At 71.1% G+C, this 57,671-nt stretch carries 44 protein-coding genes and 2 tRNA genes (1 of these 46 running past the window's edge); 15 read left to right on the plus strand and 31 right to left on the minus strand.

The window, feature by feature from the left end; translation table 11 throughout:
• Together ACZ7MX_RS37610 and ACZ7MX_RS37615 are read left to right on the plus strand one after the other, a co-directional pair.
• On the plus strand, positions 1 to 204 hold a 204-nt coding region (locus tag ACZ7MX_RS37610; RefSeq protein WP_472138934.1), incomplete at its 5' end, for a hypothetical protein.
• 155 nt (positions 205 to 359) lie between these two features.
• Complete coding sequence (locus ACZ7MX_RS37615) at positions 360 to 2,456, plus strand: hypothetical protein (RefSeq protein WP_472138935.1); 2,097 nt, start codon at positions 360 to 362, stop codon at positions 2,454 to 2,456.
• Between the two features lie 183 nt (positions 2,457 to 2,639).
• Here the strand turns inward: ACZ7MX_RS37615 and obgE are convergent, their stop codons facing one another.
• The 8 genes from obgE to ACZ7MX_RS37655 all read right to left on the minus strand — a co-directional run bounded on the left by obgE (position 2,640) and on the right by ACZ7MX_RS37655 (position 14,460).
• Positions 2,640 to 4,076: a GTPase ObgE gene (gene obgE, locus ACZ7MX_RS37620; RefSeq protein WP_472138937.1), complete on the minus strand. Its 1,437-nt coding sequence runs from the start codon at positions 4,074 to 4,076 to the stop codon at positions 2,640 to 2,642.
• Between the two features lie 220 nt (positions 4,077 to 4,296).
• Positions 4,297 to 4,554 (minus strand): 50S ribosomal protein L27, encoded by a 258-nt coding sequence (rpmA, locus tag ACZ7MX_RS37625; RefSeq protein ID WP_472138939.1) that lies wholly within the window; start codon positions 4,552 to 4,554, stop codon positions 4,297 to 4,299.
• Positions 4,555 to 4,568: 14 nt separating this feature from the next.
• Positions 4,569 to 4,889 (minus strand): 50S ribosomal protein L21, encoded by a 321-nt coding sequence (rplU, locus tag ACZ7MX_RS37630; protein WP_033265665.1) that lies wholly within the window; start codon positions 4,887 to 4,889, stop codon positions 4,569 to 4,571.
• Between the two features lie 233 nt (positions 4,890 to 5,122).
• The gene (locus tag ACZ7MX_RS37635) at positions 5,123 to 8,953 is read right to left on the minus strand and encodes an Rne/Rng family ribonuclease (RefSeq protein WP_472138941.1); all 3,831 of its coding nucleotides are present in this window, start codon (positions 8,951 to 8,953) and stop codon (positions 5,123 to 5,125) included.
• A 222-nt stretch (positions 8,954 to 9,175) separates the two neighbouring features.
• A complete protein-coding gene (locus tag ACZ7MX_RS37640) occupies positions 9,176 to 9,976 on the minus strand; it encodes a TIGR03936 family radical SAM-associated protein (RefSeq protein WP_472138943.1) in 801 nt (266 codons plus the stop codon).
• A gap of 133 nt (positions 9,977 to 10,109) precedes the next feature.
• Entirely contained in the window at positions 10,110 to 10,709 is a 600-nt protein-coding gene (locus ACZ7MX_RS37645; RefSeq protein ID WP_472138945.1) for a GNAT family N-acetyltransferase, read from the minus strand.
• A gap of 78 nt (positions 10,710 to 10,787) precedes the next feature.
• Positions 10,788 to 12,710 carry a TIGR03960 family B12-binding radical SAM protein gene (locus ACZ7MX_RS37650; RefSeq protein ID WP_472138947.1) on the minus strand — a complete coding sequence of 641 codons (1,923 nt, stop codon included), beginning with the start codon at positions 12,708 to 12,710 and terminating at the stop codon, positions 10,788 to 10,790.
• A 91-nt stretch (positions 12,711 to 12,801) separates the two neighbouring features.
• Positions 12,802 to 14,460 carry a CYTH and CHAD domain-containing protein gene (locus ACZ7MX_RS37655; protein ID WP_472138949.1) on the minus strand — a complete coding sequence of 553 codons (1,659 nt, stop codon included), beginning with the start codon at positions 14,458 to 14,460 and terminating at the stop codon, positions 12,802 to 12,804.
• 185 nt (positions 14,461 to 14,645) lie between these two features.
• Between ACZ7MX_RS37655 and ACZ7MX_RS37660 the strand changes: the two genes are divergently transcribed.
• Positions 14,646 to 15,116 (plus strand): ATP-binding protein, encoded by a 471-nt coding sequence (locus ACZ7MX_RS37660; protein WP_472138951.1) that lies wholly within the window; start codon positions 14,646 to 14,648, stop codon positions 15,114 to 15,116.
• Between the two features lie 24 nt (positions 15,117 to 15,140).
• Here the strand turns inward: ACZ7MX_RS37660 and ACZ7MX_RS37665 are convergent, their stop codons facing one another.
• From ACZ7MX_RS37665 to ACZ7MX_RS37705, 9 genes are all read right to left on the minus strand, one after another.
• Positions 15,141 to 16,355 (minus strand): FtsW/RodA/SpoVE family cell cycle protein, encoded by a 1,215-nt coding sequence (locus ACZ7MX_RS37665; protein ID WP_472138953.1) that lies wholly within the window; start codon positions 16,353 to 16,355, stop codon positions 15,141 to 15,143.
• A complete protein-coding gene (gene mrdA / locus ACZ7MX_RS37670; RefSeq protein ID WP_472138955.1) occupies positions 16,352 to 18,502 on the minus strand; it encodes a penicillin-binding protein 2 in 2,151 nt (716 codons plus the stop codon). The genes ACZ7MX_RS37665 and mrdA overlap by 4 nt, the downstream gene beginning before the upstream one ends.
• Positions 18,499 to 19,215, minus strand: a complete 717-nt coding sequence (gene mreD, locus ACZ7MX_RS37675) for a rod shape-determining protein MreD (protein WP_472138956.1) — start codon at positions 19,213 to 19,215, stop codon at positions 18,499 to 18,501. The genes mrdA and mreD overlap by 4 nt, the downstream gene beginning before the upstream one ends.
• Positions 19,216 to 19,218: 3 nt before the next feature.
• Complete coding sequence (mreC, locus tag ACZ7MX_RS37680) at positions 19,219 to 20,151, minus strand: rod shape-determining protein MreC (RefSeq protein WP_030413819.1); 933 nt, start codon at positions 20,149 to 20,151, stop codon at positions 19,219 to 19,221.
• 290 nt (positions 20,152 to 20,441) lie between these two features.
• Positions 20,442 to 21,461, minus strand: a complete 1,020-nt coding sequence (locus ACZ7MX_RS37685) for a rod shape-determining protein (RefSeq protein WP_003985182.1) — start codon at positions 21,459 to 21,461, stop codon at positions 20,442 to 20,444.
• A gap of 294 nt (positions 21,462 to 21,755) precedes the next feature.
• Complete coding sequence (gene ndk, locus ACZ7MX_RS37690; protein ID WP_472138958.1) at positions 21,756 to 22,169, minus strand: nucleoside-diphosphate kinase; 414 nt, start codon at positions 22,167 to 22,169, stop codon at positions 21,756 to 21,758.
• Positions 22,170 to 22,893: 724 nt separating this feature from the next.
• Complete coding sequence (locus ACZ7MX_RS37695) at positions 22,894 to 23,226, minus strand: DUF4233 domain-containing protein (protein ID WP_030812993.1); 333 nt, start codon at positions 23,224 to 23,226, stop codon at positions 22,894 to 22,896.
• A 2-nt stretch (positions 23,227 to 23,228) separates the two neighbouring features.
• The gene (gene folC / locus ACZ7MX_RS37700) at positions 23,229 to 24,743 is read right to left on the minus strand and encodes a bifunctional tetrahydrofolate synthase/dihydrofolate synthase (RefSeq protein ID WP_472138960.1); all 1,515 of its coding nucleotides are present in this window, start codon (positions 24,741 to 24,743) and stop codon (positions 23,229 to 23,231) included.
• A gap of 102 nt (positions 24,744 to 24,845) precedes the next feature.
• On the minus strand, positions 24,846 to 26,300 hold the full coding sequence (locus tag ACZ7MX_RS37705; protein WP_472138961.1) for a peptidoglycan D,D-transpeptidase FtsI family protein: 1,455 nt from the start codon (positions 26,298 to 26,300) through the stop codon (positions 24,846 to 24,848).
• 307 nt (positions 26,301 to 26,607) lie between these two features.
• Between ACZ7MX_RS37705 and ACZ7MX_RS37710 the strand changes: the two genes are divergently transcribed.
• Positions 26,608 to 27,789, plus strand: coding sequence for a hypothetical protein (locus ACZ7MX_RS37710; protein WP_472139031.1), 1,182 nt, complete (start codon positions 26,608 to 26,610; stop codon positions 27,787 to 27,789).
• Here the strand turns inward: ACZ7MX_RS37710 and ACZ7MX_RS37715 are convergent.
• Complete coding sequence (locus tag ACZ7MX_RS37715) at positions 27,755 to 30,376, minus strand: valine--tRNA ligase (protein WP_472138962.1); 2,622 nt, start codon at positions 30,374 to 30,376, stop codon at positions 27,755 to 27,757. The genes ACZ7MX_RS37710 and ACZ7MX_RS37715 overlap by 35 nt on opposite strands.
• A 149-nt stretch (positions 30,377 to 30,525) precedes the next feature.
• Between ACZ7MX_RS37715 and ACZ7MX_RS37720 the strand changes: the two genes are divergently transcribed.
• Positions 30,526 to 31,470, plus strand: a complete 945-nt coding sequence (locus ACZ7MX_RS37720) for a hypothetical protein (RefSeq protein ID WP_472138963.1) — start codon at positions 30,526 to 30,528, stop codon at positions 31,468 to 31,470.
• Positions 31,471 to 32,152: 682 nt separating this feature from the next.
• Here the strand turns inward: ACZ7MX_RS37720 and clpX are convergent.
• The 5 genes from clpX to ACZ7MX_RS37745 form a co-directional block, all read right to left on the minus strand.
• Positions 32,153 to 33,436, minus strand: coding sequence for an ATP-dependent Clp protease ATP-binding subunit ClpX (gene clpX, locus ACZ7MX_RS37725; protein ID WP_360942010.1), 1,284 nt, complete (start codon positions 33,434 to 33,436; stop codon positions 32,153 to 32,155).
• A gap of 171 nt (positions 33,437 to 33,607) precedes the next feature.
• The gene (locus ACZ7MX_RS37730) at positions 33,608 to 34,285 is read right to left on the minus strand and encodes an ATP-dependent Clp protease proteolytic subunit (RefSeq protein WP_472139033.1); all 678 of its coding nucleotides are present in this window, start codon (positions 34,283 to 34,285) and stop codon (positions 33,608 to 33,610) included.
• 67 nt (positions 34,286 to 34,352) lie between these two features.
• Positions 34,353 to 34,955 carry an ATP-dependent Clp protease proteolytic subunit gene (locus ACZ7MX_RS37735; RefSeq protein WP_030415517.1) on the minus strand — a complete coding sequence of 201 codons (603 nt, stop codon included), beginning with the start codon at positions 34,953 to 34,955 and terminating at the stop codon, positions 34,353 to 34,355.
• Between the two features lie 297 nt (positions 34,956 to 35,252).
• Positions 35,253 to 36,644: a trigger factor gene (tig, locus tag ACZ7MX_RS37740; protein ID WP_472138965.1), complete on the minus strand. Its 1,392-nt coding sequence runs from the start codon at positions 36,642 to 36,644 to the stop codon at positions 35,253 to 35,255.
• A 230-nt stretch (positions 36,645 to 36,874) separates the two neighbouring features.
• Positions 36,875 to 36,951: transfer RNA gene (locus tag ACZ7MX_RS37745), tRNA-Pro, on the minus strand.
• Between the two features lie 216 nt (positions 36,952 to 37,167).
• On the opposite strand from ACZ7MX_RS37745, the gene ACZ7MX_RS37750 reads away from it, so the two are divergent.
• Positions 37,168 to 37,238: transfer RNA gene (locus ACZ7MX_RS37750), tRNA-Gly, on the plus strand.
• 107 nt (positions 37,239 to 37,345) lie between these two features.
• Positions 37,346 to 37,726: an arsenate reductase family protein gene (locus tag ACZ7MX_RS37755; protein WP_472138967.1), complete on the plus strand. Its 381-nt coding sequence runs from the start codon at positions 37,346 to 37,348 to the stop codon at positions 37,724 to 37,726.
• 107 nt (positions 37,727 to 37,833) lie between these two features.
• Here ACZ7MX_RS37755 and ACZ7MX_RS37760 read toward each other — a convergent pair whose 3' ends face one another.
• Positions 37,834 to 38,028 (minus strand): hypothetical protein, encoded by a 195-nt coding sequence (locus ACZ7MX_RS37760; RefSeq protein ID WP_030415520.1) that lies wholly within the window; start codon positions 38,026 to 38,028, stop codon positions 37,834 to 37,836.
• Positions 38,029 to 38,611: 583 nt separating this feature from the next.
• Here ACZ7MX_RS37760 and ACZ7MX_RS37765 point away from each other — a divergent pair.
• The gene (locus tag ACZ7MX_RS37765) at positions 38,612 to 39,793 is read left to right on the plus strand and encodes an acyltransferase family protein (RefSeq protein ID WP_472138969.1); all 1,182 of its coding nucleotides are present in this window, start codon (positions 38,612 to 38,614) and stop codon (positions 39,791 to 39,793) included.
• On the opposite strand, the gene ACZ7MX_RS37770 is transcribed toward ACZ7MX_RS37765, so the two are convergent.
• The 4 genes from ACZ7MX_RS37770 to ACZ7MX_RS37785 form a co-directional block, all read right to left on the minus strand.
• Entirely contained in the window at positions 39,778 to 40,506 is a 729-nt protein-coding gene (locus tag ACZ7MX_RS37770; RefSeq protein WP_472139035.1) for an ABC transporter ATP-binding protein, read from the minus strand. The genes ACZ7MX_RS37765 and ACZ7MX_RS37770 overlap by 16 nt on opposite strands.
• 167 nt (positions 40,507 to 40,673) lie before the next feature.
• The gene (locus ACZ7MX_RS37775; RefSeq protein ID WP_472138971.1) at positions 40,674 to 41,819 is read right to left on the minus strand and encodes a SpoIIE family protein phosphatase; all 1,146 of its coding nucleotides are present in this window, start codon (positions 41,817 to 41,819) and stop codon (positions 40,674 to 40,676) included.
• Between the two features lie 158 nt (positions 41,820 to 41,977).
• A complete protein-coding gene (locus tag ACZ7MX_RS37780; protein WP_472138973.1) occupies positions 41,978 to 42,799 on the minus strand; it encodes an Fpg/Nei family DNA glycosylase in 822 nt (273 codons plus the stop codon).
• A 77-nt stretch (positions 42,800 to 42,876) separates the two neighbouring features.
• A complete protein-coding gene (locus ACZ7MX_RS37785) occupies positions 42,877 to 43,362 on the minus strand; it encodes a ribose-5-phosphate isomerase (RefSeq protein ID WP_385865262.1) in 486 nt (161 codons plus the stop codon).
• Between the two features lie 220 nt (positions 43,363 to 43,582).
• Here ACZ7MX_RS37785 and ACZ7MX_RS37790 point away from each other — a divergent pair, with 220 nt between their 5' ends.
• Complete coding sequence (locus ACZ7MX_RS37790) at positions 43,583 to 44,995, plus strand: amino acid permease (protein ID WP_472138975.1); 1,413 nt, start codon at positions 43,583 to 43,585, stop codon at positions 44,993 to 44,995.
• 76 nt (positions 44,996 to 45,071) lie between these two features.
• Here ACZ7MX_RS37790 and ACZ7MX_RS37795 read toward each other — a convergent pair whose 3' ends face one another.
• A complete protein-coding gene (locus tag ACZ7MX_RS37795) occupies positions 45,072 to 45,668 on the minus strand; it encodes a biotin transporter BioY (RefSeq protein WP_472138976.1) in 597 nt (198 codons plus the stop codon).
• 346 nt (positions 45,669 to 46,014) lie between these two features.
• On the opposite strand from ACZ7MX_RS37795, the gene ACZ7MX_RS37800 reads away from it, so the two are divergent.
• The 3 genes from ACZ7MX_RS37800 to ACZ7MX_RS37810 all read left to right on the plus strand — a co-directional run bounded on the left by ACZ7MX_RS37800 (position 46,015) and on the right by ACZ7MX_RS37810 (position 50,016).
• A complete protein-coding gene (locus ACZ7MX_RS37800) occupies positions 46,015 to 47,502 on the plus strand; it encodes an amino acid permease (RefSeq protein ID WP_472138978.1) in 1,488 nt (495 codons plus the stop codon).
• A 223-nt stretch (positions 47,503 to 47,725) separates the two neighbouring features.
• A complete protein-coding gene (locus tag ACZ7MX_RS37805) occupies positions 47,726 to 49,165 on the plus strand; it encodes an amino acid permease (RefSeq protein WP_472138980.1) in 1,440 nt (479 codons plus the stop codon).
• Between the two features lie 209 nt (positions 49,166 to 49,374).
• Positions 49,375 to 50,016, plus strand: coding sequence for a superoxide dismutase (locus ACZ7MX_RS37810; RefSeq protein ID WP_030813043.1), 642 nt, complete (start codon positions 49,375 to 49,377; stop codon positions 50,014 to 50,016).
• A 125-nt stretch (positions 50,017 to 50,141) separates the two neighbouring features.
• Here the strand turns inward: ACZ7MX_RS37810 and ACZ7MX_RS37815 are convergent, their stop codons facing one another.
• The gene (locus ACZ7MX_RS37815) at positions 50,142 to 50,786 is read right to left on the minus strand and encodes a mycothiol-dependent nitroreductase Rv2466c family protein (RefSeq protein WP_472138982.1); all 645 of its coding nucleotides are present in this window, start codon (positions 50,784 to 50,786) and stop codon (positions 50,142 to 50,144) included.
• A gap of 124 nt (positions 50,787 to 50,910) precedes the next feature.
• Between ACZ7MX_RS37815 and pepN the strand changes: the two genes are divergently transcribed.
• Together pepN and ACZ7MX_RS37825 are read left to right on the plus strand one after the other, a co-directional pair.
• On the plus strand, positions 50,911 to 53,514 hold the full coding sequence (gene pepN / locus ACZ7MX_RS37820) for an aminopeptidase N (protein WP_472138983.1): 2,604 nt from the start codon (positions 50,911 to 50,913) through the stop codon (positions 53,512 to 53,514).
• Positions 53,515 to 53,638: 124 nt separating this feature from the next.
• Complete coding sequence (locus ACZ7MX_RS37825; protein ID WP_472138985.1) at positions 53,639 to 54,658, plus strand: hypothetical protein; 1,020 nt, start codon at positions 53,639 to 53,641, stop codon at positions 54,656 to 54,658.
• Between the two features lie 333 nt (positions 54,659 to 54,991).
• On the opposite strand, the gene ACZ7MX_RS37830 is transcribed toward ACZ7MX_RS37825, so the two are convergent.
• The gene (locus ACZ7MX_RS37830; protein ID WP_472138987.1) at positions 54,992 to 56,743 is read right to left on the minus strand and encodes a TIGR03767 family metallophosphoesterase; all 1,752 of its coding nucleotides are present in this window, start codon (positions 56,741 to 56,743) and stop codon (positions 54,992 to 54,994) included.
• Between the two features lie 538 nt (positions 56,744 to 57,281).
• On the opposite strand from ACZ7MX_RS37830, the gene ACZ7MX_RS37835 reads away from it, so the two are divergent.
• A protein-coding gene (locus ACZ7MX_RS37835; protein WP_472138989.1) for an aspartate-semialdehyde dehydrogenase crosses the window boundary here: on the plus strand, positions 57,282 to 57,671 show its 5' end (the start). Its footprint extends 642 nt past the window's final position; 390 of the gene's 1,032 nt are visible here — the first part of the coding sequence; its start codon is at positions 57,282 to 57,284; its stop codon lies off the right edge, out of view.

Genomic DNA, 57,671 nt, shown 5'->3' on the forward strand with positions numbered 1-57,671 from the left:
GTGACGGGGACCCCCGAGGTGGTGAACACCACCGTCACAGGCTGGAACAATACGGAGGGACGTCCTCCGGTCCCCCTTCCGTATACGGCCGAAGGGTTCATTTCCGCGGCCGTATTTACTGCATTTACCGCCACCCACCCGGAATTCCTTAAGACGGGCGCAACGGCCAAGAGGTTGCGTTCGATTGGTCCGCTTTCGCGGTGATGAGAGCCACAGCAGATTGTCACCAAGGCCAACAAGGTCATACGGTCGGGTGTCCATCGGTCCCGTTTCGCCGCTCCGGCGGCGTCGCAGCGCGGGACCCGGCCGCCCCACTTCGGCCTCCCCCCTGACCTTCTTGCTGCCAGGAGCCCTCCCCCGTGCCTTCCGCCGGAATCGTTCCCCGCCGAGCCGTACAGCTCGCGGCCCTCCTCGCGATGATGCTCGCGTTCACCGCCCAGCTCGTCGGTGCGCTGCTGCCCGTCATCCCGCTGTTCATCGCCGCCTCCGTGGTCAACCTGGGTCTCGACCTGGTCCTGCAGCACAAGCAGCCCGGCCTGCTCGCCGTGCTGGGCCGGATCCGGTTCGACGTCACGGTGCGCCAGCTGCTGCGCGACATGCTGATACTGGTCGGCCTGCTGCACATCGACGGCATCAACCCGCTGGAGGAGCAGGCGCCGCTCACCATCACGCTGCTCCTCTTCTACGGCACCCACTTCGTGTGCCAGGCGGTCGCGGTGCTGGTCCGCCGGACCCGCAGCCTGCCGTTCGTGACGCGCAACATCGACGCCGGCGAGCTGCGGCTGTGCGACGCGCCGCCGCGGATCCTGTCCCGCCAGACGGGCCGGCGGCTGCTGCGCTTCTCGGTGCCGACCACGATCGGCATGATGGTGACCGCGATCACGACCGACGCCTACTGGGGCGGCATCGGACTGGCCGTTTCCCTGGCCCTGTCGGCCGGCGGCACCGTCTACCTGAGCACCTGGCTGCTGCCCAAGAAGCGCGTGGTCGCCGAACAGCAGGCGCTGGAGTGGCTGGACAACTGGCTGGCCGGGTACCGGCCGACGGTCGGCATGTACTTCTCCGGCGGCGCCTCCTCGGCCTACCAGGCCAACATGTGGCTGAGCACGCTCGCCTCCCTGGACGGCAACCCGATCATCGTGCTCCGTGAGCGCTTCATGGTGCAGAAGATCGAGGCCACGGACATCCCGATCGTCTGCATCCCCAAGGTCGCCAACCTGATGCGCCTGGAGCACTCCACGCTGAAGGTCCTGCTGCACCCGGCGAACTCCGGCAAGACCTCGCAGATCCTGCGGATCCCGTCGATCAAGCACGCGTTCATCAACCACGGCGAGAGCGACAAGCTGTCCTCCTGCAACCCGTACGCGAAGGCGTACGACGAGGTCTGGGTGGCGGGTCCGGCGGCCCGCGACCGCTACCAGCTCGCCGACATCGGCGTGGAGGACAAGGACGTCGTCGAGGTCGGCCGCCCCCAGCTGTCCCCGATCCGCCCGATCCAGCGGCACGGCAGTGCCCCGGCCGACCGGCCGACCACCGTGCTGTACGCCCCGACCTGGGAGGGCTGGGACGGCAACCCGGGCAACACCTCGGTGATCCTGGCCGGCGAGAACATCGTCCGCGAGCTGCTCGCCGACGAGAAGGTGCGGCTGCTGTACAAGCCGCACCCGATGACCGGTTCCGTCGACCCGCGGGCGGGCGCCGCCAACGCCCGCATCCAGGCGATGATCGCGGAGGCCAACGGCCGGCGCAGCGGTACGCGCCCCGGCCCGGAGGCCGCCGCCGAGCTGGCCCGCCGCGCCGAGGAGCTGGACGCGCTGACCACCTCCGCGTTCCGCAAGAGCGCGGACGAGCTGGAGCGGATGCGGCTGCAGGGAACCCCCGAGGAGGGCCGCGCGGCCGCCGTCGCGGACGCGGTCACCGCCTGGGAGGAGGCGTACTGGAACTTCTTCCCCGAGTGGGAGCACCAGATCATCACCACCGCCCGCCCCGGCATCTTCAGCTGCTTCAACCAGTCCGACGTGCTGATCAGCGACGTCTCCAGCGTGGTGTCCGACTACCTGACCAGCGAGAAGCCGTACGCGGTCGCCAACACCTCCGGCATGACCGAGGACGACTTCCGGGCGAACTTCCCGACCGTCCGGGCGGCGACGATCCTCACGCCGGACGCGGCCGGGGTGGCCGGTCTGCTCGACGCGGTCCGCGACCCGGAGAAGGACACCCTCGTCGCGGAGCGGGCCGAGCTCAAGGAACACCTGCTGGGCCCCTCGGACCCGCCGTCGTCGGTCCGCTTCAACCGGGCGGCGATGGATCTGTGCACCAAGGCCGACGAGCGCCGCATCCGGATGGAGAACCGGCTCTCCGGCATCCCCGGCCAGCGCTCACAGGAAGGCGTGGACGGCCCGGAGACGGCCGAACACGAGGCCACCGGAACCTCGGACGCGACGGCCGGCGTCTAGCCCGCAGAACGCCGTCTGCGGCCTCCGCGGACGGCCCTGAGCAGCAGCGCAGGCCCCGGGAAGAGATCTTCCCGGGGCCTGCGCCGTGCGTGGGGCCGTCGGTCGGCTCGCTGCCCCTTGGTTTTTCCCCGCCGCCCACCCCCCTTCGGGGGGGGTGGGCGGGTACATGTGCCTACACCTGCCCTAGAACGGCCGGAAGCCGTCGTACTCCTGGGCGGCCTCGTCGCGTTCCGCGTCGCGGTCGCGGCGGCGCTGGGCGGCCGGGCGGGGCGCCTCGAAGCGGTGGTCCTCGCCGCGCCGGCCCAGCATCTCCGCACCGGCCGTCACCGTCGGCTCCCAGTCGAAGACCACCGCGTTGTCCTCGGGGCCGATCGCCACGCCGTCCATGGCGCGGGCGCCCGCCTTGAGGAGTGCGGCCTCGACGCCGAGGCGGCTGAGCCGGTCCGCCAGATAGCCGACCGCCTCGTCGTTGTTGAAGTCGGTCTGCCGCACCCAGCGCTCCGGCTTCTCGCCCCGTACGCGGAAGAAGCCCTCGCCCTCCTGCGTGACCGTGAAGCCCGCGTCGTCCACCGCCTTGGGACGGATGACGATCCGCGTGGCCTCCTGGACGGGCTTGGCGGCGCGCGCCTTGGCGACGATGTCGGCCAGCGCGTACGACAGCTCCTTCAGGCCCTGGTGGGCGACGGCGGAGACCTCGAAGACGCGGTAGCCGCGCTCCTCCAGGTCCGGCCGGATCATGTCGGCCAGGTCCTTGCCGTCCGGGATGTCGACCTTGTTGAGCACGACCACCCGCGGCCGGTTCTCCAGGCCGCCGTACTGGGCCAGCTCCTCCTCGATGACGTCGAGGTCGGAGACCGGGTCCCGGTCGGACTCCAGGGTCGCGGTGTCCAGGACGTGCACCAGCACCTCGCAGCGCTCGACGTGCCGCAGGAACTCCAGGCCCAGGCCCTTGCCCTGGCTGGCGCCCGGGATCAGCCCGGGGACGTCCGCGATGGTGTAGACCGTGGCACCGGCGGTGACCACGCCGAGGTTGGGCACCAGCGTCGTGAACGGGTAGTCCGCGATCTTCGGCCGGGCCGCGGAGAGCACCGAGATCAGCGACGACTTGCCCGCGCTCGGGTAACCGACCAGCGCGACGTCCGCGACGGTCTTGAGCTCCAGGACGATGTCCCGGGCCTCCCCCGGCTCGCCGAGCAGCGCGAAACCGGGCGCCTTGCGGCGGGCGGAGGACAGCGCGGCGTTGCCGAGGCCGCCGCGGCCGCCCTGGCCGGCGACGAAGGTGGTGCCCTGGCCCACCAGGTCGGCGAGCACCTCACCGTTCTTGTCGAGCACGACCGTGCCGTCCGGGACCGGCAGGACCAGGTCCTTGCCGTTCTTGCCCTCGCGGTTGTCGCCGGCACCGGGCTGGCCGTTGGTGGCCTTGCGGTGCGGATGGTGGTGGTAGTCGAGGAGGGTGGTGACGTCCTGGTCGACGACCAGGATCACATCGCCGCCGCGGCCGCCGTTGCCGCCGTCGGGGCCGCCGAGCGGCTTGAACTTCTCCCGGTGTACGGAGGCACAGCCGTGGCCTCCGTTACCCGCGGCGACGTGCAGCTCGACGCGGTCCACGAAGGTGGTCATGGTGGGGTGCCTCCAATGAGCGGGGTGGTCTGGTACTGCGTACTACGGGGCACTGCCGGGGCGCCGCGGAACTGCGCGGAGCAGCACGGCGCGTACGGCAGTGAAGGCGCGTACGTCAGAGATGTCTCTGTCGTAACACGCCAAGGGCGGACCGGCCTTCCCGCTCACGCGGGAAAAGGCGGTCCGCCCCTGGTGGTGCTGTGTGACGTCCGGGCCCGTATTACTGGGCGGCCGGGACGATGTTCACGACCTTGCGGCCACGGTGGGTGCCGAACTGCACCGCACCGGCCTGCAGGGCGAACAGGGTGTCGTCGCCGCCGCGGCCGACGCCCGTGCCCGGGTGGAAGTGGGTGCCACGCTGGCGGACCAGGATCTCACCGGCGAGGACGGCCTGACCGCCGAAGCGCTTCACGCCGAGCCGCTGAGCATTGGAGTCGCGACCGTTCCGGGTGGACGATGCGCCCTTCTTGTGTGCCATGTCTCCTCAGTCCCTTACTTCGCCGGGGCGTCGATGCCGGTGATCTTCAGCGCCGTGTGGAGCTGGCGGTGGCCGATCCGCTTCTTGTAACCGGTCTTGTTCTTGTACTTCTGGATCCGGATCTTGTTGCCCTTGTGGTGGTCCACGACCTCACCCTGGACCTTCACGCCGGCCAGGACCCACGGGTCGCTGGTGACCGCGTCACCATCGACGACCAGCAGCGTGGAGAGCTCGACGGTGTCGCCGACCTTGCTGGTGGAAATGCGGTCAATCTCGATGACGTCGCCGACAGCAACCTTCTGCTGGCGTCCGCCGGTGCGCACGATCGCGTACACGCGGAACTCTCTTTCGCTAGAAACGGATCCTCTGATGCCAGCCGCTCTCACGGGCTCGGGACGTCCCGTGGAATCCGATCGGACGAGCGGCCTCCCTCGGCGGACCGAGAGGTATTTGCTCAGAAGTGGTGGTGCCCTGAACTCAGACACCGACGGTCAAGGTTACGGGGCCTTGACCAGGGGGTCAAACCGGCCCCGGGCCGCCGTGACGGCCCGGGGCGCGATCGTGACGCTCAGTCCTCCGCGGAGGCAGACACCGACGCGACCGAGGACTGCTCGGCGGCTGCGGTCTTCTTGGCCGCGGCCTTCTTCGTCGTCGCCTTCTTCGTGGTGGTCTTCTTCGCCGTGGCCTTCTTGGCGGTGGTGGTCTTCTTCGCCGCCGCCTTCTTGGCCGTGGTCTTCTTCGCCGCGGCCTTCTTGGTGGTGGCCTTCTTGGCCGTCGCCTTCTTCGCGGTCTTCTTCGCCGCGGGCGCCGCCTCCGGCTCGGCCGCCTCGGCACCCTCGACGGGCTCCGCGGCCGCGGCCGGTGCCTCGGCCTGCTCCACCGGCTCGGCGGCCGGCGTGGCGATCACCACGGTCGCCGCGGAATCGCCGGACACCTCGGGCGAGCCGGCCGGAGCGGTCACCTTACGGGTCACCCGACGGCGCGGACGGGCCGGCGCGGGCTCCGGGGCAGCGGCCTCGGCGGCCGGCTCCGGCGCCGCGGCCGGCTCCGGCTCGGCGGCCTGCGCGGGCGCCGGCTCGGCCGGCAGCACGATCGCGGCGGCCTCCTCGGCGGCGGCCTTGGGGGCGCCCGCCGGAGCGGACACCTTCCGGCTCACCCGGCGGCGGCCCCGGCCACGTCCGGCCGCGGCCTCGGCCTCGGCCGGGCTGCTGAACCACTCGTCGGCACCGGCCACCGTGGGCTGCAGCTCGGCCTCCGTCACGGCCACCGGCTCCAGCTCGGGCGCGCCACCGTCCGGGGTGGGCTCGGCGGCCTCGACCTCGTGGACGTGCGGCTCGGCGGCCTCGACCGGCGCCGCCTTGCCCTTCTTCTTGCGCTTGCCGCCACCGCCGGCCGTCGTCGGCTGGTCCATGTGGACGATGACGCCCCGGCCGTTGCAGTGCACGCACGACTCGGAGAACGACTCCAGCAGGCCCTGGCCGACCCGCTTGCGGGTCATCTGGACCAGGCCGAGCGAGGTGACCTCGGCCACCTGGTGCTTCGTACGGTCCCGGCCCAGGCACTCCAGCAGACGCCGCAGCACCAGGTCGCGGTTGGACTCCAGCACCATGTCGATGAAGTCGATCACGATGATGCCGCCGAGGTCGCGCAGCCGCAGCTGGCGCACGATCTCCTCGGCCGCCTCCAGGTTGTTCCTGGTGACCGTCTCCTCCAGGTTGCCGCCCTGGCCGGTGAACTTGCCGGTGTTGACGTCGACCACGACCATCGCCTCGGTCCGGTCGATCACCAGCGAGCCACCGCTGGGCAGCCAGACCTTGCGGTCCAGCGCCTTCATCAGCTGCTCGTCGATCCGGTACGTCGCGAAGACGTCGACGTCGGAGGTCCACTTCTGCAGCCGGTCGGTGAGGTCCGGCGCCACGTGGGCGACATAGCCGTGGATCGTCTCCCAGGCGTCGTCACCGCTGACGATGACCTTGGAGAAGTCCTCGTTGAAGATGTCCCGCACGACCCGGACGGTCATGTCCGGCTCGCCGTACAGGAGCGTCGGCGCGCTGGAGCTGTTGCTCTTGGCCTTCTTCTGGATCTCTTCCCACTGGGCCTGCAGGCGCTGGACGTCGCGCGCCAGCTCCTCCTCGCTCGCGCCCTCCGCGGCGGTACGGACGATCACGCCCGCGTCCTCGGGGACGATCTTCTTGAGGATCTGCTTCAGCCGGGCCCGCTCGGTGTCCGGGAGCTTGCGGCTGATACCGGTCATCGAGCCCTCGGGCACGTAGACCAGGTAGCGGCCGGGCAGCGAGACCTGGCTGGTCAGGCGGGCGCCCTTGTGGCCGATCGGGTCCTTGGTGACCTGCACCAGCACCGACTGGCCGGACTTCAGCGCGCTCTCGATCCGGCGCGGGCCGTTCGCCATGCCCAGCGCCTCGAAGTTGACCTCACCGGCGTACAGCACGGCGTTGCGGCCCTTGCCGATGTCGACGAAGGCGGCCTCCATCGAGGGCAGGACGTTCTGCACCTTGCCGAGGTACACATTGCCGACGTACGAGGTCGCCTGCTCCTTGTTGACGAAGTGCTCCACGAGCACGTTGTCCTCAAGGACGGCGATCTGGGTGCGCTCGCCGCTCTGGCGGACGACCATCACCCGCTCGACGGCCTCCCGGCGGGCGAGGAACTCCGCCTCGGTGATGATCGGCACCCGGCGGCGGCCCTGCTCACGCCCCTCGCGGCGGCGCTGCTTCTTGGCCTCCAGGCGCGTCGACCCCTTGATCGACTGCACCTCGTCCGCGCCGGTGCCCTCCTCCTTCTTGCGGGGCTCACGGACCTTGACGACCGTGCGCTCGGGATCGTCGGCATGCGTGGCCTCGACCTCGGCGGCGTCCCCGCTGCGACGGCGGCGGCGACGGCGACGGCGACTGCTGCTGGAGCCGGCGCCCGACTGCTCGTCCTCGTGCTCCTCCGCCTCCTCGGCGGACTCCGCCTCCGCGTGGCCGGCCTCCTCGGCCTCGGCCTCCTGGGCACTCTCCTCGGCAGCGGCCTCGGCCTGCTGCTCCTCGGGACCCTCGGCGGTCTCCCCGCGGCGGCGGCGACGGCCACCACGGCGACGGCGGCGCGACGGACGCTCGGCGAACTCGTCCTCGGCGTGGCCGGCCTCCTCGGCCTCGGCCTCCTCGACGGCCTCCGGCTCCTCCGCGGGAGCGGTGACGACCTGCTCGGCCTCGACCGGGGCGCCCCGGCGACGACGGCGCCGCGCACCGGCCGGCGGCTGCTCCTCGGTGACCTGCTCGGTCTCGGCGGCCTCCTGGCGCGCCGCGGCGTGGGCGGCGGCGGCCGTCTCGGGGGTCTGGAACATCGGCTCAGTGAAGACCGGCGCCTGGAAGACCGCGGTCGGCGGCCGCTGGGCACGACGGCGGCCGCGCACCGGCGCCTCCTGCGCGGGCTCCTCCGCGGCCGCGGGCGCCTCGGCGGCCGGCTCCGCGGCGCGCTCGGTACGGCGGCGGGACCGGCGGCGCGGGCCCTCGGTCTCCTCGGCGGCGGGCGCCTCGGCCTCCGGTGCGGCTTCCGCGGCCGGGAGGGGCGCCTCGACGGGCTCCTCGGCGGCCTGCGGCGCACCCGCGGGAGCGGTGGCCTTACGGGTCGCACGGCGGCGGGTACGGGCCGGCTTGGCCTCCTCGACGGCCTCCGCGGCCGCGGGCGCCTCCTCGGCGGCGGCCGGTGCGGCCGGGGCCTCGACCGGCTCCTCGGTGCTCACCTGCGGGGCGCCGGCCGGAGCGGTCGCCTTACGGGTCGCCCGGCGACGCGTACGCGCCGGCTTCGCGGGCTCCTCGGCTACCGGAGCGGTCTCTTCTGCCTCCTCGGCCTCCTCGGCCGGCTCATCGGCGGGCGCCTCCGCGACGACCGGCTCCGGGGCGGCCTCGGGCTGCGGGGCCCCGGCGGGGGCGGTCGCCTTGCGGGTCGCCCGGCGGCGGGTACGGCGCGGGGCGGCCTCCTCGGCCTGCGGCGCCTCGGCAGGCGTCTCGGCGGCGGCTGCGGCACCGGCCTCTGCCTCGGCAGGAGCCTCCACGGGCGCCTCCGCGGGCGCCTCGGCGGCCTGCTGCGGGGCCCCGGCGGGGGCGGTGGCCTTACGGGTGGCCCGGCGGCGGGTACGGGCCGGCTTGGCCTCGTCGCCGCTGCTCACCGCGGACGCGGTGGCTTCCTCGGCGGCGGCCCCGGCGGCCGTCGGCGCGGCGGGCTCGGTGCTCACCACGGTGGCCACGGAGGCGTCTCCGGCGACCGGCGGACCGGCCGGCCGGGACGCCGCCCGGCGCCGACGGCGCGGCGGCAGCGTGTCACTGGGTGAGTGGTTGTCGTCCGGACCGCGGTCCGGGGACGACGTGGATTCAGTGGGCTCAATGGGCTCGAGCATGCGGGCGGTTCTCCCGTCACGCTCCCGGGCGCCGCGCCTGGTTCCGGTAGCGGTCCGCGTGATGAGCGCGGGCCCGCTGTCCGGGGCGTGGGCGCCGCACGGGAGCTGTCGTCTCGCTCGCCGGCCCCTTTTTTGGGGTGGGACCGGCGAAAGTCTCCTGGTCAGTGCGTCTGCCGGACCGGGGTGGCGCCCTGGCTGATCGGCGACGCGACGACGGCGGTCCTACGCAGTACCGTCCCCGGCTGCCGGGGAAGCCCCGCCCGGCGCCTTCGCGGCACTCTGCCCGGCGGCCGTGGGTGGGGCGGCCGTGGCAGCGTCGCGGTCGGGCGCAAGCGGGTCGGTCACCGCGCCGGTCTCCTCATCGAGCAGCCCCTGCGCCAGCCTGGTCACCGCAGCGGGGACCGGCGGCGCCAGGTCGGCCGTAGCTCGGAGGCCGGACAGGACGTCGTCGGGTCGAACGGCGGGTGTCACATGCCGAACAACCAGCCGCAGTATCGCACAGGCATTGCCGTCGGGCCTATCGCCCTGGCAACGGGCCGCCTCCAGATGCGCCACCGCGGCCCGGGCGTCGAAGGTCCGCATGCCGTTCTTCGTGCGCCGCTCGACCAGCACCTCTTCGGCCGCGAGGAACGCCTCGACGGCGTGGGCGGCGGCCTCGGGGGTGACCCCGTCGAGCCGGAGCTCCCACACCGACGCCTGCAACCGGTCGGCCAGGCCGCTGGTGCGCGCCTCGACCGATTCGATCACATCGAGCCCGGTCGGCAGCGACTCGTCGAGGAGTTCGCGAAGCTTGTCCGGGTCGCGGCGCTCGGCGAGCTGGATCTCCAGATACTCGGCCTCACTGCCCGTGCCGGTAGGGGCGGCGTTCGCATACGACACCTTGGGGTGCGGGGTGAAACCCGCCGAATAGGCCATGGGGACCTCGGCGCGGCGCAGCGCCCGCTCGAAAGCGCGCTGGAAGTCGCGGTGGCTGGTGAACCGGAGGCGGCCGCGCTTGGTGTAGCGCAGTCGGATGCGCTGCACCGCCGGTGCGGGCGGCGGGCCTTCGGGCTGTCGCTTGCCCAGTGTCGTTCAGTCCTTCGTGAGTGCGGTCGTACTGCTACCTAGAGTACGTGTCTCACGGCCGCCAGGTTCCCCAAGGGCGGTCCGGTCACCCTCAGCCCGGCCCGCCGGACCCGCCGCCGACGCCGCCGGCGGGCACTGCCGCGGTCATCCAGTACCGCAGCTTCTCGTCCCGCTGGTCCTCGAAGATTCCGCCGCCGGCCTCGATGACCTTGCGTGAGCCGATGTTGTCCGCGTCGCAGGTGACCAGCACCGGATCGATGCCGAGCTCGTCGCGGGCGACCGGCAGGGCGGCACGCAGCATCGCCGTGGCGTGCCCCTGCCGGCGGGCCCCGGGGCGTACCGCGTACCCGATGTGACCGCCCCAGGTAAGGAGGGAGGGGGTGAGCCGGTGGCGGAAGGTGACGCGGCCCAGATAGCTGCCGTCCACCACCCACCACCGGGTGGACATCGGCACCCGGCCGTCGGCGCGCTCGTCGTACGCGGTGCCGCCCACCGCGGCGACGTACGCGGCGAACCCCTCGGGGGTCGGCCAGCGGGTGCGCCAGCTGCGCAGTTCGCGCGCCAGCTGGGAGTGCGGAGTGTGCTCGGCGCCGTCGGCGCGGAACTCGTCCATCGCGGCGAGGAACGAGTCGTGGAAAGCGACGGAGGGGACGACCAGCCGCCCTGACGTCGGCGTGTGCGGTGCGGACATCGGATCATTGTGCCGAGCACACCACGGCCCGGCCACCACGGGGTGCGGAGGCCGGGCCGAACTGCCTTACGGGAAGCGCTACTTGACGACCGTCAGCGGCAGCAGCTTCTTGCCGGTGGGGCCGATCTGGATCTGGGTGTCCATCTGAGGACACACCCCACAGTCGAAGCACGGGGTCCAGCGGCAGTCCTCGACCTCGGTCTCGTCGAGGGCGTCCTGCCAGTCCTCCCAGAGCCAGTCCTTGTCGAGGCCGGAGTCCAGGTGGTCCCAGGGCAGGACCTCCTCGTACTCCCGCTCGCGGGTGGTGTACCAGGCGACGTCCACGCCGAACTCCGGCAGCGTCTTCTCCGCGGCCCGCATCCAGCGGTCGTAGGAGAAGTGCTCGCGCCAGCCGTCGAAGCGGCCGCCGTCCTCGTAGACGGCGCGGATGACGGCGCCCACGCGGCGGTCGCCGCGGGAGAGCAGGCCCTCGACGATGCCGGGCTTGCCGTCGTGGTAGCGGAAGCCGATGGAACGGCCGTACTTCTTGTCGCCGCGGATCTTGTCGCGGAGCTTTTCGAGGCGGGCGTCCGTCTCCTCGGCGGAGAGCTGCGGGGCCCACTGGAAGGGGGTGTGCGGCTTGGGGACGAAGCCGCCGATGGAGACCGTGCAGCGGATGTCGTTCTGGCCGGAGACCTTGCGGCCCTCGGCGATGACCTTGACCGCCATGTCGCCGATCTGGAGGACGTCCTCGTCGGTCTCGGTGGGCAGACCGCACATGAAGTACAGCTTCACCTGGCGCCAGCCGTTGCCGTAGGCCGTGGAGACGGTCCTGATCAGGTCCTCTTCCGAGACCATCTTGTTGATGACCTTGCGGATGCGCTCGGAACCGCCCTCGGGGGCGAACGTGAGGCCGGACCGGCGGCCGTTGCGGGTCAGCTCGTTGGCGAGGTCGATGTTGAAGGCGTCGACCCGGGTCGAGGGCAGCGACAGGCCGATCTTGTCTTCCTCGTACCGGTCGGCGAGGCCCTTGGCGATGTCACCGATCTCGGTGTGGTCCGCGGAGGAGAGGGAGAGGAGGCCGACCTCCTCGAATCCGGTGGCCTTCAGGCCCTTGTCCACCATCTCGCCGATGCCGGTGATGCTTCGCTCCCGCACGGGGCGCGTGATCATGCCGGCCTGGCAGAAACGGCAGCCGCGGGTGCAGCCGCGGAAGATCTCCACCGACATCCGCTCGTGGACGGTCTCGGCGAGCGGGACCAGCGGCTGCTTCGGGTACGGCCACTCGTCCAGGTCCATGACGGTGTGCTTGGAGACCCGCCACGGGACGCCGGAGCGGTTGGGCACGACGCGGGAGATCCGGCCGTCGGCCAGGTATTCGACGTCGTAGAACTTGGGGACGTAGACGCTGCCGGTCCGCGCGAGACGGAAGAGGAGTTCGTCCCGGCCGCCCGGGCGCCCCTCGTTCTTCCAGGCGCGGATGATCTCGGTGATCTCCAGCACCGCCTGCTCGCCGTCGCCGACCACCGCGCAGTCGAGGAAGTCCGCGATCGGCTCGGGGTTGAAGGCGGCATGGCCGCCCGCGAGGATCAGCGGGTGCTCGTCCGTGCGGTCCTTGGACTCGAACGGGATGCCGGCCAGGTCCAGGGCGGTGAGCAGGTTGGTGTAGCCCAGCTCGGTGGAGAAGGAGACGCCGAGCACGTCGAAGGCGCCGACGGGGCGGTGCGCGTCGACCGTGAACTGCGGCACCTCGTGCTCACGCATCAGCGCTTCGAGGTCCGGCCAGACGCTGTAGGTGCGCTCGGCGAGCACACCCTCCTGCTCGTTGAGGACCTCGTAGAGGATCATGACGCCCTGGTTGGGCAGCCCGACCTCGTACGCGTCGGGGTACATGAGGGCCCAGCGGACGTCGCAGCTCTCCCACGGCTTGACCGTGGAGTTGAGCTCACCGCCGACGTACTGGATCGGCTTCTGCACGTGTGGGAGCAGAGCTTCGAGTTGCGGGAAAACCGACTCGGACATCTCGAACCTTCGTGGGCTGACAAGGGGCGACTCTCAAGCGTAACCCGCTCGGCGGCACCCAAAATCGCACGGTGAGCGCGGTGGCCCCGTCTCACGCCCCCAGCCGCGCCAGCAGCCCCTTACGGGACGCCTTCGCCCAGGTGGCCGGGAGGTCGCGCTCACGTTGGGCGGCCCGGGCTTCCTCACGGCCGTGGAGGAGACCGAAGGTGAAGCCGCCCTCGCCGACGCGGTGGGCCTGGGTGGCCAGGTCACGGAGGGCGCCGCGGGCCACCACGCTGTCCTGGTGGTCGCCGAGCAGCTGCTGCACCTTCTTGATCCGCTTGGCGAACTTCTTCGCCGGCTTGCCGAGCGCCGGGCGGGCCGCCTCGGCCGCGTACCGGGCCCGCTTGGCGGCCTTACGGGCGCTGTGCAGCGCCTCGTCCCGGCCCCGGCCCGCGGGGGTGTCCAGCGCGGTCTCCACGCGGCCGGCCAGCCGCCGGTAGTCCTTGAGGACGGCCCGGGCCGCCGCCTCGGTGGCGGGCCGCTCGGCGGCGGTGCGCAGCGGCGGCTCCTCCAGGAGGGCGTGCAGCCGGTCGAGGAGGGCCAGGTAGCGGGGGTCGCCCAGGGCGGCGAGCAGGCGGTCGCGGGCGCCGGCCCGGTTGCGCTCGGACCACAGCCGCAGCCGGGCGGCCACCGGGCCGAGCCGGAGCGTCCCGGGCACCTCCGCCAGCGACGCGCGGAGCCGCTCGGCCAGCACCTCCTGGTCCCGGCCCACCCCCAACTCCCCCGCCAGCCACTTGAGTTCGGCGCCGATCGGGTCGGTGACGGCGCGGTCGAGGACCTTGGCGTAGGAGCGGAAGGTGCTGCGCAGGCGGCGGGTGGCGACCCGCATCTGGTGCACGGAATCGGGCAGGTCGCGGCGGACCGCCGGATCGAGGACGGTGATCGCCCGCACCTGCGTGGCGGCGTAGTCCAGGACGAGGTCGGCGGCGGTGCGCGGCTTCCCGCCGGAGCGGGCGGTCGACGCGCCCGCGGCGTGCCGGTCGGCACCGTCGGGCAGCTCGGTGCGCAGGCCCGTCTCGGTCAGCGCGCGGGCCAGCTTGGAGGGGGCCGAGGCGGGCTGCACACCGGCGTCGGCCAGCGCCCGGCCGATCGCGTCCAGCAGCCCGGTGTCCCCGTCGCCGCCCGTACCGGCGCCGCCCTTACCCGTACCGTCGCTCCCTTCGCCCGTACCGTCGCCGTCGCCGGCGCCGGCCAGCTCGACCTCGATCTCGTGCCAGCGCGCCTCCATCGGGCCGGTGTCGCCGGACGCCGTCGTGGGCGGAGCCGCGAACGTCACCCGCCGCGCGGTCACCGCGTCCACCGCGACCTCGGCCAGCGGGGCGCCCGCGGCGTCGCGCAGCACCCGGACCGTCCGCCGGGTCCGCAGCCGCACCAGGGGGATCAGGTCCTGGCCGCGGGTCCGGGAGCGGACCAGGGCGGTGAGTTCGGGGGGCGGGGCGTCCGAGAGCGGTGCCCGGATCTCCTCGCGCACGCCGGGCTCGACCGGGAGTTTCAGGTGCCAGCCGGCGTCCGGGCCGCCGGTGCGCCGCCGGAGGGTGACGCCGTCCGCGGCGAGGCGCTGGTCGGCGGTGTCGTAGTAGAGGGCGTCCAGGCTTTCGGTGCCGCGCTCCTCCACCGTCGCGACCCGGTCGACGCCGGCCAGGTCGGGCAGGTGGGTGTCGTCGTCGGCCTCGTATTTCCGCTCGATCTCCCGCACGGTGTCCGCCATGCCTCGAATGTAGCCAGCAGCCACAACGGGGACCACCCACCCGGACAGGATCGCTCTCCGTGGTGTAGGCCGGCATCGGAAGAGCGGGTGGCACATGCCAGGGAAGGTGGCTTACGGTGTGTCACTAGCCGCCCACTCAGGGTGGCGATCGGCGCTCACTCGACCCCTCGGGGAGGGAGACACCCGTGCATCCCCACAGCGCAGCCGTCGCCCGGTCACCCATCCGCTTCTCGGCGGGGGCCCGCCCGTTCCTGCTGACGGCGCCGAGCGAACCCACCAGCCCGAAGATCGCCCGCGATTTCGTCCGGGCCGTACTGCTGAGCACCCCGCTCACCCCGCTGCTGGACACCGCGGTGCTGCTCACCTCGGAGGCGGTCACCAGCTCCCATCTGCGCACCCCGCGGTCGGCGGACATCCTGCTGCGGCTGCTGACGGCCGGACACGGCCTGCGGATCAGCGTGCACGACGGGGCCGCGGTCCGCCGCCCCCCGCCGGCCGTCCCCGCGCCGGCCCGGCCGCCGTACGACCCGGTGGCCGAGGACGCCGAGCACGGACTGTGGCTGACCGGCGAGCTCGCCGACGACTGGGGCACCACGCCGCACGCCGGCGGGCCGCGGTCCGCGTCGCTGTGGTTCGAGCTGTACACCGTGCGGTGACCCGGCGCGGGCCGGGCCCCGCGGTCAGCGGGACGCGGACAGCGGGCGGCCGACCCGGATCGACTGGAGCAGCCCTATGGCGATCCAGACCGCGAACATCGACGTGCCGCCGTAGGAGACGAAGGGCAGCGGCAGACCGGTCACCGGCATGATGCCGAGCGTCATGCCGATGTTCTCGAAGGCCTGGAAAGCGAACCACGCGATGATGCCGGCGGCCACGATCGTGCCGTAGAGCTCGGTCGACTCGCGGGCGATCCGGCAGGCGCGCCACAGCACGACGCCGAGCAGCACGATGATCAGGCCCGCGCCCAGGAAGCCCAGTTCCTCGCCGGCGACGGTGAAGATGAAGTCCGTCTGCTGCTCGGGGACGAACTGGCCGGTGGTCTGGCTGCCGTGGAAGAGCCCGGAGCCGGTCAGTCCGCCGCCGCCGATGGCGATCCGGGCCTGGTTGGTGTTGTAGCCGACGCCGGCCGGGTCCAGACTCGGGTTGGCGAACGCGGCGAAGCGGGCGATCTGGTACGCGTCGAGCAGCCCGAGCTGCCAGATGGCGACGCAGCCGACGACACCGGCGCTCCCCAGTCCGAGGATCCAGCGGTTGGACGCGCCGGAGGCGAGCAGGACGCCGAGGATGACGGCGCCGAGCACCATGACCGAGCCGAGGTCGGGCATCAGCAGGATGATGGCGACGGGCACGGCGGCCAGCCCGAGGGCCTGGACGACGGTGCGGTGGCCGGGGTACGGGCGGTCGCCGGCGTCGACCCGGGAGGCCAGGATCATCGCCATGCCGAGCGAGATGGTGATCTTCGCGAACTCGGCGGGCTGGAGGGAGAACCCGCCGGGGATCGCCAGCCAGGAGCGCGAGCCGTTGATGGTGGCGCCGAGCGGGGTCAGCACCAGCAGGGCGAGCACCACCGACAGGGCGTACAGCACCGGGATCGCGCCGCGCAGGGTGCGGTGGCCGAGCCAGATCGTGCCGCCGGCCAGCGTCAGGCCGATGCCGAGGTTGAGCAGGTGGTGCAGGAAGAAGTAGTACTCGTCGCCCTTGTTGAGCTCGGTGCGGTTGCGGGTGGCGGAGAAGACGAGCAGCGAGCCGAGGAGCGAGAGCAGCAGGCAGGACACCAGCAGTATCCAGTCCAGCTTGCGCAGCACGGAGTCACGTGCCGTCAGCTTTCCCCAGGTACCGAGTTCCGGGGTGTAGCGGCGGACGGAGAACGCCCGGGAGGTGTGGCTTGAGGTCACTGGGGGCTCCCCGAAGGTGAGGGCGACGGGGACGGCGGGACGTAGGGCTTGATGGGCTGGGCCTCGATGGTCCCGTCGCTCTCGATCTTGGGCAGCTTGCCCTGCGGCCTGGGCAGCAGGGCCGCCTTCGGGTTGATGCCGCCCTTCTCGTCGACGCCGTACAGGGCGTTGTAGATGTTGCGCACGGCCGGGCCGGAGGCTCCCGATCCGGTACCACCCTGGGAGATCGTCATGACGATCGTGTAGTCCTTGGTGTACGTCGCGAACCACGAGGTGGTCTGCTTGCCGTAGACCTCGGCGGTACCGGTCTTGGCGTGCATCGGGATCTTGTCCTGCGGCCAGCCCTGGAAGCGCCAGGCGGCGGTGCCGCGGGTGGCGACGCCGGCCAGTGCGGAGTCGATCTGCTTGAGGGTGTGGGGGCTGTCCGGCAGCTTGCCGTGCGAGCGCGGCACGATCTGCTGGATGTGCTTGCCGTCGGGGCTGACGACCGCCTTGCCGACGGTGGGGTTGTAGAGCGTGCCGCCGTTGCTGATCGCGGCGTAGATGGTCGCCATCTGGATCGGGGTGACGAGGGTGTCGCCCTGGCCGATGGCGTAGTTGATCGAGTCGTAGGCGTGCAGCTTCATGCCTTCGAGGCAGCCCTCACGGGCGAGCTTGGTGGTGTAGTCCTTCTTCTTGGGCCAGGCCTTGGCCTGCTGGCACCAGCCGTCCTTGTTGGCCTTCCAGAAGTTGTGCTTCCACCGGCGGTCGGGGACCCGGCCGTTGACCTCGTTGGGGAGGTCGATGCCGGTCTCCTTGCCGAGCCCGAACTGGTGGGCGGTCCGGTAGAACCAGTCGTTGGGGTCCTTCTTCGGCTTGTCGCCGCCGTCCTTCTTCCACTCCTCGTGCGAGAGCCGGTAGAAGACGGTGTCGCAGGAGACCTCCAGCGCCCGGCCCAGGCTGATGTCGCCGTGGCCCTCGCCCTCGAAGTTCCGGAAGACCTGGCCGCCGATGCTGTACGAGCTGGTGCAGGGGTAGTGGCCGTCGAAGTCGTAGCCCGCGTTGACCGCCGCCGTGGTCGAGATGACCTTGAAGATCGAGCCGGGGGCGGCCTGGCCCTGGATGGCGCGGTTCAGCAGCGGGTAGTTGGAGTCCTTGCCGGTGAGGCGGGCGTAGTCCTTGCCGGAGATGCCGCCGACCCAGGCGTTGGGGTCGTAGCTGGGGTTGGAGGCCATCGCCACCACCCGGCCGGTCTTCGCCTCCATGACGACCACGGCGCCGGAGTCCGCCTTGTAGTTGGTGCCGGTGTTCTTGTCGTGCACCTTACGGGCGTCCTTCATGGCCTGGTCCAGCTGCTTCTCCGCCAGCGCCTGCACCCGGGCGTCGATGCTGGTGACTATCGACGAACCGGCCTGGCCCTTCTCGCTCTTGGCCTGGCCGATGACCCGGCCGAGGTTGTCGACCTCGTAGCGGGTGACGGCGGCCTTGCCGCGCAGGTACTTGTCGTAGGTGCGCTCCAGGCCGGAGCGGCCGATCTGGTCCGAGCGGAGCAGCGGCGAGCGGGTGTTCTTGGCCTTGTTGATCTCCTCGTCGGTGACCGGGGAGAGGTAGCCGAGCACCTGCGCGGTGTTGGCGCCGACGGGGGCCGGGTAGCGGCGGACGGCGGTGGGCTCGGCGGTGATGCCGGGGAAGTCCTCGGACCGCTCGCGGATCTGCAGGGCCTGCTGGGTGGTGGCCTCGTCGGTGATCGGGATCGGCTGGTACGGCGAGCCGTTCCAGCACGGCTGCGGGGTCTTGGAGTCGCAGAGCCGGACCTTGTTGCGGATCTCCTTCCCGGACATGCCGAGCACCTTGGCGAGCCGGCCGAGCACGGCCTTGCCGTCGTCCTTCATCTTCAGCAGGTCGGTGCGGCTGGCGGAGACGACCAGCCGGGTCTGGTTGTCGGCCAGTGGCACGCCGCGCGCGTCGAGGATGGAGCCGCGGGTGGCGGGGTCGACGACCTGCTGGACGTGGTTGTTGCGCGCTTCGGTGGCGTACTCCTGGCCGTTGCGGATCTGCAGGTACCAGAGCCGGCCGCCGAGGGTGAGCAGCAGGGAGAAGACCAGGATCTGGATCGCGATGAGCCGGACGCTCACCCGCGAGGTCCGGGTTTCGGGGAGATGGGTCACAGCCGCTTGACCCCCTTGATCCGGCCGGCCTTGTCGCGGGCCGACTTGCCGAGCAGTCCGCCGCGCTGGCTGCCGATGTGGGCCTTGGCGCGGGCCGACTTCATGGCGCCGCGGCTGGCCTTGAGTCCGGTGCCGGTGGTGAGCCAGCCGTACGCCGAGTCACGGGTGGCGGTGCCGCTCGGGCTGGGGGAACCGTCGCCGACCACGGAATCGTGCTCGGTGCGGCGGGCCAGCGCCATCACCAGCGGGACCGTGAACGGCGCCAGCAGCAGGTCGTAGAGGGTGGCGCTGAGCAGCAGCCCGACCAGGCCGACGTGGCGGGCGGCGGTGTCGCCGACGAGCGAGCCGACGCCGGCGTACATCAGGGTCGAGCCGATGGCGGCGCCGATGACGACCATCAGTGGCACGGTCGCCGAGCGGTGCTGGCCGGATTCGGGCTTGGTCAGCCCGGCGACGTAGCCGATGACGCACAGGACCAGCGCGTAGCGGCCGATGGCGTGGTCGGACGGTGGGGCCAGGTCGGCCAGCAGCCCGGCGAAGAAGCCGACGAGCGAGCCGGCGACGTGGCCGTGGACCAGCGCCAGGCCGAGCACGACGAGCAGCAGCAGGTCCGGTACGGCGCCGGGCAGTTGGAGTCTGCCGAGGATGCTGACCTGGATGATGAGGGCGACGACCACCAGCGGGGCCGAGAGCAGGATCCGGTTGATACGCATCGGTCAGCTCCTGGGGGAGGCGCTCGCGGAGGGCGTGGCCGTGACGGTGACCGTCGGCGTCGGCTTGGGCTTGGCCGGCGCGGGCGGCAGGACGGTGTCCCGCGGGTCCTGGCGGGGCGGCTGCACGACGACGCCGACGATGTCGAGCTGGGAGAACGAGACGAACGGCCGGACCTGGAGGGTACGGGTCAGATCGCCGTTGGAGGGCTCGACCTTGACGACCCGGCCGACCGGCACGCCGGGGACGAAGGGCTTGTCCTTGCTGGAGCCGAAGGTGACCAGGCGGTCGCCCTTCTTGACGGTGGCCCGGCCGTTGAGCAGCTGGACACGCAGCGAGCGGACGCCCTGCCCGTTGGCGAAGCCGATCTCGTTGGTCTTCTCCATGCGGGTGCCGACGGTGAAGTCGGGGTCGGCGGCCAGCAGGACGGTGGAGGTGTCGGGGCCGACGGTGGTGACCCGGCCGACCAGCCCGTCGCCGTTGAGGACGGTCATGTCGCGGGCGATGCCGTCCCGGCTGCCGGCGTCGATGGTGATGGTCCAGGAGAAGCCCTGGGCCGAGCCGATGGCGATCACCTGGGCGCCCTTGATGGCGTACTGGCCGGTGCCGGCGGTCTTGAGGATCTTGTCGAGTTCCCGGGCCCGGTTGCGGTTGCGGTCGGAGGAGCCGAGCTTGGCCTTCAGCGCCTCGTTCTCGTGCTGCAACTGGGCGATCCTGCTGTGCCGCCGGCCGGAGTCCCGTACGGCGCTGACGGCGTTGCCGACCGGGTCGACGACGCGGGCGACACCGGCCTCGACGGGGCCGAAGGCGGCGGCCGCGGCCTGCCGGGCGCCATCGAGCGGGGACTGTTCGCCGCCGCGGATGTCGACCGTGATCAGCGCGAACGCGATCGCGACCAGCAGCACCAGCAGCAGCCGGCTCTCTCGTGTGTCCCTCACGTGCGGCGGCCGTGTCCTTCCTCGTAGGACCGGCCGGCTGCGGGCCCCGCCGGTCTCGTTCGGGAGTTGAGCGTTGTGCCTTGCTGTGACGGGCCCGGTGGTGAAGCGTCAGGGCACCGTGTCTGTCGGGATGTTGTGCCTGTATATCAGCGATTCGCGGCAACGATCCGTATCAACGACCGGGACCGCCGGTACGGAGCGGCCCGCCGGACGGACGGGCCGCACTCGCCATGGTGCCCGACCGCCGCGGACGCCGCAGGGCGGCCGCGGCGGGGCCGGGAACCGGGGTGTTACCTGCGCGGCTGGGAGTCGAGGACCTGCTGCAGCGCCTCGAACTCCTCCACGCACTTGCCGGAACCGAGGGCCACCGAGTCCAGCGGGTCCTCGGCGATGTGGATGGGCATACCGGTCTCGCGGCGCAGCCGCTCGTCGAGGCCGCGGAGCAGGGCGCCGCCTCCGGTGAGCACGATGCCGCGGTCCATGACGTCACCGGACAGCTCCGGCGGGCACTTGTCGAGGGTCGTCTTGACCGCGTCGACGATGGAGTTGACCGGTTCCTCGATGGCCTTGCGGACCTCGGCGGCCGAGATGACCACGGTCTTGGGCAGGCCGGAGACCAGGTCGCGGCCGCGGATCTCGGTGTGCTCGTCCTGTTCCAGGTCGTACGCCGAGCCGATGGTGATCTTGATGCTCTCGGCGGTGCGCTCGCCCAGCAGAAGGCTGTACTCCTTCTTGATGTGCTGGATGATCGCGTTGTCGAGCTCGTCGCCGGCCACCCGGATCGACTGGGCGGTGACGATCCCGCCGAGCGAGATGACGGCGACCTCGGTCGTACCGCCGCCGATGTCCACGACCATGTTGCCGGTGGCCTCGTGGACCGGCAGTCCGGACCCGATGGCGGCGGCCATCGGCTCCTCGATGATGTGTACCTGGCGCGCGCCGGCCTGGGTCGACGCCTCGATGACCGCGCGGCGCTCAACTCCCGTGATACCGGAGGGAACGCACACCACGACCCGCGGCCGGGCCAGGTAACGACGCTTGTGGATCTTCAGGATGAAGTAGCGGAGCATCCGCTCGGTGATCTCGAAGTCGGCGATCACGCCGTCCTTCAGGGGCCGTACGGCAACGATGTTGCCGGGCGTGCGCCCGATCATCTTCTTGGCCTCGGCGCCCACCGCGAGGATGCCCCCGGTGTTGGTGTTGATGGCCACGACCGACGGTTCGTTGAGGACGATTCCGCGGCCCCTGACGTACACCAGCGTGTTGGCGGTCCCGAGGTCGACAGCCATGTCACGGCCGATGAACGACATGTTGTTCCCCATGAGGATACGTCTGGCCTTCCCAACTGGAGCGAATGCTTACTGGAGGTCGGCAGGAGGTGGTGCGCACTGCGGCGCGGAAGCCTCCATCGTAGTTCGTAGTGCACCCACTCGAACACGTCGGGAGGCTGTTTCGCCATTGTCAGCCGTACACGTACCCGCCCCCCTCAATGGTGACGTCGTGTCGCGGTGATGCGTTCCCCCGATCGTGTCGCATACACCAAAGGGCGACCGATGAATTTGTCGGTCGCCCCTGGTCACGAGGGGTGTGCAGCTGATGAAACGTCAGGAAATACCGGGGAAGAAAATCTTGATCTCACGCTCTGCGGACTCTTCGGAATCCGAGGCATGGATCAGATTCTCCCGGGTGATCGTTCCGAAGTCCCCACGAATGGACCCACTCGGCGCGGCAATCGGGTCAGTCGGACCGGCCAGCGCACGCACGCCCTCGATCACCCGCTCCCCCACGACGACCATCGCGACGACCGGGCCGGACGACATGAACGCGACCAGCGGCTCGTAGAAGTCCCGGCCGACGTGCTCGGCGTAGTGCTGCTCCAGGATCGCCCGGTCGAGGGTACGGAGCTCCAGCGCGCTGATCGTCCAGCCGGCCTTCCGCTCGATCCGGCCGATGATCTCGCCGACCAGGCCGCGCTTGACGGCGTCGGGCTTGAGAAGGACGAGGGTGCGCTGGCTCACGGTACGGCTCCTTGGGGGTAGGCGTGCAGTGCGGTTGAGGCTACCCCCACGTACCGGTGCGCTTTGCGGTGCCTCCCACGTACCTGTCTGTCCCGCCGCGGGGCTCGCTCGCCGTTGCGCTTTGCGGCGCCCCGCACGTGGCTGTCTGCGGCGCCGCGGGTGTTGTTCGCCGTTGCGCCTGCGGCGGGCTGGGTGGGTGTCGGGTGCGGTGACGGGCCTCCGGGGCCGGTTGTGTGGACTGCTGACGCTTTACGTCCACACAACCGGCCCCTCCGGCCCGTCCCCTCCCGTTGAGGGAGGGGAATGCGGTGCGTGGGGGTGGACGTTGAGGCATGCAAGGGGGCCTGGCTACCCCTACGGGATGGTCGAACAGAACCCGTAAGGGTCGCAAGGGCCCCCTGCGGGGCCACAACCAAACGGGCTGGGCGAGGCATTCCCAAAACCTCACGACACCAGGTGTTCACGCAACGACGCGCGCCCCCACGCACCCGCACACTCCCCCAACGGGAGGTGACGGGCCGGAGGGGCCTTGTTCGTGGACGTAAAGCGTCAGCAGTCCACGAACAAGGCCCCGCAGGCCCGTCACCGCACCCACCACCCACCCAGCCCGCCGCAGGCGCAACGGCGACCCAGCCCCACGGCGGGAATGACGAGTACGTGCGGGGCGCCGCAAAGCGCACCGGCGAGCAACGACCACGGCGCTGCAGCCGAGTACGTGGGCAAATCAGGCAGCGGCAGCGGCAGCCGCCTTCGCCGCGTCCACCTTGCGGCCGAAGTGGACCGAGGCCCACCACAGGGCGGCGAAGACGGCGCCGAGGAAGAACATCGTGGGGATGACGAAGCCGCTGGCGATGAGGGCGATCTGGAGGGCCCAGCCGAGCTGGACGCCGCCGGGGCGGGTCAGCATGCCGCACAGCAGGAGGCTCAGCAGCATCGCGATGCCGCTGACCGTCCAGATCGTGGCCGTCGGGATGTCCGTCAGCTGCATCGCGACCAGGCCGGCGAAGCCGATCACGAAGAATTCGCCTATCAGGGTGCCCGCGCAGAGCGTGCGCATGGTCAGTTCCTTCCCAGCAGCAGTCGGGCCTCGCCGACCGTGATCACCGAGCCCGTCACCAGCACGCCGGCGCCGGAGAACTCGCCCTCTTCCTCCGCGAGGGTGATCGCCGCCTCCAGGGCGTCGTCGAGCCGCGGTTCGACCTGGACCCGTTCGGCGCCGAAGACCTCCACCGCGACGGCCGCAAGCTCGTCCGGATCCATCGCACGATGGCTGGAATTACGCGTCACCACGATCTCGGCGAAGATCGGCTCGAACGCCTCCAGGACTCCGCGGACGTCCTTGTCGTCGCTGGTGCCGACGACGCCGATCAGCCGGCTGAAGCCGAATGCCTCGGTGACCGCCTCGGCCGCGGCCCGGGCGCCCGCGGGGTTGTGTGCGGCGTCCAGCACGACCGTGGGGCTGCGGCGGACGACCTCCATCCGGCCCGGCGAGGCGACCGCGGCGAACGCGGAGCGGATGGTGTCGATGTCGAGCGTGCGGGCGTGGTCCGAGCCCACGCCGAAGAACGCCTCGACCGCGGCGAGCGCCACCGCGGCGTTGTGCGCCTGGTGGGCGCCGTACAGCGGGAGGAAGATCTCCGGGTACTCGCCGCCCAGGCCGCGCAGCGTCAGCATCTGCCCGCCGACCGCGACCTCACGGGAGAGCACCCCGAACTCCATGCCCTCACGGGCGACCGTGGCGTCCACCTCGACCGCGCGCTTGAGCATCACCGACGCCGCGTCGACCGGCTGCTGGGCCAGCACGACCGTGGCGTCCTTCTTGATGATCCCGGACTTCTCGCCGGCGATCTGCTCGGGCGTCTCACCGAGGCGGTCGGTGTGGTCCAGGGAGATGGGGGTGATCACGGCGACGTCGCCGTCGATCACGTTCGTCGCGTCCCAGGTGCCGCCCATGCCGACCTCGACGACCGCGACGTCCACCGGGGCGTCCGCGAAGGCGGCGAAGGCCATGGCCGTCAGCACCTCGAAGAACGACAGGCGGTACTCCTGCTGGCCGTCGATCATCTCCAGGTAGGGCGCGATGTCCCGGTACGTCTCGATGAAGCGCTCGGCGGAGATCGGGCTGCCGTCCAGGCTGATCCGCTCCGTGATCGACTGGACGTGCGGGCTGGTGTACCGGCCGGTGCGCAGGTCGAAGGCGCCCAGCAGCGCCTCGATCATGCGGGCGGTGCTGGTCTTGCCGTTCGTGCCGGTGATGTGGATGGACGGGTACGCCCGCTGGGGCGAGCCCAGGACGTCCAGCAGCGCCACGATCCGCTTCACCGACGGGTCGAGCTTGGTCTCGCCCCAGCGGCCCGCCAGCTCCTCCTCGACGGCCCGCAGCGCGCGGTCGACCTCGGGATCGGCCGGCCGGGCGGGGATCTGGTCCCCCTGCGGCGGTCCCGCCTGGGCGCGCAGGGTCCGGCTGCCGGCCTCGATCACCGCCAGATCGGGGTCTCTGTCGGTCTCCGCCTCGACCAGTTCGTCGAAGGCGTCGGTCGGCTCGGGGTCGTCGTTTCGGGGGCGCTCGCTCACGACGACAAGTCTACGAGGCACCTGTGACAGCGCCGCGCTGCGTCGCCCCCCGCCTGCCGCGCGCCGCGCCGGCCCGCCGGGAAGCCCCCGTTACCCGGTGCGCTACCCCAGTGCTGCCTTCATCATCGCCCGCGCCACGGGGGCCGCCAGGTCGTTGCCGGAGACCTCGTTGCGGGCGGCGTGGCCGTCCTCGACCATCACGGCCACCGCCACCTGGTGCCCGTTGCCGTCCTCCGCGTACGAGACGAACCAGGCGTAGGGCGTACCGCTGTTGTCGACGCCGTGCTGGGCGGTGCCGGTCTTGCCGCCGACGGTCAGCCCGCCGATCTTCGCGTTCGAGCCGGTGCCCTGGTCCACCACCGTCTGCATCGCGGACCGCAGCTGGGCGGCGGTCCGGCCCGACATGGTCCGGCCGCCGCGGTAGGCCGCCGGCTCGTTCTGCTGGACGGTGTTGCCGCCGCCGTCGGTCAGCCGGTCGACCAGCTGCGGGCTCTTCAGCTCGCCCCCGTTGGCGATGGCCGAGGAGACCATCGCCATCTGGAGCGGGGTCGCCTGGTCGTTGAACTGGCCGATCCCCGACAGCGCGGTCTGCCCCTGGTCCATGTCGTCCGGGTAGACGCTCTTGGCGGCGCGCACCGGGGTGTCCACCTTGCCGTCGTTGAAGCCGAACTTCTCGGCCTGGGCCTTGACCTTGTCCTTGCCCAGGTCGACGGCCATCTTCGCGAAGACGGTGTTGCAGGAGTACCGCAGCGCGGTGCGGAGGGTCGCGTTCTTGCAGGGCGCGGCGGTGTTCTCGTTCTTCAGCGTGGTGCGGGTGTGCGGGAGGGGGTACGGGTCGGGGCTGTCGGTGTGCTCGTCGACCGAGGAGTACAGGCCGTTCTCCAGCGCGGCCGCGGCGACCACCAGCTTGAAGGTGGAGCCGGGCGGCAGCGGCTGCCGCAGCGCCCGGTTGACCTCGGGGTGGTCCCCGTCGCCGGACATCCGCTGCCACGCCTTCTGGTCGGCGGAGGAGGACCCGGCGAACTTCCCCGGGTCGTACGACGGGGTGCTGACCATGCCGAGGATCCGCCCGGTGGCCGGGTCGAGGGCGACGGCTGCGCCCTTCTTGCCGTCCAGCGCCTGGTAGCCGGCCTTCTGCACCTTGGCGTCGATGGTGGTGGCCACGTCGCCGCCCTTGGCCCTGGTGCGGGTCAGCGCGTCGGCGGGGCTCTGCAGCCGGCTGTCGGAGCCGTCGAGGAGGTTGCCGTAGAGGCTCTCCAGCTGATTGCTGCCGAAGATCTGCGAGGTGAAGCCGGTCACCGGGGCGTAGAGCGAGCCGTCCTTGTAGGTGCGCTTGTACTTGAGGGTGGAAGGGGTGGCGGCGGAGCCGGTGACCGGTTCGCCGCCGACGAGGATGTTGCCCAGCGGTGCCGCGTACTTGCCGATGGCCACCCGCGGATTGTGCGAGTCCTCCTTGTAATCGCTGGCCTTCGCGCCCTGGATCCAGGTGACCCAGCCCATCAGCGCCACTATCAGGGCGAGGCAGAACACCGAGGCCCGGCGCAGTGGCTTGTTCATGGGACGCGGCTCCTGGGACGGGGCGGGCGGTTTCCGCCGGACTCCGGCATCCGGCATCCGGCATCCGGCATTCCGGTCCACCGTGCCTCGCCTTCATGAGAACGCGATGAGAACGGTCTTAACGGGCCGAATCGGCCGGACCTGACCGGCCGGGACAACTTTCTGTCCCGCTTCGCCCTCTTCCACGGCGGGCTGTGCGGCTCCCGCGCACCCCAAAGGCGACAGCACGGCCCACGGGAGCGCGCAACAGGACGACGGCCAACGGGAAAGCAGGAGCTGAACAGGCGTGCCGGCAATCAGTCAGCGGATGCATTTGGTGCTGCTCACCGCCTGGACCGCCCTGTGGTTCGCGGTCGTCGAACCGCACGGCGGATTCTCCTGGCACTACCTGCGCACCGGCGGCGAGCTGATCTACCAGGGCACCGCGGGCGACGGCACCGGCGGCCTCAACCTCTACGCGCACCACCCCGAGCTCCAGATGGGCCCGATCAGCTTCCTAACCGCCGGGCTGTTCAACCCCTTCCCCGAGGCCACCGGCCAGTTCCTCGCCGCGGCCCTGATGTCGCTGCTGGGGCTGGTCATAGTGGTCCTGGCCGGGCGCAGCGCGGCCCACCACTTCCTGGGCACCGGCACCAACCACCAGCGGCTGCGGCAGCGCGTCCTGATCGCCGGGCTGGCCTTCATCCCGATGTGGATCGAGGTCGCGGTCCGCTTCGGGCACCTCGACGACGTCCTCGCCCTGTTCTTCACCGCCCTCGCGGTACGCGCCGTCACCCGCGGCGACGCCGCCCTCACCGGCGCTTTCCTGGCCCTGGCGATGGATTCCAAGCCCACCGCCCTGGCCTTCGTCCCGCTGCTGCTCGCGCTGCCGCGGGAGAAGTGGCTGCGGGCCGGCCTGTGGTGCGCGGGCCTGGTCGCCGTCGCCTGGCTGCCGTTCTTCCTCGGGGACCCGCAGTCGTTCGCCGCGGCGAAGTTCGCCATCCCCAATCATCCGGCGTCCGCGCTGCGCTGGCTGGGCGTCGGCGATCCGGAGACGCCCGGCTGGGACCGCCCGGCGCAGGCCGCCCTGGGGCTGACGCTGGGCACGATCGCCGTCTGGCGGGGCCGCTGGGCGGCCGTGGTCCTGCTCGGCGCCAACGCCCGGATCGTCCTCGACCCCAGCGTCTACACGTACTACACGGCGTCGGTGCTGCTCGGCACCCTGCTGTGGGACGTGATCGGCCAGCGCCGCCTGGTGCCCTGGTGGAGCTGGCTGGCGCTGCTGGTCCTCTACGGCAGCGTCTTCGCGGTCCCCGACGACTCGGTCCGCGGCCTGATCCGGCTGGGCTTCGTGGCGGTCTCCACGGCGTATGTGCTGCTCTGGCCGGTCCGCGAACGGGGGGAGCGGGGACGGGGGCGGGGACGGCGCAGGCCCCCCGCCCGTACGGACGAGGGGCCTGCGGCGTGGAACGGTGCTACGCCTGGGGCAGAGCCGCCAGCTGCGCGGTGATCCGCTCGATGTCGGCCTCCGCGGTGCCCAGCCGGCCGCGGATCTTGTCCACGACCTTCTCGGGCGCCTTGGCGAGGAACGCCTCGTTGCCGAGCTTGGCGGTGGCCTGCGCCCTCTCCTTCTCGGCGGCGGCCAGGTCCTTCGTCAGCCGCTTGCGCTCCGCCTCGACGTCGATGGCGCCGGACAGGTCCAGCGCGACCGTGGCGCCCGCGACCGGCAGCGAGGCGGTGGCGTGGAAGCCGTCACCGGCCGGCTGCAGCCGCAGCAGCGCCCGCATCGCGGCCTCGTGCGGCGCCAGCGCCGTACCGGACAGGTCCAGCCGGGCCGGGACCTTCTGGCCGGGCTGCAGCCCCTGGTCGGAGCGGAACCGGCGGACCTCGGTGACGACCTGCTGAACGGTCTCGATCTCCTGCTCCGCGGCCGCGTCGCGGAAGCCCGAGTCCGCAGGCCACTCGGCGATGACGAGCGACTCACCGCCGGTCAGCGTCGTCCACAGCGTCTCGGTGACGAACGGGACGACCGGGTGCAGCAGCCGCAGCGTGACGTCCAGGACCTCGCCCAGGACCCGGCGGGACGCCTCGGCGGCCGGCCCGCCGGCCATGAAGGTGGTCTTGGACAGCTCGACGTACCAGTCGAAGACCTCGTCCCAGGCGAAGTGGAAGAGGGTGTCCGACAGCTTCGCGAACTGGTAGTCGTCGTAGTACGCGTCGACCTCGGCGACGACCGAGTTCAGCCGGGAGAGGATCCACCGGTCGGTCGCCGACAGCGCTTCGGCGGGCGGGAGTTCGCCCTCCACCGTCGCGCCGTTCATGAGCGCGAAGCGGGTGGCGTTCCAGATCTTGTTGGCGAAGTTGCGGGAGCCCTGGACCCAGTCCTCGCCGATCGGCACGTCGACACCCGGGTTGGCGCCGCGGGCGAGGGTGAACCGGACGGCGTCCGATCCGTAGGCGTCCATCCAGTCCAGCGGATTGACCGCGTTCCCGAAGGACTTGGACATCTTCTTGCCGAACTGGTCACGGACCATGCCGTGCAGCGCGATGGTGTGGAACGGCGGGGTGCCGTCCATCGCGTACAGCCCGAACATCATCATCCGGGCGACCCAGAAGAACAGGATGTCGTAGCCGGTGACCAGGACGGAGTTCGGGTAGAACTTCTCGACGCTCGGGGTCCGTTCGGGCCAGCCGAGCGTGGAGAACGGCCACAGGCCCGACGAGAACCAGGTGTCCAGGACGTCGGTGTCCTGGTGCCAGCCCTCGCCGCCCGGCGGCTCCTCGTCCGGTCCGACGCAGACGACCTCGCCGTTCGGCCCGTACCAGACCGGAATGCGGTGACCCCACCACAACTGCCGGGAGATGCACCAGTCGTGGAGGTTGTCCACCCAGCCGAAGTACCGCGACTCCATCTCCTTGGGGTGGATCGCGACCTTGCCGTCCCGGACCGCGTCCCCGGCCGCCTTCGCCAGCGGGCCGACCTTGACCCACCACTGCATCGACAGCCGCGGCTCGATGGTCGTCTTGCAGCGCGAGCAGTGCCCGACGGAGTGGGTGTACGGGCGCTTCTCGGCGACGATCCGGCCCTCGGCGCGCAGCGCCCCGACGATCGCGGAACGGGCCTCGAAGCGGTCCAGGCCCTGGAACGGGCCGTGCGCCGTGATGACGCCCCGCTCGTCGAGGACGGCCAGGTTCGCGAGGCCGTGCCGCCGCCCGATCTCGAAGTCGTTGGGGTCGTGCGCCGGGGTGACCTTGACGGCGCCGGTGCCGAACTCCGGGTCGACGTGCTCGTCCGCGACGACCGGGATCCGCCGGCCGGTCAGCGGCAACTCGATCTCGGTACCGACGAGATGGGCGTACCGCTCGTCCTCCGGGTGGACCGCGACCGCGGTGTCGCCGAGCATCGTCTCGGCGCGGGTGGTGGCGACCACGATCGACGCGTCACCCTCGCCGTACCGGATGGAGACCAGCTCGCCGTCGTCGTCCTGGTACTCGACCTCGATGTCCGAGATGGCGGTCAGACAGCGCGGGCACCAGTTGATGATGCGCTCGGCACGGTAGATCAGCTCGTCGTCGTAGAGCCGCTTGAAGATCGTCTGGACGGCCTTGGACAGACCCTCGTCCATCGTGAACCGCTCACGCGACCAGGCGACACCGTCACCGAGCCGCCGCATCTGACCGCTGATCTGCCCACCGGACTCGTTCTTCCACTGCCAGACCCGCTCGACGAACGCCTCCCGGCCGAGGTCGTGCCGCGAGACGCCCTCCTTGGCGAGCTCGCGCTCGACGACGTTCTGGGTGGCGATACCGGCGTGGTCCATGCCCGGCTGCCACAGCGTCTCGTAGCCCTGCATCCGCTTGCGGCGGGTGAGGGCGTCGATCAGCGTGTGCTCGAAGGCGTGGCCCAGGTGGAGGCTGCCGGTGACGTTCGGCGGGGGGATGACGATCGTGTACGGCGGCTTGTCGCTCTTCTCGTCCGCCTCGAAGTAGCCCCGCTCTACCCAGCGCTCGTACAGCGGCCCCTCTACATCGGCCGGCGTGTACTGAGTCGGCAGTTCGGGGGCGCTGTGCTTGCTCTGCTGAGTGTTCTCGGTCACGACGGACAGTGTACGGGCGCCCATGTACCAGCTTCGAATCGGTTTCGCCCCCGGGGCAACGGCTGTCGGAGCCGTCGTACAGGATGTCGGCAGCGCATAAACATCGCAGAACTTCAACTGTTCTCAGTTGTCACGAGGGGAACCGCTCCATGAGCTTCAACCAGCCGCCTCCCGGCCCGTACGGCCAGCAGCCCCAGCAGCCCGGTCCGTACGGCCAGCCGCAGCAGCCGCCGGCCCCCCAGCCCGGTTACGGCTATCCGCAGCAGGGCGGCCCGGTGCCTCCGCAGCAGGGCTACGGCTACCCCCAGCAGGCCCCTCAGCCCGGCTACGGCTACCCCCAGCAGCCCGCCCAGCCCGCCTACGGCCAGCAGCCCCCGTACGGCGGCCAGCAGACCCCCTACGGCGTCATCCCCCAGGGCCCCGAGGAGTCCGGCGGCAACGGCAAGAAGATCGGCCTGATCATCGGCGCCGTCGCCGTCGTCGCGGCCATCGGCGTCGGCGCTTACTTCGTCTTCGGCTCGGGCGGGGACGTGAAGCCTTACACGATCTCGCTGCCGAACAGCTTGTTGAGCGGGCAGTTCCACAAGCAGACGACGCCCGGCACATCCTCGGACATCGAGGACCTCACCAACGACAAGGAAGCCAAGGCGCTCGGCATCACCAACAGCAAGGGCGTCCAGGGCGCCTATACGGCCGACGGCGGCCTGCGCATGCAGGTGATCGGCGTGTACGGCAACATCGCCGACCCCGAGGGCACCGTCAGCCAGATGTACGCCAAGGTCGACGAGAACCAGAAGAAGTCCACCAAGGGCGCCAAGATCGAGGACGTCACGCCGACGACCGAGTACTCGCCGGACGACTTCGACGGCGCGGTGATGAAGTGCCGGACCCAGAAGTTCACCCTGTCACAGGCCGGTATGTCCGTGCCCGTCACGGCCTCCACCTGCATCTGGGGCGACAGCAGCGCCATCGGCGTCGTCCAGATGATGGCCGCGCCCAACCCCAACGGCGGCGGCTCGGCCACCACCCCCGGCGCCGAGGAACTCTCGGAGAAGGTCGCCAAGGTCCGCAACGAGGTCCGCAAGGAGAAGTAGCCGACACCCCGTGCGCCGTTTGTGGGGGACGGCGGCACGGAACCGCGCCCGTTGCATACGAGAGCCGCCCGGCAGCTTGCTCGGTGCCGGGCGGTTGCAGTATCGGTTCGAGACCGTTCGAAGAGCCGGTTGACAAGCCCCTTACGCATCGGGGCCAGGCTTCCAGTGAGCACCTCTGCCCCAGATGCGGCGGCGAACCTGTGTGCCTGAGGAACGTTGGCCAAAATCCCACACACGTCAGCGAAACGGGACACTACAGCTGATACGTTCCCCTCGACTGAAAGATCAACAACAGGGGGTTGTCATGGGCAACGCAATTCGTCGCCTGGTCGCAGCGACCGGAGTAGTTCTGGCAGCAGGTGCGCTACCGGTCATCGCCAGCGCGCCGGCTCAGGCAAACACCAAGCACTGCACCACGTATCTCGCCGATGGGTACAAGGTAGGGCCTAAAGTGCAACAGGCCTGCAGCCTGGTGGGGAGCGGCAACATATTGGTACGAAGCGCGAACCTCGGTCTCTGCCGGAGCATACTGATGCAGATACACGTCAAGCCGGAACACGCCATGAAGGCCTGCGAGCTAGGGCTCAAGAACTAAACGACTGTTCCGAAGTCGGTGAACACGAGAGCCGCCCGGCAGCAGCTGCCGGGCGGCTCTCGTATGTCCGTCGTGGAAGGGCGCGGCCTACGCGCTCTTCTCCTGGGGCTCGCCCGAGTCGCCGCGGGTGCGGGGGACGAGGGTCGGGTTCACGTTGGAGTGGACGACGTCCTCGGTGATGACGACGCGGGCGACGTCCTTGCGGGACGGGATTTCGTACATCACCGCCTGGAGGACCTCCTCCATGATGGCGCGCAGGCCGCGGGCGCCGGTGCCGCGCAGGATCGCCTGGTCGGCGATGGCCTCCAGGGCCGGGCGGTCGAAGTCGAGCTCCACACCATCGAGTTCGAAGAGGCGCTTGTACTGCTTGACGAGCGCGTTGCGCGGCTCGACGAGGATCTGCAGGAGCGCCTCGCGGTCGAGGTTGTGGACCGAGGTGAGGACCGGGAGCCGGCCGATGAACTCGGGGATCATGCCGAACTTGACCAGGTCCTCCGGCATGACGTCCTGGAGCTGGTCCTTGGACTCGATCTCCCGCTTGGAGCGGATCGTCGCGCCGAAGCCGATGCCCTTGGCGCCGGACCGGGCCTCGATGATCTTCTCCAGGCCGGCGAAGGCACCGCCGACGATGAAGAGGACGTTCGTGGTGTCGATCTGGATGAATTCCTGGTGCGGGTGCTTACGGCCGCCCTGGGGCGGGACGGAGGCGGTGGTGCCCTCCAGGATCTTCAGGAGGGCCTGCTGGACGCCCTCACCGGAGACGTCACGGGTGATCGACGGGTTTTCGCTCTTCCGGGCGACCTTGTCGATCTCGTCGATGTAGATGATGCCGGTCTCGGCCTTCTTGATGTCGAAGTCCGCGGCCTGGATCAGCTTGAGGAGGATGTTCTCGACGTCCTCGCCGACGTATCCGGCCTCCGTCAGGGCGGTGGCGTCGGCGAACGCGAAGGGGACGTTCAGCATCCGGGCGAGGGTCTGCGCGAGCAGGGTCTTGCCGGAGCCGGTGGGGCCGAGCAGCAGGATGTTGGACTTGGCGAGCTCGATGCCTTCGTCGCCGCGGCCGGGGCCGTTCTCGCCCGCCTGGACCCGCTTGTAGTGGTTGTAGACGGCGACCGACAGCGCCTTCTTTGCGGGCTCCTGGCCGACGACGTAGCCGTTCAGGAACTCGTAGATCTCCCGGGGCTTGGGAAGCTCTTCCCACCGCACCTCGGAGGTCTCGGCGAGCTCCTCCTCGATGATCTCGTTGCAGAGATCGATGCACTCGTCGCAGATGTACACACCAGGTCCCGCGATGAGCTTCTTCACCTGCTTCTGGCTCTTTCCGCAGAATGAGCACTTGAGCAGGTCGCCGCCGTCACCGATGCGTGCCACGAGGTGCTTCCCCTTCGCCTGGGATCCGCATTGCTCCAACGGACCCGGGTGCTTGCCTATCGACGGTACCTTGCCGGGCCCCCCGTACGGGCCCCCCTTGGACCGACTCGGTTCACTCGATCCCGAACCGGTCCAAGGAGGCAACGCTCCGGCGCGTTGTGCGCGAAACCGCTAGCCGATCGAGACGGACGACTTGCGCGTCGAGACGATCTGGTCGACCAGACCGTACGCCAGGGACTCCTCGGCGGTCAGAATCTTGTCACGCTCGATGTCATCGCGGATCTTCTCGATGGGCGTCGAGGAGTGCTTGGCCAGCAGGTCCTCCAGCTGGGTGCGCATCCGCAGGATCTCGTTGGCGGCGATCTCCAGGTCGGAGACCTGACCGCGGCCGGTCTCGCTGTACGGCTGGTGGATCAGCACCCGGGCGTTCGGCAGCGCCATCCGCTTGCCGGGCGTACCGGCCGCGAGCAGCACGGCCGCGGCGGAGGCCGCCTGGCCCATGCAGACCGTCTGGATGTCCGGCTTCACGAACTGCATCGTGTCGTAGATGGCCGTGAGCGCCGTGAACGAGCCGCCGGGGCTGTTGATGTAGATCGAGATGTCGCGGTCCGGGTCCATCGACTCCAGGCACAGCAGCTGCGCCATGACGTCGTTGGCCGAGGCGTCGTCGATCTGCACGCCGAGGAAGATCACTCGCTCCTCGAACAGCTTCGCGTACGGGTCGTACTCGCGCACACCCTGGGACGTGCGCTCGACGAAGCGCGGGACGATGTATCGGGACTCCGCGCGGGCGCCGGAAAACTCTGACTCCGGGCGCTGGTGGAGGCCGCTGCCGGGGAAGTTGTTCATCGTGGTGTTCACCGTCCTGGTGGCGATCAAGTGGGCTGGGGTGGCTGAGGGGCGAGTGGTACGGGGCTCAGGCCCCGGTGCCGCCCCCGCCCGGAACGCCGGCGGCGGAGGTCATCACCTCGTCGATGAGGCCGTACTCCTTGGCCTCATCGGCGGAGAACCAGCGGTCGCGGTCGGAGTCCTGGGTGATCCGCTCGACCGTCTGACCGGTGTGGAAGGCCGTCAGCTCCGCCATCCGCTTCTTGGTGTGCAGCAGCCGCTCGGCGTGGATCTTGATGTCCGACGCGGAGCCGGCCAGGCCCGCGGAGGGCTGGTGGATGAGGATCTCGGCGTTCGGCAGCGCGAAGCGCTTGCCCGGCGTGCCGGCGCTCAGCAGGAACTGGCCCATGGAGGCCGCGAGGCCCATCGCGATCGTCACCACGTCGTTCTTGATGTACTGCATGGTGTCGTAGATCGCCAAGCCGGCCGAGATCGAGCCGCCCGGGGAGTTGATGTAGAGGAAGATGTCCTTGTCCGGGTCCGCGGCGAGGAGAAGCAGCTGCGCGGTGATCTTGTTGGCGATGTCGTCGTCGACCGGCTGGCCGAGGAAGATGATCCGCTCGCCGAGCAGCCGGTTGTAGACCTGGTCGCCGAGGCCACCGAAGGTCGGCTCAGCGGCGGCGGAAGGCATCGGGATCGTCACGTGTCCACCTGCTCGTTGTCGGACGGCTCGGGGCCGTCACAGCGTCGTCTTCTGGGGCGCGGGGATTCGGGCGCCGTATGTCGCCCCGGCGCGGTTTCAGGGACTCCCCTGCCCTCGTATCTACGGACCCTAACGCGCAGGTCGGACAACGCCATCCCGCATTGTCAACTGTTCGCTGTGAGCGCAGGCTCACCGGCCGGTACGACGGACGGGCCCGAACACGCGGACGTGCGTGTTCGGGCCCGTTGATCAGTCGTTCTGCGCGGGTCGCGGGACGGCCGGGGCCTACGCCTCGGGCTTCTCGTCCGCAGCCTCGGTCCCGGCACCCTCGGCAGCCTCGGCCTCGACGGTCTCGGCCGTCTCGTCCTCGTCGTCGAGGTCGACGACCTCGCCGTTGGTGTCCTTGACCGTGGCGGCCTCGACGACGACCGCGAGGGCCTTGCCGCGGGCGACCTCACCGACGAGCATCGGCACCTGGCCGCCCTCGACGACGGCCTGGGCGAACTGGTCGGGGGACATGCCGGAGGACTGGGCGCGGCGCATGAGGTGCTCGGTGAGCTCCTCCTGGCTGACGTTCAGCTTCTCCTTGTTGACCAGCTCGTCCAGGATGAACTGGGTCTTGATGCCCTTCTCCGCCTGCTCCTTGGTCTCGGCGTCGAACTCTTCCTCGGTCTTGCCCTGGATCTCCAGGTACTTCGCGAGGTCGAGACCCATCTGGCCGAGCTGGTGGTGCTCCAGGTTGTGCTTGCGGGTCTGGATCTCGTCCGCGAGCAGCTTCTCCGGCATCGGCACCTCGACGAGCTTCAGCAGCTCGTCCAGGACCTTCTCCTGGGCCTGGGTGGCCTGGTCGTACTTCTTCATCTGCGCGAGGCGCTTGCGGCTGTCCGCCTTGAGGTCCTCAAGGGTGTCGAACTCGCTGGCCAGCTGCGCGAAGTCGTCGTCCAGCTCGGGGAGTTCGCGGGCCTTGACCTCGGTGACCTCGACGGTGACCTCGGCCTCCTTGCCCTGGGCGGAGCCGCCCTTGAGCTCGGAGGTGAAGGTGGCGCTGCCGCCGGCCTCCAGGCCCTTGACCGCGTCGTCGATGCCGTCGAGCAGCTCGCCGGAGCCGACGGTGTACGTGACGCCCTCGGCGACGCCGTCCTCCAGGACCTCGCCGTCGACCTTGGCCTCGAGGTTGACGGTCAGCACGTCGCCGTCCTGGGCGGCGCGCTCGACCGGGCTGGTGGTCGCGAAGCGCTCACGCAGCTGCTCGACCGACTTGTCGACGTCCTCGTCCGACACCTCGACGGCGTCGACCTCGACCTCGATGCCGGAGTAGTCCGGGATCTCCAGGGTGGGGCGGATGTCGACCTCAGCGGTGAAGTTCAGCGTCTCGCCGTCCTTCAGCTCGGTGATGTCGACCTCGGGCTGGCCGAGGACGTTCAGCTCGGCCTCGTTGACCGCTTCGGTGTAGAACTTCGGGAGCGCGTCGTTGACGGCCTCCTCCAGCACCGCGCCACGGCCGAACCGCTGGTCGATGACGCGCGCCGGGATCTTGCCCTGGCGGAAGCCCTTCACCGTGACCTGCTGGTTGATCTTCTTGTACGCCGCGTCGAGGCTGGGCTTGAGCTCCTCGAAGGGCACCTCGACAGTGAGCCGAACCCGAGTCGGGTTCAGGGTCTCCACGGCGCTCTTCACGGTTCGGTCTCCTTGGGGCTGACTTCTGGGGTTCTGCTTGAGATCCGCCGGCACCCGGCTGATCCGGGCCCTGCCGATCCGCCCGGTACACAGACACACGGGCACGCAGTTTGCATAGTAACCGCAAGGAGGATGACGCCGACAACGGGATCTTGAACTCCCGACGGTCCGGGCGGGCCCCACAGGGGGCCGGGCTCCACTGGACGGGCCCTGTCGGACAGAGGTCCTGCTGGTCGGGGTGGCCGGATTCGAACCGACGACCTTCCGCTCCCAAAGCGGACGCGCTACCAAGCTGCGCCACACCCCGTCGGTGCGACACGTAGGGTACATGGCCGGACGCGGTACGGCTGCCAGTTATTGCGAGGCCCGGGCAGCGGCCGGGGGCACGCCCGGCGGGCGGCGGGCGGAACACCCGCGCCGGCGTACGCGGTGCGGGGCGCCGTCCGCGGGAAGGGGTGTGCGGGACACCGTCGCGACCCGCTAGGATGCACTGCGTGCCGAGGTCCGACGACCTGTGGCGCCTGCGGGCGTAGCTCAATGGTAGAGCCCTAGTCTTCCAAACTAGCTACGCGGGTTCGATTCCCGTCGCCCGCTCTTGAGGAAAAGCCCCGGACCGGTCGGCCCGGGGCTTTTCGCTTTCCGCATTCCGGAACGGCCGGGGCTTCACGCGACCGGCGCGGCGGCTTCAATAAAGTGGCCGGATGGAGATCTGGCTCAATCCCGCATGTTCCAAGTGCCGCTCCGCGGTCGACATCCTGAACGGGGAAGGCGCGCGGTACACGGTCCGCCGGTACCTCGACGATCCGCCGAGCGCGGAGGAACTCCGCGCGGTCCTGGCCCGGCTGGGGCTGGAACCGTGGGACATCACCCGCACCCAGGAGGCCGAGGCGAAGGAGCTGGGGCTCGGGGGGTGGGAGCGCACCGAAGCCGCGCGCGAGCGGTGGATCGCGGCGCTGGCGGGTCATCCCCGGCTGATCCAGCGGCCGATCATCACCGCGGACGACGGTTCGGCGGTGGTGGGCCGCAGCGAGGAGGCCGTACGCGAGGCGATGGCGCGGACCGGGGGCGAACAGGACCTCTGAACGTCGTGAGCCCTGAGGGGCCTTGTGGGCCTTGAGGAGCCTTGTGGGCGCGAGGGACGTCCGGGCGGCCGGCCGGGGAGCCGGATGGCGTTCGGGCGTCCGGACGCCTAGAAGGTGATGTGGTTGATGGTGTCCGCCAGGGAGTTGAGGAACCTGTTGATGGACGGCGCCATGCCGGTGGAGGCGAGGAAGAAGCCGAACAGTATGGCGACGAGCGCCGGGCCCGCCTTGATCGACTTTCCTCTGATCAGCACGATCAGGATGATCCCCAACAGCAGCACAACTGACAGCGACAGAGCCACACTGATCACACCCTTGGTCGGAACGCCTCACCGGCCCGGGAGCATGCCGCGCACACCCCCCGGCACCCATCGTGCCACCAACTCCATGCCCACTGCAGGGCGGTGACGAATCATCGGCCAACGCTTTGCCCGATTCCGGCCGCCGGTGCCGCTCGGGCCGGGCCGCGTACCGGTCTCGGGACGACTCCCGCCCTCCCCCTCCCCCGGTGCCCCTTCCCCGCAATTTCCGCGCCGCGGGATTCCGCGATCACTCGCGATCACTCTCCGCGCTCTCCGGAAATTGTTTATCCGTGAGTTCCGCCACTGTTTTACGGGCGTAGCGGAGAGCATCACTACGGGGGAACGGGCGGCGGTACACAGCGCCATGAAAGTGGACATTCCCTCGGCGTCGTTCTCAGGGGATATGACCAGATTTGAGGGTATCAAGTGCGGCAAAAGGGGCGATGGAGCGGCGGCGGTGTCCCGTCAACGGCCCGCCCCTCGCGGTGTTTATCCAGGTCATATCGACGGGGCCGCCGGATGGAATAGCGAAGGGCGTGGCGGCGGTTTTACGCATTCGCCGGGCACCGCTATCGTGCCTGGAATGTTTCCCGCTGCCCCCACACCGCGACGCGTGCTCCCGCCTGCCCGGGAGGCGGGAGGCACCGACGGGTCCGGCCGTACGGAGCCCGCCGAGCAGCCGGCGGGGGCATCGGCGCCCCCGCCGAAGAGCGGAGGGCGGAACCCCTTCTTCGACAACGCGAAGTACCTGGCCATCGTGCTGGTGGCGATGGGGCACGCCTGGGAGCCGCTGACCGACGGCAGCCGCGCCGCCGAGGCGCTCTACATGACCGTCTACACCTTCCACATGCCGGCCTTCATCATCATTTCCGGCTACTTCTCGCGCAGCTTCGACATGCGCAGGGACCGGCTGCAGCGCCTGGTCACGGGCGTCGCCGTGCCGTATGTGCTCTTCGAGACCGCCTACGCGTTCTTCAAGCGCTGGGCGGACGACGATCCGGGCCATCCGATCAGCCTGCTCGACCCCTGGTTCCTGACCTGGTTCCTGATCGCCCTGTTCATCTGGCGGCTGACCACGCCGCTGTGGAAGGTCGTGCGCTGGCCGATTCCGCTCGCGGTGGTCATCGCCGTCCTCGCGTCGGTCTCGCCGGACATCGGTGACGACCTGGACCTCCAGCGGGTGCTGCAGTTCCTGCCGTTCTTCGTGCTGGGGCTGTCGCTGCGGCCGGAGCACTTCCGGCTCGTCCAGCGGCGGGCGGTCCGGATCGCGTCGGTGCCGATCTTCGCGGCGGCGCTGGTGATGGCCTACTGGGCGGCGCCGCGGATGTCCTCGGCGTGGTTCTACCACCGCGACAGCGCGCAGGAGCTGGGCACCACCTGGTGGGCCGGCATCGTGATGACGCTGGCGCTCTTCGGCTGCTCGATGGTGCTCGTGCCCTGCTTCTTCTCCTGGGTGCCGACGCGGCGGACCTGGTTCACGGTGCTGGGCGCCGGGACGCTGTACGGCTATCTGCTGCACGGCTTCCTGGCGAAGGGCTCGCGGTTCTGGGGCTGGTTCGACGACTACGCCTGGCTGCACTCGCCGCTCGGCGAGATCGCGGTCACGCTGCTCGCGGGTGGCATCGTGACGGCGCTGTGCACGCCGCCGGTCCGCAAGGTCTTCCGGTTCGCGATGGAACCGACCATGGACTGGGCGTTCCGCAAACCGGCCGACGCGCCGGCGCCCGCGGTGCCCCGGCAGCAGCCGCCTCAGTCCCCCGCCTGAGGCGTCCCGGGGAACCGGCGGTCGGTGAGCGTGCCCCCCGTGAGGACGAGGATCTGGTCGGCGCGGGCGGCGGCCGCCGGGTCGTGGGTGACCATGACGACCGTGGTGCCGAGGGTGTCGACGGCGTGCCGGAGCAGGCCGAGCACCTCGGCGGCGGTGGCGGTGTCCAGGGCGCCGGTGGGCTCGTCGGCGAAGAGCACGTCGGGTGCGGTGACCAGGGCGCGGGCGAGCGCGACGCGCTGCTGCTGACCCCCGGAGAGCCGGCCCGGGCGACGGTGGGCGTGGTCGGCCAGGCCGACGCGGGCGAGGACGTCGGCCGCCCGGCGGCGGTCCGGGCGCCGGCCGGCCAGGCGCATCGGCAGCAGGACGTTGTCCTCGACGGTGAGGGCCGGCAGCAGGTTGTACCCCTGGAAGACGAAGCCCAGTCGGCTGCGGCGCAGGGCGGTGAGGCGGCGCTCACTCATTCGGCTGATTTCTGTGCCGGCGAGTCGCACGGACCCGGAGGTGGGGCGGTCCAGGCCGGCCGCGCACTGCAGGAGGGTCGATTTGCCGGACCCCGAGGGGCCCGTGACGGCGGTGAACGAGCCGCGCGGCAGCGTCAGATCGATACCGCGCAGGGCGTGGACGGCGGCCGGGCCGCGGCCGTACCGGCGCCGTACGCCGCGCAGTTCGACGGCGGGTGCGGAGGTGGGCGGGGGTGCGGTCGGGGGCATGGCGGGGCGCTCCGTGGTGTCCGGTGGGTGCTCGGCCCGGGCCGTCATGGCGGCCGGTGGCGTCGGTTTCACGGTAGGGAGCCGGGGACCTGCCGGGCCATGGGGAGGGCCGCAGGGCCGGGCGGGGGGAATCCCCACCGGGGAGCCCCGGCCGGCCCTCGGGGGCGTCAGGCGTCGCGGCAGATCAGGAGCAGGGCGCGGTCGTCGTTGACGTCCTTGGCGACGGCCTCGATCAGGTGCCAGGCGGCGCCGGCGAAGCCGCTGGCGACGTAGCGGTCCGCCTCGCCGGTGAGGCGGTCGATGCCCTCGGCGATGTCGCGGTCGGCGGCCTCGACCAGGCCGTCGGTGAAGAGCATCAGGACGTCACCGGGCCGCAGAGTGCCCTTGACCGGGTCGAACTGGGCGCCGTCGTAGACGCCGAGCAGCGGCCCGTCCCCCGGCTTCTCCTCCCAGCGGCCGCTGCCGGCGCTGAGCTGGAGGGCCGGCAGGTGGCCCGCGGAGAGGAGTTCGTAGTCGCCGGATTCGAGGTCGAGGACGAGGTGGATGGAGGTGGCGAAACCCTCGTCCCAGTCCTGGCGGAGGAGATAGCCGTTGGCCGCCGGGAGGAAGCCGTGCGGCGGGAGGGAGCCGAGCAGGCCGCCGAAGGCGCCGGAGAGCAGCAGGGCGCGGGAGGCGGCGTCCATGCCCTTGCCGGAGACGTCGGTGAGGACGACTTCGAGGATGTTGCCGCCGTGGGTGCGGGAGGCCACGACGAAGTCGCCGGAGAAGGACTGGCCGCCGGCCGGGCGCAGCGCCATCTCGTGGTGCCAGCCCTTGGGGAGCCGGGGCAGTTTGCTCTGCACCCGGATGCGTTCGCGCAGGTCGAAGAGCATGGTGCCGCCGCGCCGCCAGGGCACGCCGACGCGGCTGCGGAACTGGGCGATGAGCAGGCCGAAGAGCCCGACGGCGGCGACGACCAGGACGGTGCCCGGGGTGATCCGGTCGGGGCCTTCCTCGTACGGGCCGAAGAGCGCGGCCTCGACGACGAGGGCGGCGGCGGAGGCGCCGTAGAGGACGAGGAGGTTGGCGGGGCGGAGGAGCAGGCCGCCGGCGATGACGGGGAGGACCAGGGCGGCCGGGGCGATCCATTCGGGGCGCCAGAGGGTGCCGGCGGCGATGGCGGGGATGGCGAACAGCAGGGCGGCCAGCGCGAAGTGGTCGGAGCCCTCGCCGCGGAAGTAGTCGACCCCGGCCTTGCGCACGCCGACGCGGGCCCGGTGCAGGCCTTTGTGCACCCGGGCCGTCAGGGTTTCGGTTCCCGGGCCACTCGTCATCGCTCTGGGACCTTATCCACCCGTTCGGCGGCGCGTCGATTCGCCGCACGTCGCCCCGGCCAATTGCGCGGAAACCCTGTTCGAAATGCGGTCGCGCGGCCGGGGAACGTCCGATGAGCCGTGGTGGGAGGTGGTGTGGGGCGGCGGAAACGCGGGTATTACGCGGCGCCGCCGGCCGGTTGGCAGCCCGGGCACCAGAAGAGGTTGCGGGCGGCGAGGCCGGCGGTGCGGATCTCGGTGCCGCAGATGTGGCAGTCCTGCAGGGCGCGGCGGTAGACGTAGACCTCGCCGCCGTGGTCGTCGACGCGGGGCGGGCGGCCCATGGCCTCGGGGGTGTGCTCGGGGCGGACGGTGTCGATGCGGTTGTGGCGGACGCCTTCGCGCATGAGGGCGACCAGGTCGGACCAGATGGCGTCCCACTGTGCGCGGGTGAGATCGCGGCCGGCGCGGTACGGGTCGATGCCGTGGCGGAAGAGGACCTCCGCGCGGTAGACGTTGCCGACCCCGGCGATGATCTTCTGGTCGAGGAGCAGCGCGGCGATGGTCGTCCGGCTGCGGGAGATCCGCTGCCAGGCGCGGCCGCCGTCGTCCTCGGGGCGCAGCGGGTCGGGGCCGAGCCGGTCGTGTATGGCGTGCTTCTCGGCGTCGGTGATCAGTGCGCAGGTGGTGGGGCCGCGCAGGTCGGCGTAGGCGTCGGGGTTCGCCAGGCGCAGCCGGACGGTGTCGGTGGGCGGCGGGGCAGGGGCGGTGCCGAAACCGAGCTTGCCGAAGAGGCCGAGGTGGATGTGGATCCAACGCTCGGGGCCGAAGCCGAGGAAGAGGTGTTTGCCGTGCGCCTCGGTGGCTTCGAGCACCTGGTGGTCGACGAGGGCCGCGCCGTCGGAGAACTTGCCCTGGGGGCTGGTCGCCCGGACCTTCCGCCCCTGGAAGCGCTCGGCGTAGTCCGCGGCGAGGCGGTGGATGGTGTGGCCCTCGGGCACGGGGGGTCCTCCGGTGGGCGCGCCCGCCCGCCCCGGGGCTGTGGGGCGGGCGGGCGGCGGCGACGAACGGGCGGGGGTCAGCCCTGCGGGTGGTGTGCGGGGATGGCCGGGAGCTCGCCGGTGGTCTCGTACGCGGAGAGCATCTCGATGCGGCGGGTGTGCCGCTCCTCGCCGGAGTAGGGGGTGGCCAGGAAGACCTCGATGAACCTGGTCGCCTCGTCCTGGGTGTGCATCCGGCCGCCGACGGAGATGACGTTGGCGTTGTTGTGCTCGCGACCGAGCTTGGCGGTCTCCTCGCTCCAGGCCAGCGCGGCCCGTACGCCCTTGACCTTGTTGGCGGCGATCTGCTCGCCGTTGCCGGAGCCGCCGATCACGATGCCGAGGCTGTCCGGGTCGGCGGCGGTCCGCTCCGCGGCGCGGAGGCAGAACGGCGGGTAGTCGTCCTGGGCGTCGTAGATGTGGGGACCGCAGTCGACGGGCTCGTGGCCGTGGGCCTTGAGCCACTCGACGAGGTGGTTCTTGAGTTCGAAGCCGGCATGGTCGGAGCCGAGGTACACGCGCATGCGGAGAGTGTGACACGCGCCGCCCGGGGCAGGCGTCGCCGGGTCGGTCGGTGGCTGGGGCTCCGGATTCGCCCACATATTCGCACGCGCCTTCCGTCCGCATGTGAGAGACGCCACTGTCCAGCGATTCAGGTAACAAACCTGGATTGGACCTTCCAATCATTGGGCTACCGAAGATCTAATGGGGACTTCCCTCCCCGAACCACAAAGGACGGTGCACATGGGTGCGCACCCGCCGGACGGGCTGCAGGCAGGTCTGAAGAACCGCCATTTGTCGATGATCGCGATCGGCGGGGTGATCGGCGCCGGGCTGTTCGTCGGCTCCGGTGCCGGTATCGCGGCCGCCGGGCCGGGCATCCTGCTCTCCTACGCGCTGACCGGGCTGCTGGTCGTGCTGGTGATGCGGATGCTGGGCGAGATGGCCGCGGCGTCGCCGACCTCCGGGTCGTTCTCGGCGTACGCGGACCGGGCGCTGGGCCGCTGGGCGGGGTTCACCATCGGCTGGCTGTACTGGTTCTTCTGGTCGGTGGTGCTGGCCGTCGAGGCGACCGCGGCCGGCGCGATCCTCACCGGGTGGGTCCCGGCCGTCCCGCAGTGGGCCTGGGCGCTGCTGGTGATGATCGTGCTGACCGGCACCAATCTGATATCGGTGGGCTCGTTCGGCGAGTTCGAGTTCTGGTTCGCCGGGATCAAGGTCGTGGCGATCGTGGTGTTCATCGTGGTCGGCGCGCTGGCGATCTTCGGGCTGCCGCCGGGGGACGGCGCGGTGGGGATGACGAACCTGACCGGGCACGGCGGGTTCCTGCCGCACGGCCCGGGCGCAATCCTCTCCGGCATGCTGCTGGTGGTCTTCTCCTTCATGGGCAGCGAGATCGTCACGCTGGCGGCGGGCGAGTCGCCCAACCCGGTGCAGGCCGTGCGCAAGGCCGTCAACAGCGTCATCTGGCGGATCGCGCTGTTCTACCTGGGCTCGATCGCGGTGATCGTGACGCTGCTGCCGTGGAACGACCCGGCGGTGGCCAAGAGCCCGTACGTGGCGGTGCTGACGTCGCTGGACATCCCGTACGCGGGCACCGTGATGGACGTCGTGGTGCTGACCGCGGTGCTGTCCTGTCTGAACTCCGGGCTGTACACCGCCTCGCGGATGGCGTTCTCGCTCGGCCAGCGCGGCGACGCGCCGAAGTCGTTCGCGAGGGTCAACAAGGGCGGGGTGCCGGCGGTGGCGATCTGGGCGTCGGTCGCCTTCGGCTTCGTCGCGACGATCTTCAGCTACACGTCGAAGGACACGGTCTTCCAGTTCCTGTTGAACTCGTCGGGCGCGGTGGCGCTGTTCGTGTGGCTGGTCATCTGCTTCTCGCAGCTGCGGATGCGCCGGACGCTGGAACGCGAGGCGCCGGAGCGGCTGACCGTGCGGATGTGGCTGTACCCGTGGCTGACGTACGCGACGATCGCGCTGATCGTGTTCGTCGTGGGCTACATGTTCTACGACCCGGACGGCCGGGAGCAGATGGTGCTGTCGGTGGTCGCGGCCGTGGTGGTGCTGGCGGTCGGGCTGGTGCTGGAGCGGCGGCGGGGGCGGGAGAAGCAGGCGGTGGAGCCCGCCGAGGCCGTCGAGGCCGCCGACCGCGCCTGACGGCGGGAGGACGAAAGGGCGGGGCCCGCACCGGGATCGGTGCGGGCCCCGCCCTTCGTCGTCGTCCGGCCGGCGGTCAGTCGCGGCGGCCGGCGAGCTTCCACGCGGCCGGCAGCGCGCCCATCGCCAGCGCGGCCTTGAGGGCGTCGCCGACCAGGAAGGGGACGAGGCCGAGGGCGACGGCCTGGCCGAGCGACATGCCGGTGCTCAGCGCGAGGTAGGGCACGCCGAGGGCGTAGATCACGGCGGTGCCGGCGGCCATCGTGGCGGCGGTGCGCAGCGCCCCGCGGTCCCCGCCGCGCCGGGCCAGCGCACCGACCAGGCCGGAGGCGAGCAGCATGCCGACGATGTAGCCGAAGGTGGGGCTGCCGAAGCCGGAGGCGCCGCCGGCGAACCAGGGCATGCCGGCCATGCCCGCCAGGGCGTACAGGGCCAGGGAGAGCAGACCGCGGCGGGCGCCGAGCGCGGTGCCGACCAGGAGGGCGGCGAAGGTCTGGCCGGTGACCGGGACCGGGGAGCCCGGGATCGGCACGGCGATCTGCGCCGCGAGGCCGGTGAGCACGGCGCCGCCGGCGACCAGCGCGGCGTCGCGGACGCGGGCGCGGGAGGCGGTGGTGGCCGGCAGCAGGTCGGCCAGGACGGTACCGGTACGGGTGAGGGCGGCGGTGCTCATCAGGACTCCGCGGGTGTGTGAGGGATCGGGACGGGTCGGGACGGTGTGACGTTAGTCCAGCGGGCGGCCGCTGATCATCGTGTGGCGGCGACAAAGCCGCGGTGGCCCGCTTGGAGACTTCCGAACAACCGCCAGAATGCCCGGCCCTGTTGGTGCCCGCGGTGTCTTTGCAGGTCACGTGATGCTCGTCACGGATCGGGCGGCTTCCGGCCGCCGGTTTTGTGGTAGCGCGCGGGGTGCGGCGACACTGGTTCCGCCCCGCGGTGACCTGTGGAGTTCCCCCAAACCCGCCGGCGGCCCGGAGCGTGTGCCCGGCCGCCTTCGCCCCTGTGAGAGTTACGCACCCATGCACCAGACACCGAACACCGCCGGGCCGGCCGCGCCCAGCCCGGGCGCCGGCGAGCCGGAGCCCCTGTCCGCCGGGCTCAAGCAGCGCCATCTGACGATGCTGGGGCTGGGCGGGGTGATCGGCGCGGGCCTGTTCGTGGGGTCCGGTGCGGGGATCGCGGTGGCCGGGCCGGGGATCGTGCTGTCGTACCTGATCGCGGGCGCGCTGGCGATGCTGGTCATGCGGATGCTCGGCGAGATGTCGGCGGCGATGCCGGCGTCGGGGGCGTTCTCGGTGCACGCCGAGCGGGCGCTGGGGCGCTGGGCCGGCTTCAGCGTGGGCTGGCTGTACTGGTTCCTGCTGGTGGTGGTGCTCGCCGTGGAGGCGACCGGTGCGGCGCAGATCGCGCACGGCTGGGCGCCGGCGGTGCCGCAGTGGGGCTGGGTGCTGCTCTTCATGATCGTCTTCACCGGTGCCAACCTCGCCGCGGTGAAGAACTTCGGCGAGTTCGAGTTCTGGTTCGCCGCCCTGAAGGTCTTCGCGATCGTGCTGTTCCTGGCCCTGAGCCTGCTGGCGGTCTTCGGGGTGCTGCCCGGTACCACCCCGGTGGGCACGGCGAACCTCACCGGGCAGGGCGGGTTCCTGCCGCACGGCTGGGCCGGCGTGGTCTCCGGGGTGCTGGCCGTGGTGTTCGCCTTCGGCGGGCTGGAGGTCGTCACCATCGCCGCGGCCGAGTCGGACGACCCGGCGCGGGCGGTGGGCCGGGCGGTGCGCAGCGCGGTGTGGCGGATCCTGTTCTTCTACGTGGGCTCGATGCTGGTGATCGTGGCGCTGCTGCCGTGGTCGTCGATGCGGCCGGGGCAGAGCCCGTACGTGGCGGCGCTGGACCACATCGGGGTGCCGGGCGCCGGGCAGATCATGAACGTGGTGGTGTTCGTGGCGCTGCTGTCGGCGCTGAACGCCAACCTCTACGGCTCGTCGCGGATGGTGTTCTCGCTGGCCGAGCGGGGCGAGGCGCCGCGCCGGCTGCTGGCGGTGTCGAACGGAGGGGTGCCGCGCCGGGCCGTGCTGGCGTCGGTGGCGTTCGGGTTCGTCTCCGTGCTGCTGAATCTGGAGTGGCCGGATTCGGTCTTCCTGTACATGCTCAACGCGGTCGGTGCGGTGCTGCTGTTCGTGTGGGGACTGATCGCCGTCTCCCAGCTGCGGCTGCGCCGGCGGCTGGAGCGTGAGGCGCCGCAGAAGCTGGCCCTGCGGATGTGGGCGTTCCCGTACCTGACGTGGGTGGCGCTGCTGGCCATGGGCGGGATCGTGGTGCTGATGCTGACCGACGACACGGCCCGGCCGCAGCTGCTGTGGTCGGCCGGGGCGACCGCGGCGGTGCTGCTGGTGGCCGGCGGTCGGGAGCTGCGGGAGCGGCGCCGGCCAACCCGTGAAGCCGGCGGTCCGCTTTCACCGGCCGTCGCAATCGACGCTGATTCAGGCACGCACGGTGACGATCACGTCTGAATACCGAACATTCGCTGCACGACTGTTGCCCTGAGCGGACACCGGCGCCCAAACTGAGCCAGCTTTGCCGAGGACCCCGGAGTTGAGCCGTCGGCGGCCCCTGCGCGACCGCCTGCCCCGGCAGGGGCCCGCCCGGGGCCCGGCAGCCCGTCGCGCCGGTCGCGGCACCGGGAGAACGCAGTAACGCTCTTGCTCCGCTCTCACCTACTGGGACAGGTACGACATGAATCGGACACCCTCGTCCGCCGCACCCGCGCGCGAGCAGACCGACCTGGCGGCGGGCGCCGACGGCGGCCCCTCGCTGTCCAACGGCCTCAAGCAGCGCCACCTCTCGATGATCGCCCTGGGCGGCGTCATCGGCGCCGGCCTCTTCGTCGGCTCCCGCGAGGGCATCGCGGCGGCCGGCCCCTCGATCGTGCTGGCCTACGCCGTCTCCGGCGCCCTGGTCATGCTGGTCATGCGGATGCTCGGCGAGATGGCCGCGGCCAACCCGGCCTCCGGCTCCTTCTCCGTGCACGCCGAGCGGTCGATCGGCTCCTGGGCCGGCTTCACGGTGGGCTGGATGTTCACCGCGCTGCTGTGCGTGGCGGTGGCGGCCGAGGCGCTGGGCGCCGCGGACGTGATGCACCAGTGGTTCCCGTCCACCGAGCCGTGGATGTGGGTCCTGGTGTTCATGGTGGTGTTCACCGGGACGAACCTGGCCGCGGTCTCCAACTTCGGTGAGTTCGAGTTCTGGTTCGCCGCCCTGAAGGTCGCCGCGATCGGCATCTTCCTGGTCCTGGGCATACTGGCGATCCTCGGCGTGCTGCCCGGCACCCAGGCGCCCGGCGCCTCGCACCTCACCGGTCACGGCGGCTTCCTGCCCAAGGGCGTGGACGGCCTGATGGTCGGTCTGCTGGCGTCGGTGTTCGCGTACGGCGGTCTGGAGACGGTGACCATCGCGGCGGCCGAGTCCAAGGACCCGGTGCGCGGGGTGGCTCGCGCGGTGCGCACCGCGATGTGGCGGATCGCCCTGTTCTACGTCGGCTCGATGGCCGTCATCGTCACCGTCATCCCGTGGAGCGCCCCGTCGATCGCCAAGTCCGGCCCGTACGTGGCGGTCCTGGACTACCTGAAGATCCCGGCGGCCGGCCAGATCATGAACGTGGTCATCCTGGTGGCGCTGCTGTCCGCGGTGAACGCCAACATCTACGGCTCCTCGCGGATGGCGTACTCGCTGATCTCCCGCGGGCAGGGCCCGGCGGTGCTGGGCAAGGTCAGCGGCGGGGTGCCGCGCCGCGCGGTGCTGCTGTGCTCGGCGTTCGGCTTCCTCGCGGTGCTGTTCAGCTTCCTGTGGCCGACCACGGTCTTCCAGTGGCTGCTGAACATGGTCGGTGCCGCCGTCCTGGTGGTGTGGGGCTTCATCGCCGTTGCCCAGCTGCGGATGCGCCGCCAGCTGGAGCGTGAGGCGCCGGAGAAGCTCGTGGTGAAGATGTGGGCCTTCCCGGTGCTGACGTGGGTGGCGCTGGCGGGCGTCGTGGCGGTGCTGCTGCTGATGCTGCGGGACGACAACCAGCGCCTCCAGCTGCTGTTCACCGGTGGCTTCGGGGTCGTGCTGACCCTGGTCGGGCTGCTGCGGCAGCAGTCGCTCGGCAGCAGGCAGAGCGAGCCGGCCGACCACTAGCCGGCGGCGGCCGGCCCGAGGGCCGGGCACCGGCGCCGTCCTGGCACTCCATAAGGCGGGGCGGGACCTCCATCCGAGGTCCCGCCCCGCCTTACGTCTTCGGTACCAGGTCGGCGCCCGTGCCCGGCCGAAGATCGCTCCTGCTGGTAGCGTGCTCTTGCACATTGATTGCAACTACTGCATTGACGCAGCTTGGAGGCGGGATCGGCATGGCCACCTACACACTTCCTGAACTTCCGTACGACTACGCGGCGCTGGCACCGGTCATCAGCCCCGAGATCATCGAGCTGCACCACGACAAGCACCACGCGGCCTACGTCAAGGGCGCGAACGACACCCTGGAGCAGCTCGCCGAGGCCCGCGACAAGGACCAGTGGGGCAGCATCAACGGCCTGGAGAAGAACCTCGCGTTCCACCTCTCCGGCCACATCCTGCACAGCATCTACTGGCACAACATGACCGGTGACGGCGGCGGTGAGCCGCTGGAGAAGGACGGTGTGGGCGAGCTGGCCGACGCGATCGCCGAGTCCTTCGGCTCGTTCGCCAAGTTCAAGACGCAGCTGTCGAAGGCCGCGGCGACCACCCAGGGCTCCGGCTGGGGCGTGCTGGCCTACGAGCCGGTCACCGGCCGGCTGATCGTCGAGCAGGTCTACGACCACCAGGGCAACGTCGGCCAGGGCTCGGTGCCGATCCTGGTCTTCGACGCCTGGGAGCACGCGTTCTACCTGCAGTACAAGAACCAGAAGGTGGACTTCATCGAGGCCATGTGGCGGGTCGTGAACTGGCAGGACGTGGCCAAGCGGTACGCGTCGGCCAAGGAGCGCGCCCACAACCTGCTGCTGGCGCCGTAACGACGCCGCCCGAGCGTCCTGCCTCGTGATCGTCTTCTCACCCTTCACCTGGCAGGCGGAAGAACGGAGCGCCCCCGCACGTCCGATACGTGCGGGGGCGCTCCCATGGGTGCGGGGGCACGCGCTCAGTCGAAGACCGGCCCCTGCGTGCGGGTCCGCTTGATCTCGTAGAAGCCGGGGATGGACGCCACCATCAGCGTGCCGTCCCAGAGCTTCGCGGCGTCCTCGCCCTTGGGGGCGGGGGTGACGACCGGGCCGAAGAAGGCGATCTGCTCGCCGTCGGAGCCGGGCACGGCGATGACCGGGGTGCCGACCTCCTGGCCGACCAGGTCGATGCCCGCCTTGTGGGAGGCGCGCAGCTCCTTGTCGTAGGTGTCCTTGTCGGCGTACTCGATCAGCTCGGCGGGCAGGCCCGCGTCGTCGAGGGCGGCGGCGATGCTCTCGGAGGTCACCCCGAGGCCCTCGTTGTGGAAGCGGGTGCCGAGCGCGGTGTAGAGCCGGCCGACGGCCTCGTCGCCGTGCAGCTGCTGCGCGGCGATCACCACGCGGACCGGGCCCCACGCCTTGCCGCCGGGGCGCATGTTCTCGGCGTACTCCTCGGGCAGCGTGTCGAGCTTGTCCTCGTTGAGGACCGCCAGGCTCATCACGTGCCAGCGCACCTCCACCGGACGGACCTTCTCCACCTCCAGCATCCAGCGCGAGGTCATCCAGGCCCAGGGGCACAGCGGGTCGAACCAGAAGTCTGCCGGGGTCTTCGGGGTGTCGGACACGTCGTCGTCTCCTCATGAGAGCGGTGGGTATCTGTGGTGTTCTGCCGCGAACGGTTCAACCGCGGGTGGGCGTGCCATGATTCCCCGTGTTCGATATTCGAGACGAGGACGAGGGAGTCACGTCGTGCCAGGTGAGAATCTGTCCCGGGACGAGGCACGTCAGCGGGGCCGGCTGCTGAGCGTCGACGCCTACGACGTGGCGCTGGACGTCCGCTCAGCGGTCGCCGAGGGCGACGCCGCGGCCACGTTCCGGTCGCGCACGACGATCCGCTTCCGCTGCGCCGAGCCGGGCGCCGCCACCTTCGCCGACCTGCTGGCGCCGGAGGTCACCTCGGTCACCCTCAACGGCCGGGAGCTCGACCCCGCCGAGGTCTTCGACGGCACCCGGATCGCCCTGGACGGCCTGGCCGCCGAGAACACCCTCGTCGTCGACGCGCGGTGCGCCTACAGCCGGACCGGCGAGGGCCTGCACCGCTTCGTGGACCCCGAGGACGGCGAGGTCTACCTCTACACCCAGTACGAACCGGCCGACGCCCGCCGGGTCTTCGCCAATTTCGAACAGCCGGACCTGAAGGCGCCGTTCACCTTCGAGGTGACCGCCCCCGAGGGATGGGTGGTCCTGAGCAACGGCGCGCAGGTGGGCGAGGCCGAGGGAGGGACGCACCGGTTCGCCACGACCCGGCCGATCTCCACCTACATCACGGCCGTGGTCGCCGGGCCGTACCACTACGTCTCCGACAGCTACCACCGCACCTTCGACGACGGCACCGAGCTGGCGATCCCGCTGGGTGCGCTGTGCCGCAAGGGCCTGGCCAAGCACTTCGACGCGGACGACGTCTTCACCGTCACCAAGCAGGGCCTGGACTTCTTCCACGACCACTTCGACTACCCGTACCCCTTCGGGAAGTACGACACCGCGTTCGTGCCCGAGTACAACCTCGGCGCGATGGAGAACCCGGGCTGCGTCACCTTCCGCGAGGAGTTCATCTTCCGCGGCAAGGTCACCGAGGCGTCCTACGAGCGGCGCGCCAACGTCATCCTGCACGAGATGGCGCACATGTGGTTCGGCGACCTGGTGACCATGCAGTGGTGGGACGACCTGTGGCTCAAGGAGTCCTACGCGGACTTCATGGGCGCCTTCGCGCTGGTGGAGGCCACCCGGTTCACGAACGGCTGGATCACCTTCGCCAACCGCCGCAAGGCCTGGGCGTACCGCGCCGACCAGCTGCCGTCCACCCACCCGGTCACCGCCGACATCCGTGACCTGGAGGACGCCAAGCTCAACTTCGACGGCATCACGTACGCCAAGGGCGCCGCGGTGCTCAAGCAGCTGGTGGCGTACGTGGGGCAGGAGGCGTTCCTGGAGGGCGCCCGGCGCTACTTCAAGCGCCATGCGTACGGCAACACCCGGCTCGCGGACCTCCTGGCCGTACTGGAGGAGACCTCGGGCCGCGACATGGCGGCCTGGTCGCGGGCCTGGCTGGAGACCGCGGGCGTCAACTCCCTTACCCCGGAGGTGAGTTACGACGCCGAGGGGCGGATCGCGGAGCTGGCCGTCCGCCAGGAGGCGGCGCCCGAGCAGCCCGACCTGCGGCCGCACCGGGTCGCGGTGGGCCTCTACCGCCGGCAGGACGCCTCGTCCGGCAGCGGCCACCCGGCGCTGGTGCGCTACGCCCGGGCCGAGGTGGACGTCGCCGGGCCGCGGACGGCCGTCCCGGAACTGGCCGGCGCCGAGCGGCCCGAGCTGATCCTGGTCAACGACGACGACCTGACGTACTGCAAGGTCCGCTTCGACGCGGAGTCGCTGGCGACGCTGCGGGGCGGGCTCGGCGAGCTGACCGACCCGATGGCGCGGGCGCTGTGCTGGGCCGCGCTGTGGGGGCTGACCCGCGACGGGCTGCTGCCGGCCCGGGACTACCTCGGCCTGGTGCGGCGGTTCGCCGGCCGGGAGACCGACATCGGCGTACTGCAGTCGCTGCACGGGCAGGCCCAGGCGGCGCTGGAGCAGTACACCGCGCCGGACCACAAGGAGGCCGCCGCGCGCGAGCTGGCCGAGGGCGCACTGGTGGAGCTGCGGCGGGCCGAGCCGGGCAGCGGCCACCAGCTGTCCTGGGTGCGGCACTTCGCCGCGGTGGCCGCCGCGCCCGCGGACCTCGCGCTGCTCCAGGGGCTGCTCGACGGCACCGAGACCCTGGACGGGCTGGAGGTGGACCAGGAGCTGCGCTGGGCCCTCCTGGCGCCGCTGGCCGCGCACGGGGTGGCGGACGAGGCGGTGATCGCCGCGGAGCTGGCCCGCGACGACACCGCATCGGGCAAGCGCCACCAGGTCCGGTGCCTGGCGGCCCGGCCGTCGGCGGAGGTCAAGGAGCAGGCGTGGGCGGACGTGGTGGAGTCCGACGCGCTGTCCAACGCCCTGGTGGAGGCGACCATCGCCGGGTTCGCACAGCCGGACCAACGGGAGCTGCTGGCGCCGTTCGCCCCGCGCTACTTCGCCGCGATCGAGCGGGTGTGGCGCGAGCGGTCCATCGAGATCGCGATGGACGTGGTGCGCGGGCTGTTCCCGGCCTGGCTGGTGGAGCACGCCACCCTGGAGGCGGCGGACGGCTGGCTGGACGGGCACCCCGGGGCCGCGCCCGCGCTGCGCCGGATCGTGCTGGAGGAGCGGGACGACCTGGCCCGGGCGCTGCGCGCACAGGCTTGTGACGAGGCGGCCGGGGCGAGGCCGTAACCTCCTGGCCGACCAGCCCTTTTCGGCAGTCGAACGCCCGTACTTTAGCCCAGGATTGTCCGGTTCCTGGCACGGGCGTGTAACAGCGGTTAGGGGGCGGAGCGGGCGCGGGAATCGCCACGGCATGAACCACGACACCCCGCTCTCCCCCCTTCCCCTCCGCCACCTCTCCGATGTCCGCCGCAAGGTACTGACCACCCGTCAGCTCCGGCAGCACGGTGTGTCGGCGGCCGAGACGACCGACCGCTGCCGCCCCGGCGGCTGCTGGCAACAGGTGCTCCCCGGTATCTATCTGCTCCATGCCGGACCGCCCACCAGCGAGGAACGGCTGCACGCGGTGCTGCTGTACGCCAGCCACCGGGGGCCGACGGTGCCCCGGCAGGGCTCGGCCGACGCCCCCGCCGAGGCGATGATCACCGGCCTGGCGGCGCTCGCCCTGCACGGCTTCGCGGAGACGCCGCCGCTGCTCGCCCTGGACCGCATCGAGGTGCTGGTCCCCCGCACCCGGCGGCTGCGCTCGACCGGCTTCGCGCAGATCGTCCGGTCCGCGGAGCTGCCGGTGCCGCAGCAGGTCACCGGCGTGCCGACCGCACCGGTCGCGCGCGCCCTGGCCGACGCGGTCGCCGGGCTCACCGACGCCTCGGCGGTGCGCCGACTGCTGACCGAGGCGGTGCGCGACGGGCACTGCGAGGCGCCGGTGGTGGTGCGCGAGCTGAGCCGGGCCCGGCTGCTGACCCGGCCGCACGTGGTGGACGCGGTCGACACCCTGCTCGCCGAGGGCCGGGCGCAGGCCGAGCAGCGGCTGTACGCGATGGTGCACGAACACGACCTGCCGGACCCGCTGTGGAACGTCGACCTGCGACTGCCGGGCGGACCGCTCCTGGGCGGGGTGGACGCCTTCTGGCCCGAGTACGGGGTGGCCCTGGAGATCGACACCCGCGCGCCGCGCCCCGAGGAGGACCCGCTGCACTCGGCCTTCGACCACAAGCGCGAACACCTGGAGCGCCTCGGCATCACCGTCGTCCGCTGCCTCCCCCGCACCCTCCGCGAGGCCCCCGCCCAGCAGGCCGCCGTCGTCCGCACGGCCCTCATGGCCGCCCCGGACCGCGAACCGGTCGTGTACGTGGTCGCCCTGCCGCGCTGAGGGGGCGTACCGGCCGTGCCGGCCATCCGTCCCTCGGAATGCCCGCCGCGCCCTGCCCCTGCTCGTTGACGTCCCCCAGCCCCGGAATACCGCTCCGCCCCGCCTCGTTGTGGCCCCGTAGGGGGACTCGCGACCCCTACGGGATCCGTTCGATCAGCCCCTAGGGGTATCGCCCCCAGGCCCCGCCCCCTCAAGGCCCGCGCCGCCCCTCAGGGTCCGCACCACCCCTCAGCGTCCGCACCGCCCCTCAGCGTCCGCCCCGCCGCCCCTCAGCGCCCGCCGTCCCCAGGCACCAGTCGGCCACCACCCCCGCCGCGCCTCCGCCGCCGCCCCTCACCTCCGCTTCAGCAGCAGCTCGACATTGCGGTCGCGGGACGTGCCTGCCAGGTCCGTGCGGGCCTCCGGGGCGTTGAAGGACAGTTCGCGGTAGAGGGCGGCCAGGCCGGTCTGGGAGAGGTCGGTGAAGTCCGTGCGGTGCGGGGCGGCCGACTCGACGAGGGTGGCGATCAGCGACAGCGTGCCGTCGTGGTTGTCGACCAGCTCGATGACCCGGGCCAGCTGCGGGAAGTCGATGTGCGAGGCGGTGGAGACCTCCCAGAAGGTGCCGTGCGGGACGATCTCGTTCTTGTGGCTGTGTCCGTTGATCCAGCCGACGACCCGGGGGTGCGCGGCCAGCAGCTCGACCAGTTCGGCGCCGCCGTGCCGCTTCTCGTGCGGGCGGGCCGGGTCGGGCCGGGTGTTGGTCATGGTCTTGGCGGTGTGATGGCTGAAGACCAGCACGTGCGCCTTGTCGCCCCGTTCGTTCGCCTTCAGGGTCCGCTCCAGCCAGCGCAGTTGGGTCTCGCCGATCGAGCCGGTGTAGTGGCCGCCCGGATCGGTGGTGTCCAGGCTGATGCCCAGTACGTCGTCGGAGACCCGGAAGGTGTAGTACAGGCGGTTCTCCTCCAGGGCCGCGGCGGTGTAGCCGTGGCCGTGCGGGCCGTGGCCGGTGTGCGCCGGGTCGAGGTGGGCGCGGAGGTACTCGGCACGGGTGAAGGGGGCGCGCCGCTCGTCGGGGGTGACCGTCCTGGCCTGCTTCGCGTGCGCCTTCAGCAGTCGCTTGAAGTCCGCGCCCTTGGGGTCGAGGCCGTCCTTGACGGCCTTCCAGACCTTGGCGGCCTCGGCGGCGGGCAGCGTCTCCAGCTTGCGGTGCCCGGTGGCGATCTCCGTCCAGAACGGGTCGCCGGGGGCGTAGCAGCCGCCGGGCAGCGAGTCGTGGTTGCCGACCGTGGAGTACCACGGCAGCCGCAGCCCGGGGCTGTGCACGGTGCGGATCGCCGCGTCGAGGAAGCCGTGCAGACGCGGGAAGCCCAGCTTCTTGTCGGCGTCGCGCAGCGGGCTGTCCGGCTGCCAATAGAGGGGGAGCCCGCTGTCCTGGACGCCTTCGTAGCGGCGCGGGTCACCGGAGTTGGGGGTGATCCGGCCGCCGCTCATCGCGGTGAGGAACCACTCCAGCTCCAGCTTGGAGTTGTTGTCGGTGTTGTCGCCGGTGGTCATCACGAACGCCAGCGGCGCGCCGGTGGCCGGCCCGCCCGGCAGGGCGTTGACCCGCTCGATCAGCGAGACGACCCCGGCCACGGACAGCGCCTCCTGCGGGCGCCAGGCGCTGGCCGTCTGGGCGCGCAGGTACTCGTAGCGCAGCGGGTTCTGCACGTCGACCAGGTGGAGGTCGGTGAGCTGCACGAACGACGCCAGGGCGGTCCGGCGCCGCTCGCGTCCGCCGTGGGCGCCGGCCAGCTCGGTGCGGACCACCCGGCGCCAGCCGGGCCCGTCGGCCAGCCGCCGGTAGCCCCCGCTCCCGCGCGGGGTGGCCACGCCGCCGAGGGTGGTGCCCTTGGTGTACGGGACATGGGGGACGGCCGGGGCCTCGACGGCGATCGGTGCGGCGGGGGCCGGGCCCGGGGTGACGGTGGTGGCGGCCTGGGCGGCCCGGTCGGGGCCGATGCCGAGGGTGAGGCCGAGCCCGGTGGCGGCGCCGGCGGCTCCGGTGGCGGCGAGGAACGTGCGGCGGTCGATGCTGGCGGTGGCGGACCGGATGCGGGACATGCGCGGGCTCCCCGGGTGCGAACGCGAAGGCGGCCGGGACCGGTGGCCGGCGGGGGTGGGACTCCCCGCGGGCCTCCGGCGGCACAACTGCCCTGTCACCAGGGATGGTTGGCAGCGGGAATGACCTGGACGTGAACGCCACCGCAACGCCGGGAACCCATCACCGCACAGGGATCTGCCGGTCACGGGACCGCCACGGCGCCCTGTCCCGGGGTGCGACCGCCGGCCACCGCGCGTTCACCGCGCGGGGTACCACCGCCCGGCGCCGCCACGCAGAGCGAGCAGGCATCACCGTCCGTGAGTGCCGGGTCCGGCACGGGGTGCCACACGCTGCACGCCGGGCCCGGCCCGGGTGTCCTACGCTGCGTGACCGCGACGCACCGCGCGGTGGGTATGCGTTCCGTCACGCTCGACGCCCCTCGACCGCCACAGAATGGAATGGATTGGACAAGGCGACGGGTGTCACACACATGATGGAGGCACTACTGAGCAGGTGTGCCGAACAGACACCTGAGCCAGGTCAGAAAGAAGGAGTCCCATGAGGGTCGGAATCGTCGGAGCCACCGGACAGGTCGGCGGCGTGATGCGGGGCATTCTCGCCGAGCGGAACTTCCCGGTCGAGCAGCTGCGGCTGTTCGCTTCGGCCCGGTCCGCCGGACGGACGCTGCCGTGGCAGGACACCGAGATCACCATCGAGGACGCGGCGACCGCCGACTACTCGGGGCTGGACATCGTCCTCTTCTCGGCCGGCGGTGCGACGTCCAAGGCGCTGGCGGAGAAGGTCGCCTCCGCCGGTCCGGTCGTGATCGACAACTCCTCGGCCTGGCGTCGTGACCCCGAGGTCCCGCTGGTCGTCTCCGAGGTCAACCCGCAGGCGATCACCGACCGCCCCAAGGGCATCATCGCCAACCCGAACTGCACGACGATG

The sequence above is a fragment of the Streptomyces sp. NPDC107765 genome (assembly GCF_055657085.1).

Excerpts from the sequence above, each read along its gene's own strand:
- ACZ7MX_RS37635 (WP_472138941.1), bottom strand. The coding sequence starts at position 8,953 with ATGCTCGAGCCCATTGAGCCCACTGAATCCACGTCGTCCCCGGACCGC.
- ACZ7MX_RS37800 (WP_472138978.1), top strand. The coding sequence starts at position 46,015 with ATGCACCAGACACCGAACACCGCCGGGCCGGCCGCGCCCAGCCCGGGC.
- ACZ7MX_RS37705 (WP_472138961.1), bottom strand. The coding sequence starts at position 26,300 with ATGAACAAGCCACTGCGCCGGGCCTCGGTGTTCTGCCTCGCCCTGATA.
- rpmA (WP_472138939.1), bottom strand. The coding sequence starts at position 4,554 with ATGGCACACAAGAAGGGCGCATCGTCCACCCGGAACGGTCGCGACTCC.
- ACZ7MX_RS37720 (WP_472138963.1), top strand. The coding sequence starts at position 30,526 with ATGAGCTTCAACCAGCCGCCTCCCGGCCCGTACGGCCAGCAGCCCCAG.
- ACZ7MX_RS37810 (WP_030813043.1), top strand. The coding sequence starts at position 49,375 with ATGGCCACCTACACACTTCCTGAACTTCCGTACGACTACGCGGCGCTG.
- ACZ7MX_RS37735 (WP_030415517.1), bottom strand. The coding sequence starts at position 34,955 with ATGCCTTCCGCCGCCGCTGAGCCGACCTTCGGTGGCCTCGGCGACCAG.
- ACZ7MX_RS37805 (WP_472138980.1), top strand. The coding sequence starts at position 47,726 with ATGAATCGGACACCCTCGTCCGCCGCACCCGCGCGCGAGCAGACCGAC.
- ACZ7MX_RS37695 (WP_030812993.1), bottom strand. The coding sequence starts at position 23,226 with ATGCGCACGCTCTGCGCGGGCACCCTGATAGGCGAATTCTTCGTGATC.
- ACZ7MX_RS37755 (WP_472138967.1), top strand. The coding sequence starts at position 37,346 with ATGGAGATCTGGCTCAATCCCGCATGTTCCAAGTGCCGCTCCGCGGTC.
- ACZ7MX_RS37645 (WP_472138945.1), bottom strand. The coding sequence starts at position 10,709 with ATGTCCGCACCGCACACGCCGACGTCAGGGCGGCTGGTCGTCCCCTCC.
- ACZ7MX_RS37825 (WP_472138985.1), top strand. The coding sequence starts at position 53,639 with ATGAACCACGACACCCCGCTCTCCCCCCTTCCCCTCCGCCACCTCTCC.
- mreD (WP_472138956.1), bottom strand. The coding sequence starts at position 19,215 with ATGCGTATCAACCGGATCCTGCTCTCGGCCCCGCTGGTGGTCGTCGCC.
- ACZ7MX_RS37830 (WP_472138987.1), bottom strand. The coding sequence starts at position 56,743 with ATGTCCCGCATCCGGTCCGCCACCGCCAGCATCGACCGCCGCACGTTC.
- ACZ7MX_RS37650 (WP_472138947.1), bottom strand. The coding sequence starts at position 12,710 with ATGTCCGAGTCGGTTTTCCCGCAACTCGAAGCTCTGCTCCCACACGTG.
- ACZ7MX_RS37790 (WP_472138975.1), top strand. The coding sequence starts at position 43,583 with ATGGGTGCGCACCCGCCGGACGGGCTGCAGGCAGGTCTGAAGAACCGC.
- ACZ7MX_RS37795 (WP_472138976.1), bottom strand. The coding sequence starts at position 45,668 with ATGAGCACCGCCGCCCTCACCCGTACCGGTACCGTCCTGGCCGACCTG.
- ACZ7MX_RS37775 (WP_472138971.1), bottom strand. The coding sequence starts at position 41,819 with ATGACGAGTGGCCCGGGAACCGAAACCCTGACGGCCCGGGTGCACAAA.
- ACZ7MX_RS37685 (WP_003985182.1), bottom strand. The coding sequence starts at position 21,461 with ATGTCGTTCATCGGCCGTGACATGGCTGTCGACCTCGGGACCGCCAAC.
- ACZ7MX_RS37710 (WP_472139031.1), top strand. The coding sequence starts at position 26,608 with ATGCATTTGGTGCTGCTCACCGCCTGGACCGCCCTGTGGTTCGCGGTC.
- ACZ7MX_RS37785 (WP_385865262.1), bottom strand. The coding sequence starts at position 43,362 with ATGCGCGTGTACCTCGGCTCCGACCATGCCGGCTTCGAACTCAAGAAC.
- obgE (WP_472138937.1), bottom strand. The coding sequence starts at position 4,076 with ATGACCACCTTCGTGGACCGCGTCGAGCTGCACGTCGCCGCGGGTAAC.
- ACZ7MX_RS37765 (WP_472138969.1), top strand. The coding sequence starts at position 38,612 with ATGTTTCCCGCTGCCCCCACACCGCGACGCGTGCTCCCGCCTGCCCGG.
- ACZ7MX_RS37655 (WP_472138949.1), bottom strand. The coding sequence starts at position 14,460 with ATGGCGGACACCGTGCGGGAGATCGAGCGGAAATACGAGGCCGACGAC.
- ACZ7MX_RS37730 (WP_472139033.1), bottom strand. The coding sequence starts at position 34,285 with ATGAACAACTTCCCCGGCAGCGGCCTCCACCAGCGCCCGGAGTCAGAG.
- ACZ7MX_RS37770 (WP_472139035.1), bottom strand. The coding sequence starts at position 40,506 with ATGCCCCCGACCGCACCCCCGCCCACCTCCGCACCCGCCGTCGAACTG.